Consider the following 47,926-nt stretch of genomic DNA (forward strand, 5'->3'; position numbering starts at 1 on the left):
AGTCCACGCTTACGAAGTAGGTTTTACTTCGTAAAACCTTTTAGGAGGGTCAACCAATGGAAGCAATTAAAGCGGAATTGGAACAAGCCGGCATCGGCGAAGTTCTGTATGATGTGCCGCTATCGAACTATACAACATGGAAAATCGGCGGCCCTGCCGATGTGTTAATTCTACCGGAGAGCAAAGAGCAGCTGATTGCTGCGATCCGGCTGTTGAATAAGCATCGGATAAGCTGGACGAATTTGGGCCGCGGCTCGAATATGCTCGTGAGCGACAAAGGAATTCGCGGTGTTGTGATTAAGCCGAGCGGTGGGTTGGATTTTGTGCGTTTCGACGGTTGCCTTGTAACTGCAGGCGCCGGCTATTCATTCATTAAGCTATCTGTCGTGGCAGGCAAAGAGGGGCTGACAGGTCTAGAGTTCGCGGGGGGAATTCCGGGCACGGTCGGCGGAGCCGTCTACATGAATGCGGGAGCGCACGGATCTGATGTGTCACGTATTTTTAAGTCAGCTGAGATTGTGCTGGAGACAGGAGAATTGGTAACGTACGATCGAGACGACATGAAGTTTTCCTATCGGCATTCGATTTTGCAAGAGCAGAGAGGGTCTGTTGTAGAAGCGACTTTCGAGCTTGCAGAGGGCAATCGCAAGGAAATTTCCGCAGCACTATCCGCTTTCAAGGATAAGCGCCGCCAAACACAGCCGCTACAGATGCCATGTGCAGGCAGCGTATTTCGTAATCCGCCGAATGATTTTGCAGCAAGGCTTATTCAAGAGGCAGGCTTAAAGGGGTATCGCTACGGAGGCGCTCAAGTGTCAGAAGTTCATGCCAATTTCATTGTAAATGCCGGGCAAGCGACTGCTGAAGACGTTCTCGCCCTCATGTCCCATATTCAGAGCACCATAAAAGAGCGCTTCGGCGTGGAACTGGTGCCGGAAGTATTGGTGGTGGGTGAGCGGTAATTCGGAGGTGATACATTGGACAAATTGGTGATTGAAGGTGGGAAACCTCTCTCAGGAACCATAGTTATCCAAGGAGCGAAAAATGCCGCGTTGCCGATATTGGCTGCCAGCTTGCTGGCCGAAGGCACATTTACGATTGAACATGTGCCTGAATTGCTGGATATCGACGTCATGCTGAACATTTTGCGCGAACTGGGATGCCGCGCCGAGCATTCGGGAGATACGGTTGTGCTGGATACAGAGCCCGCTCATACGTCCCATGTGCCGGAATCGTTAATGAAACAAATGCGATCTTCTATTTTCCTAATGGGACCGCTCCTCGCCCGCTTCGGCGAAGCTGAAGTGTATCAGCCGGGAGGCTGCGCAATCGGCGAGAGAAAGATAGACCTTCATTTGCAAGGCTTGCAAGCGCTTGGAGCGGAGATTGAGGAGTTTGGCAACCGGATTGTGTGCCGTGCAGAGAAGCTGCGCGGGGCGGATATTCATCTAAGTTTTCCAAGCGTGGGAGCTACGGAGAACATTATGATGGCCGCTGTCAGGGCCGAAGGCCGGACGACGCTTACGAATGCAGCGCGCGAGCCGGAGATTCAAGATTTGCAACGTTTTCTAAACGCAATGGGTGCGAAAATAATGGGTGCCGGGACAGATACGATAACGATAGAAGGGGTACAGTCGCTTAATCCCTGTCAATATCGTGTCATTCCGGACCGTATCGTGGCAGGTACGATTATGGTTGCGGCAGCCGCAACGCGCGGCCAGGTTACGCTTCAGAACACGCAGCCTGCGCATCTGTCATCGCTAATCCATGTGCTGCGTCGCGCAGGTGTTCAAATTGTTGTCGACGGTGATATAATTAAAGTGGGCTGCGCTACTAGACCGAAGGCGGTTGAGAGAGTTGTTACATCGCCTTATCCGGCATTTCCTACCGATTTACAGTCACAACTGATGGTTCTTCTAACGCTGGCAGACGGTGTCAGCATTATGAAGGAAACGATTTTCGAAGGACGTCTGAAGCATGTCGATGAATTATCGCGCATGGGCGCCGATATTCGCGTCGATATGAATGCGGCTTTCATCCGCGRCGTACCTCGTTTGTATGGCGCAACGGTTGAAGCAACCGATCTGCGCGCAGGCGCTGCGCTTGTTATAGCGGGCTTGGCGGCTCACGGCCGTACGGTCGTGGAGCAGATTCACCACATTGACCGCGGTTACGACAAGATCGAATCGATGTTGACGAGGCTGGGTGCACGTATCTCGCGCTACTCGCCAGTGCCTAATAATTAATAGTATGCAAGCAAGTTCTGAGTTAGAAACGTCCGGCTTCATCCTCCTTTATACTTGATGCGGAGCCGGCGTCTTTGTGTAATGAAACCTGCTATGGCGTCATACGAACGAGAAGATACATGCTCTGAACATGGCCGCTCTTTTGAGAAACGGCTGCGTTTGGAGTTTTTCGCATAGAAAGTAGGGACAAGTTATGAGTGAAAACATGCCGGTCTTAAAAGAGCCAGCCAAGAAACGCAGAGGCAGCCGAAAGCTGCTGATTGTCCTTTTTTTGTTATTCCTCGTATTGCTTGCAGTGCTTTTCTTCAACTCTTCCATCAGCAAAATAGAAGAAGTGCAAATTGTGGGCACGAAGCTGGCCACCAATGCCGAGGTTGCCGGGGCGGCCGCCGTCGCGGCAGGCGACGCTTTTTTCGGGACGACTTCGAGCACGATCGAGAAACGGGTAGAAAAGCTGCCCCAAGTTGAACAAGCAACGGTCAATAAAGTGTTTCCAGGAGTTGTCCAAATTACGGTACAGGAATATCCCATCGTAGCGTTCGAGTTGTCGCCGAAGGGCGAATTAACAGCTCTTTTGTCGAACGGCACGAGCATAGCATCGAAGATAGAAGCGATGCTCGTAGCGGACAAGCCCGTGCTCACCGGATGGGCGGCCAAAGACAAAGTAAAAGTATCGTTGATGAAGCAGCTTGGCAAAATTCCAGTAAAACAGTTGTCCGATCTCTCGGAGATTATTCCTGATCCGTCCAAAGCTTATCCTGACCGCATCAAGATCTATACGCGCACTAAATTCGAAGTGATTACATCCGTTGCCGTTCTGCCGGAGAAGATCGAAGCGCTTAATGCCGTTATTGAGACGCAGGAGCCGGGGCGAATTACGATGCTGCTTGCGGATACGTACGTTCCGTTTAACTTGGGTGATTTGGATGACGAGGAAACGGATTCGGAATAAACATTCGGTTGAAGATCAACCCGTGTGATGAAAGATCACGCTGAATCCGGCATTTTTTCGTACGCGGTACTCGTTTTCAATCATTTGGCACTTGTAAAAGCGCTTAAACATGGCGTAGTAGGAAAAAATAGACTACTCAATAGCTTGAAAGAATGGTAGAATTTTAGTTATCGCATTTATACTCGCTGAAGCTGACTGAAGCAACATGGTGACATGAGCTCTGCAAGGGGCAGCGCTCGTTTGTAAGTGAAATAAGCACCGAAAATTTTGTAGAAAAAAGAGGGAAAATAATAGGCGCGTTGAATATGTAGAAATACCTTGTTTTGAATTATAGGGATGTGCAGGTCTCTGACTTATACACATGTCTATATTTCACTGAATACCGTTTTTGGGTGACGTTCCATTATGAGCKGCTGAAAGACGGTACGAAACGGGAGCTTAGACCGCAAGAGGTCAAAAGCTACCGTATGCGTTTGCAAATGGAAAATTAATTAATAAGTTGAAACGGAGGTGCCGCGGGTTGAGTAACAACGACATCATCGTCAGTTTGGACATCGGTACATCCAAGGTTCGTGCGATCATTGGCGAAGTATCTAACGGAGCCATTAATATTATTGGGGTTGGTTCTGCCGACTCTGAAGGTATTCGCAAGGGAGCAATTGTTGATATTGACCAGACCGTGCAATCGATCCGCAACGCCATCGAGCATGCGGAGCGCATGGTGGGTATTCAAATATCGGATGTCTATGTAGGCATCCAGGGCAACCATATTGCTCTACAGACGAACCGTGGTGTAGTAGCCGTATCCAATGAGGATCGGGAAATTGGTGAAGAGGATATTGAACGCGTGGTACAAGCTGCGAGAGTAGTGGCTTTGCCGCCGGAACGTGAAATTATTAATCTGGTTCCTAAACAATACCTGGTAGATGGTTTGGAAGGCATATCAGATCCGCGCGGTATGATCGGCGTTAGACTCGAAGTCGAAGCAACGATTGTTACAGGGACGAAAACCGCGATACATAACTTAATGCGGTGCGTGGAGAAGGCTGGACTGCGTATATCCGGCGTTATTCTATTGTCTCTTGCTTCTGGGGTCATGTCATTGACCAAGGACGAGAAAATGATTGGCACGGTTCTTACCGATATTGGCGCAGGATCGTGTACGATTGCGATCTACGATCAAGGCGGACTTGCCGCTACTTCAACATTGCCGATCGGCGGAGAATACGTAACTAACGATATAGCATACGGTCTGCGTACGCAGAGTGATCAAGCAGAGAAGATCAAGCTGAAATACGGCTGCGCGAATGTGACCGATGCGGCGGAGGACGTTAAGTTCAAAGTGACCCGCATGGGCAGCAACGCGGAGAAGGAATTTTCGCAGCTTGACCTTGCAAGCATTATTGAACCTAGGATGCAAGAAATATTCCATCTCATTCGGCAAGAGGTTCGCAAGCTGGGATATGGAGACAAAGTCAACGGCTATGTGTTGACAGGCGGTACGGTTTCCATGCCAGGCACGCTAGCGCTCGCTCAGTCCGAACTCGAATCCAGCGTCCGTATAGCATTGCCGGATTATATTGGTGTAAGGGACCCTGCTTTCAGCAGCGGCGTCGGTATGATCCAATACGTATCGAAGTATATGGGGCCTCGCGGAACAGGAACTGTGAAGAAGCAGACAACCCGCACCAAGGCTGCTCCGGCAACTACATCCAAACCCGGTATGATGGAGCGAATCAAAAATATGTTTAACGAATTTATTTGAAAATATAACATTCTATATGTCATCTAGTATAAGATGCTTATATTTCAACGCGAAACGCAGCTGCGCCGGGTAGAAACGGCTTCTGCCGTTTACGCATGACTGGGGGAAAAGAAGGATGTTGGAATTCGATATCGATCTTGAGCAGTTGGCTCAAATTAAAGTAATCGGCGTTGGCGGCGGCGGAAGCAACGCTGTTAACCGAATGATAGAAAACGGCGTTAAAGGCGTTGAATTTATTACCGTTAACACGGATGCACAGGCGCTACACTTGGCTAAGTCGGAGCACAAGCTGCAAATTGGCGATAAGCTTACACGCGGTCTTGGCGCAGGTGCAAATCCTGATGTTGGTCATAAGGCTGCAGAAGAATCGCGCGAGAGCATTACGAACCAGCTCAAAGGCGCTGACATGGTATTCGTCACAGCCGGCATGGGCGGCGGTACCGGTACGGGAGCTGCTCCTGTCATCGCTGAGATCGCTCGCGAATGCGGTGCTTTGACGGTAGGTGTCGTCACTAGGCCATTCACATTCGAAGGGCGCAAGCGTGCTGGACAATCCGAGCTGGGTATCGAAGCGCTTAAGGAAAAAGTAGATACACTTATCGTTATTCCGAATGATCGCTTGCTAGAGATCGTTGACAAAAAGACTCCGATGCTCGAAGCGTTCCGTGAAGCGGACAACGTGCTTCGTCAAGCTGTACAAGGTATTTCTGATTTGATCCAGGTACCTGGACTTATCAACCTTGACTTTGCCGATATTAAGACGATTATGACTGAGCGCGGTTCGGCGCTTATGGGTATCGGTATTGCTACAGGAGAGAATCGTGCTGCGGAAGCGGCAAAGAAAGCGATTATGAGCCCATTGCTGGAAACGTCCATTGACGGCGCACGCGGCGTTATCATGAACATTACAGGCGGCAGTAACCTATCGCTTTATGAAGTCAATGAAGCAGCTGAGATCGTTACATCTGCTTCTGATCCAGACGTGAACATGATCTTCGGCGCTATCATCGATGAAGATTTGAAAGACGAAATTAAAGTTACGGTAATCGCAACAGGTTTCGAGCACAAGCCGTCGCCATCGCGTCATGCAGCAGCTCAGCCTCAAGCCGTGCAACCGGAAACAAGACAATCGACTGCTAGTTCTAACACGGTTAAGCCATTCGGCACAAGCACTGCGTCGAGCGATCAACTCGAAATTCCTGCCTTTTTGCGCAATCGTCCACGCGGCGACCGCTAATATTACGCAACCCGCTCACTTGGCCCAGCCGAGCGAGCGGTTTTTTTGTTTTCTAGATATTGCGGTGCCAATTCTATCGACAAACTGGCTGTAAGAGTATATATGTTCTTACTGATAAAGAGTAGCTTATGTTTGTACGCCGTAAGAGCACATATGAACTTACAGAGAAAAAGCGCGTGAATTCTACTCGAAATACCTAGTTTTAAAGGTGTATTAGTGGTTATTAAACAATCATAGAAAGCAAAACTCAAGGTTGTATCTCGAAATTGTATATAGTAAAATTATACAAATAAGTCGTTAGCAGTGAAGAACACCGCTTTCTTGGGACGAATTTTTCGTCCTGTAGAAGCGGTGTTTATTTTTTAGAGAGGTGTTGAAGTGCCATGACAGATTTTCAAAATAGCTATGACTCGTGGATTGCAAAGTGCTTGAAGGAGAAAATAGGTGAGGACAGAAGATGACTTGGCCATGAACATGGGTATGCTGAAAAGTTATTTTTGGAGAAGGTTTGGTTCCCTGTATTTTATCATTTTGATAGCTTAAATCCTGAGTTTGATGTTGAAGACTATATTGATGGGAAGCGGTATTTGGATTTCGCCTACATCCGAGATTCACTTCGTCTTGCAATTGAGATTGATGGGTATAAACAACATGCTTCACATGCAACTCGCGCTMAATTTGCTGACTCGTTAATGAGACAAAATCATCTCGTACTTGACGGATGGCGCATATTAAGATTTTCGTTTGATCATATCAATGATAAACCGAGAATGTGCCAGCAGGCTATTCAACAGTTTTTGGGCAATTATTCCGGAGGAACAACAGCCATACTTGATGGAGTTAATATATTTGAAGCTGAGGTCATTCGTCTAGGATTTCGACTCCAACGTAGCATACGTGTTGCAGATGTATGTGCGAAGATGGAGTTGAACACAAGGAATTCACGAAAATTACTTCGTTCGATGTTGGACAAGCAGCAACTAGTTCACTCCGGTGTGGGGCAAGTAAGGATACGATCATATAGAGTAATCTCTGCATTAATGCTCGACAAAAAAGGATTGCCTTTTCCATAAGTCGATTGTTCCGTGCCGCATGATCACCGTAAGAGCGTATGTGCACTTACGGAGCGAACACAATGGTTACTCATGAGCTGTAAGAACCTATGTGCTCTTACAAAGGTCTTATTGCCTAATCAGCCCATAATATCAACCTCTGCCACCTCTATTTGCCTACGTATTCACTCGCGGATTTTATATACATACTCGACAAAAAAAGATATGTCATGACGTCATGAATAGACAGACTTTGAAATACAATTTTTATATACTAGTGTCAATCGTTCTCTAGGGCGCCAGCTGCAAGGTATGGCAGGAAGGTGGCCAATCTCTACATGTATGTCGATATTATGTTTCTGCGTGAGCTTCTTGTCGATGGTGCTATCTTGCTGACGACGGCCTGGGTTCGGCACCTGAAGCCCCGCCACTGGCGCATCCTTCTAGCTGCTGCTGTCGGAGGCTGCTATGTCATCTTGATGTTTTACCCCCAGCTTAGCTTCATGTTTACGCTTGGCGTCAAGGTCGCGATGTCACTCGTTATGGTGTGGATTGCTTTTGGCTTTGCGACGGTACAACATTATTTGCGCACTGTCGCTGCCTTCTATGCAGTCAACTTTATAGCAGCGGGTGCGATATTAGGTATCTATTATTTACTTATGCAGGGCTCTGGGGAAGTATGGAGGACGATCACATTTGTTAGCGGAAGCATGCATGTTGAGTTGAAAATGGGACTTTTTTATTTTATTGCTGCGTTTTGTATCGGTCTGTATATATACCGTACCGTATTGACGCAAAAACGAGAACGGGAGCTGGTGCATACCCATTTGGCTGCTGTAACGATTACAATCGGTGAACGAACGGAAACCTGTGTCGGCCTTATCGATACAGGCAATCAGCTGTATGATCCGCTTACCCGAACGCCGGTTATGGTGATGGAAGCGTCGGTTTGGGAAGCGGATTTGCCTCCTGCGTGGATGAACAGCATTCGCAGCTCCCATGTCGATCGGCTCGTAGCCGGTATGGACAGTCAGCCTTTTGTTTGGCAAGATCGGCTTCGTCTCGTTCCGTATCGAGGCGTCAATCGCGGATCGCAATTCATGCTTGCGCTTAAACCGGATCATGTTGAAGTGAACAGGGAAGGACAAGTTTTTGAAACAAGTAAGGTGCTCATCGGACTTGACGGCGGAAAGTTAGCATCTGATGGGGCTTATCAAGCGATCATTCATCCGTCAATGGTTAGAGAATAACGATCGCAAGCTAGCTCATACAATCGGGGAGGGATGGGCCCAATGCTCGTCAAGTGGAAATTGATCCTGCAGTTATACTATTATCGTGTTTTATTTTTATTCGGACTAAAAAGCGATGAGATTTATTATATCGGTGGCAGTGAAGCGCTTCCGCCTCCCTTGACGCGCGAGGAAGAAGAGTATTTGTTAGAGAAGCTGCCTAGCGGCGACTCTGCGATTCGAGCGATGCTGATCGAGCGCAACCTTAGGCTCGTTGTGTATATCGCCCGTAAATTCGAGAATACCGGTATTCATATCGAGGACTTGGTGTCGATCGGCGCTATTGGCCTAATCAAGGCGGTCAACACGTTTGATCCGGAGAAGAAGATCAAACTAGCCACTTATGCATCGCGCTGTATCGAGAATGAAATATTGATGTACTTGCGCCGCAATAGCAAGACGCGCACGGAAGTGTCGTTCGACGAGCCGCTTAATATTGACTGGGACGGCAATGAGCTGCTTTTATCGGACGTTCTCGGGACGGAGAACGATACGATCTACCGTAATATCGAAGAGCAGGTAGACCGCAAGCTGCTTCATAAGGCGCTGGAAAAGCTGTCGGAGCGCGAACGAATTATTATGGAGCTGCGGTTCGGTCTAGCCGATGGCGAGGAGAAAACACAAAAGGATGTTGCCGATCTTCTCGGCATATCGCAATCTTATATTTCTCGACTCGAGAAACGGATAATTAAGCGGCTGCGTAAGGAATTTAACAAAATGGTCTAAATGCAAATCGACATTTGAATGTCGAACGATGTCAGATTAGGAATAAAAAGAGGTCCCGAGGAGATAATGTACAGTAATGTTTCTCCTTGGGAGGTAATCACGTTGACCCGAAATAAAGTCGAGATCTGTGGAGTGGATACCGCGAAACTGCCTGTCCTAACGAATGCCGAAATGCGAGAGCTGTTTACGGCATTGCAAACCCGCAACGAGTGGGCAGCAAGAGAGAAATTGGTTAACGGCAATTTGAGGCTTGTTCTCAGCGTCATACAACGGTTTAACAATAGGGGAGAATTTGTGGACGACTTGTTCCAAGTCGGCTGCATCGGACTTATGAAGGCGATTGATAATTTCGATCTTGGCCAGAACGTCAAATTTTCCACCTATGCCGTACCGATGATTATCGGTGAAATTCGCCGTTACTTGCGTGACAACAATCCGATTCGCGTGTCGCGCAGCCTTCGAGATATTGCCTATAAGGCGCTTCAGGTAAGGGACAGCCTGACGAACAAAAATAGTCGCGAGCCGACGATTTTTGAAATATCCGAAGCGCTGAATGTGCCGAAAGAGGATGTTGTATTCGCGCTTGACGCGATTCAAGATCCGGTATCGCTGTTCGAGCCGATCTACCACGACGGCGGCGATCCGATCTATGTGATGGATCAGATTAGCGATGATCGTAATAAGGATGTATCGTGGATCGAGGAGATCGCGCTGCGTGAAGCGATGCACAAGTTGAATGACAGGGAGAAGATGATCCTGTCGATGCGGTTCTTCGAAGGCAAGACGCAAATGGAAGTTGCCGACGAGATCGGCATATCGCAGGCACAGGTATCGAGGCTTGAGAAGTCGGCGATTCAACAAATGCAGAAGCATGTTAAAACGTGAACAAACGAGCCTGCTCGGGGATATAACTCCCGGCAGGCTCTTTCCAATTCAAGATATCCCGATCATCCACCAAGTCATACCGGCCATCACGAGGCAAAGCGGACTATACACATACGTATCAAGTCGTCCGAAAGGAGAGTTGCGGTACCTTTTGAATAAGCCTAGGTAATGAAATTCCCCGATCGCTCGAATAGCGAACACGATTGCGAGTGCCCATGCCGCCAGTTGCGGAAGCTGCTGAGGACCTATGACGGGAATGAGATTCGCATACATGAGAATAAGCAGAGCTGCTGCCCAGAACAGGACGATGACGGCTCCGATCTCGAAGCGTCCAGGCTTGAATAGCGGCCGACCGCTGCCGTCCCCGCGCGATGGCAAAGCAATTGCCATTCCTTTGCGGCCTCCCAACATCCAATACAGATGAACAGCCCCGATTGCGATCAACAATACACTTACAATGCTGGCAAGAATTGCTTGCATAACGATCACTCCTTCACTAATGATCCGAATCAATCCCAACAAAAGCCAAGAGGAAATCAGCCTGCTCTTCAGCATGATCCTTCGTAATCGTATGAAACTTATTGCGTTCGTACCAGCCAAGATAATAGCTGTACACAAGCTCTGAACTCCGCACTGCCGCCTCTTGCGTTAGTCCGCAGCGAATAAGCAGCTCGCTCATGTACCGAAGTCGTTGCTGTTCCAAATGATGAAGCATTGTACGATAAGAATCCTCGGTTTCTCCCAGCTTACGGAGGTAAAACTGGAAATCACCGCCGCCGTTGAAGCTGAACATCGTAATCATAAGCTCTCGTGCTTGTCTTTGCGGAGGCAGCGACGCCAGTGCCGTATTTCTTGTGATAACGGACGTAGTTGCCCTCTCATGCCACTCGGCGATTATTCGGCTGACATATTGCGAACGGTCTTTAAAATACCAATAGAAGCTCGTTTTGCTGCTTCCCAGCTGTCTCGCGAGCTTCTCGACGACTAGCGCCGACTCGCCTCCTTCCGCGAATTTATCGATACCTAACACAATCCAATCTAGTTCTGATGCGATTTTCTTTGGCATGTTGATGAGTCGGCCTCCCACCGCTTATTGTACGTTATCGTACAATAAATATATCGCATTCATCACCGTATGGAAATATTTGTATCTCCAGGGGCTCGTTTTTTTGCACCAGCAGGACATTTTGGGCATTTGGCTCATATAGTAATAAGAAGACGGTTCRGACGACAAATCCGCTGGAAAAGTGGTGATTGATAGTGAAAATATCTGATTTTCAGACGAAGGACGTTATTAATATAGTGGATGGGAAGAAGCTGGGGCATATATCTGATCTGGAGCTTGATTTGCGCCAGGGACGTATCAATTCTATTGTTGTTCCGCAGTTTACGAAGTTTTTCGGCGTGTTCGGCGGCGGAGGTACGGAGGTTGTCATTCCATGGCGCAATATCGTGAAGATAGGCGCAGACGTCGTGCTTGTTCGTATGGACGACACGAAATCATTGCGAGCAGACGAGGATGATTTGCACGCTCGCTCATAAGGCTGTAAACTGGGCATAAGCGTGATTTATAGCACATATGGCGAATGATAGCGAAATGAAGTATCCTTTGCTGACAGAGGTGACGGACAGATGGAAGCGTTTATGGAAGATCATTCGRCGAAGGGACCTTCGCTTTTTTTGTTGTCTGAATGGAATAGCGATAATTCGAACTTAACGGCAGGTTTCACCGGTCGTAACGGCGGCGTGAGCGGCGGGCAGTGGCATTCGCTTAATGTTGGGCTGCATGTTGGCGATGATGCAGCTGATGTTGTCGCTAATCGGCAGCGGCTAGCAGCGGCCATTGATTGGCCGTTCGAAGCTTGGACTTGTGCTGATCAAGTGCATGGCAACAAGGTATACAAGGTAACTGCTGCAGATAAGGGCAAAGGCAGCTTGTCGCTTGATGATGTAATTAAAGGCTGCGACGCGATTATTACGAATGAACCGAACGTGCTGCTGACCTCGTTTTACGCCGATTGCGTACCGCTATACTTCTATGATCCCGAGCATCAGGCGATAGCGCTCGCTCATGCCGGCTGGAGAGGGACCGTGCAGGGAATTGCCGAGGAAACAATCGCAGCTATGGAGAAGGAGTATGGAACGAAGCGAGAGAAGCTTAAAGCAGCAATTGGACCGGCGATTGACAGCTGCTGCTATGAGGTGGACGGCGTCGTGATCGACCATGTCGAGCGTCTTATTGAGTCGCTCGAGCTTAGCTCTGAACATGCTCAAATCGTTCTACAAAAAAGCGATAACAGCAAAGCGCACATAAACTTGAAAGAAATAAACCGACAGATTATGATAAAAGCAGGAATTTTGCCGATCCATATCGAATTAACAAAGTGGTGCACGGGCTGCAGACGGGATTTATTTTTTTCCCATCGTATGGAGAACGGCTTAACCGGCCGTATGGCCAGTTGGATCGGCATTCGTGAAAGGTGAGGCGTAATGAGTCATTTATCGGAACGGATCAAGGATGTAGAGCTGCGAATCGAACAGGCATGCCTGAGATCAGGGCGCAGCAAGGAAGAAATCAACGTTATTGCAGTCACGAAATACGTATCCACGGAAACGACACTTGCTGCCGTTAAGCTCGGTCTAGAGCATCTAGGCGAGAATCGATGGCAAAATGCGCGTGACAAGTGGGAGGCGCTGGAAGGCGAAGCCGAGATAGGCAGCATCAGCAAGCCGACCTGGCACTACATCGGATCACTGCAGACGAACAAAGCGAAGGACGTTGTCGGAAAGTTTACATACATTCATTCGCTGGACAGGCTGTCGCTTGCGCAAGCGATCGACAAACAAGCTGCCCAGCTAGGCATCATCGTACCTTGCTTCATTCAAGTTAACGTGTCAGGCGAAGACTCGAAGCATGGGCTTTCGCCGGATCAGCTGTACGAATTCGTGGATGAGCTGACAAAGCTTTCGTCGATAAAGCCAATCGGGCTTATGACGATGGCGCCTTTCGAAGCAGAATCCGAAGAGACAAGACCTGTATTCAAAGCGTTAAGAGAGCTGCGAGACGCACTGCACGAGCGCGCTCAAGCAATGAATACGACTAACACGATTACGGAATTATCGATGGGGATGTCCAACGACTTCGAGGTGGCGATAGAAGAAGGAGCAACATGGATCCGCTTAGGCACCGTACTAATAGGTAAAGAGGAGGAATGAGTAATGAGCGTCATGAATCGATTTATGAATTTTCTTGGCTTGCAGGAGGAAGAGGAAGTTGTAGAGCGTGAGAGAATACCGCAGGTGGATGAACAAGAACCTGAAACCTCGCCCTTCGAGACACGTAAAAATACGAAGAGCAATAACGTCGTCAGCATCCATTCGCAGAAAAATGTAAGAGTCGTGCTTAGCGAGCCGCGTTCCTATGACGAAGCGCAGGAAATTGCCGACCATTTGCGTTCGCGCAGGGCCGTCATTGTGAATTTGCAACGCGTTCGGACAGACCTAGCCGTGCGCATTGTTGATTTCCTTAGCGGCACAGTGTACGCTTTAAGCGGCAACATCTCTAAGCTTGGGCCTAATATTTTTCTATGCACGCCGGAATCCGTAGAGATTCAAGGTGCGATAACGGAGATGTTGGCGGAGGAGAACGACTACACTAAAATGAGGTGACCACACAATTTATGAGCGCTGCAGGATTAATTGGAACAATAATCAGCATATACAGCTTCTTGATTATCGGATATGTGCTGTTGTCTTGGTTGCCTAACGCTCGCGAGAGCTTTATCGGCGTATTCTTGGGCAAGCTAGTCGAGCCATACCTTGGTATATTCAGAAGATTTATTCCGCCTATCGGCGGTATGCTAGATATATCGCCAATCGTTGCGATCTTCGCCCTTCGTTTCATCGGGCTTGGACTGACGGCCGTTGTCGATTTTATCTTAGGCATCTTTTAGTAAGGGAATGACTTGTGATGAAGCAAGCCATATATAATCATTTTCACCCCGACGAGAAAGCTTTCGTCGATCGGGCGTTGGAATGGGTTGAGCGGTCCGCACAGCAGCATGAGCTGAAGCGGACCGATTTTTTGGACCCAAGGCAGATTGAAATCGTTACGATGCTCGCCAATCGGAATGCCGACGTAGCTATTCGGTTCGAGGGCGGGTATCCGGAAGCGGAACGGAAACGTGCCATTATCGGCCCGGATTATCGGGATTTGGACAGCGAGGAAGCGGGCGTATCCGTATTAGCTGTCAACAGTCCTGCCGGGACGCAGCATGAGCTTGACCATGGCGATTACTTAGGCGCGCTGCTTGGGTTAGGCATTAAACGTGACCGAATCGGCGATATTCATGTACATGAGGACTTTAGTCATATTATCGTTATGGATGAGATTGCCGATTACTTGAATATACACTTGCGTCAAGTGCATCGAGTTAGCGTGTTGACTGATGTGCTTCCATTGTCCGAGCTTAGCACAGTAATACCGAAGCTTGAGGAAATGAGCTTGTCTGTTGCTTCAATGAGACTGGACGGCATTGCAAGCGATGTGTACCGGATTAGCCGTTCCAAGATCGTCGATCCAATAAGGGCAGGCAGATGCAGAGTGAATTGGAAGGCGGAAGAGGATCCGTCGGAGTCGCTTAAGCAAGGCGATGTCGTTTCTTTCAAGGGGCTAGGCAGATTCAAAGTGCTTGAAGTCGACGGTGTGACAAAAAAGGGCAGAATTCGCGTTAAAATTGGCAAATTTATTTAACGGATTGCAGGAATTCAGTCGTCGCTGTCGAAAATGTTCTCAACAAAGGTACAAGCCGGATGCCAGCAATACAAATACCTTGAGGAGGTGCGCCAATGCCGTTAACGCCATTGGACATACATAACAAAGAGTTTGGACGCAGATTACGCGGCTATGACGAGGATGAAGTAAATGAATTTCTTGATCAGGTCATTAAGGACTACGAATCGATCATTCGTGAAAATAAAGAGCTGCAAAATCAAATTCTGAATGTTCAAGAGAAACTAAATCATTTTACGAACATTGAGGAAACGTTAAGCAAGACGATTATCGTAGCGCAGGAAGCTGCGGACGAGGTTCGCAACAATGCGAAGAAGGAAGCGCAGCTCATAATCAAGGAAGCGGAGAAGAACGCCGACCGGATTATTAATGAGTCTCTGTCCAAGTCGCGCAAAGTATCACTGGAGGTAGAGGAGCTCAAGAAGCAAGCTTCGATCTACCGCGCACGTTTCCGTACGCTGGTTGAAGCTCAGCTCGAGCTGCTTAGCCAAGACGGCTGGGATACGCTGGACTCGCAGTCCAGACATGCTGAGATCGAGCTGCAACGCGGATAATCGAACAGATAATTGGGCAGCTTAACATTTGACAATAGGCTGTCCGATACGCTATAACTATTAGTAATTGTTATGTTCTAACTTCGTTGACGAGAAAGAGTACGCTTGTCTACCATTCCTCAGAGAGCCGGCGATTGCTGAAAGTCCGGCGAGTGGTCCATGCGGAAAATCATCTCCGAGAAGCGATGCTGAAGTGTGCAGTAAGCATCGACGGCTGTCCCCCGTTATAGGGAACGCGAATGATACGTTCGCGACTAAGGTGCCGCATGATAAGCACGGTCTATAATATAGGCTGCGCTATAATCGGCTTGTCCTAGGCTATACGGGGCAAGAGCGGAACAAGGGTGGTAACGCGAGCAAGCCTCGTCCCTTTTTTACAGGGGACGGGGCTTTATTTTTTTATTAACAGGGTTGACCGAGAGGGAGATGAAGCTATGCAACGCGTAGATGTGAAAGAACGCGCCCGCAGCCGTGAGCTGCGCGTACTGAATCAATGGAAAGAGAACGATACGTTCAAGCAATCGGTTGCGAATCGTGAAGGGAAACCGAATTTCGTATTTTATGAAGGACCGCCAACCGCGAACGGAGCGCCGCATATCGGACACGTGCTTGGACGCGTTATCAAAGATTTTATTTGCCGCTATAAGACGATGGCAGGTTATCGCGTCATTCGTAAAGCTGGCTGGGATACGCACGGCTTGCCGGTCGAGCTTGGCGTCGAGAAGCAGCTAGGCATCTCCGGTAAACAGGAAATCGAAAATTACGGCGTAGAAGAATTCGTCAAGAAGTGCAAAGCGAGCGTATTCGAATACGAGAAGCAATGGCGCGAGCTGACTGAAGCAATCGCCTATTGGACCGATCTCGACAATCCATACATCACGCTGAAGAACGAGTACATCGAGAGCGTGTGGCATATCCTCTCCAATATCCACGGCAAAGGTTTGCTGTATCGCGGTCACCGCGTCAGCCCTTATTGCCCGGATTGCCAAACGACGCTAAGCTCTCATGAGGTAGCGCAGGGCTACGAGGATGTGAAGGATTTAAGCGCGACTGTGAAGTTCAAGCTGGAGACGTCGGGTGAGTATGTGCTGGCTTGGACGACAACGCCATGGACGCTGCCCGCGAACGTGGCGCTTGCCGTTAACCCTGAGCTGAATTATATTCGCGCATCGAAGAACGGCGAAGTGTATATCGTTGCTGAGGCATTGGCTGAGAAGGTATTGAAAGAGGACTACGAGACGCTGTCGGTCGTGAAGGGCGCTGAGCTTGTCGGTCAACGCTACACGCCGCCATTCGGATACGTGCCTGTCGAGCACGGCCATATCGTTATCGCAGGCGACTTCGTCAGCGATTCGAGCGGTACGGGTATCGTTCATATCGCTCCGGCTCACGGCGATGACGACTACAAAGTATCACGCGAAAACAACATCAGCATGCTGAATGTCGTTGATCTTGCAGGACGTTATGTTGCAGAAGTGACAGACTTTGCGGGACGGTTCGTGAAGGATCCTGAGCTTGATATCGACATCGTGAAGTCGCTTAGCGAACGCGGCTTGCTCTACAGTAAGGAGCGCTATGAGCACAGCTATCCATTCTGCTGGCGCTGCAAAACGCCGCTTATCTATTATGCGATGGAAAGCTGGTTCATTAAGACGACTGCGGTGAAGGATCAATTGATCGCGAACAACAATAGCGTTGACTGGTACCCGGGCCATATCCGTGAAGGACGCTTCGGCAAGTTCCTCGAAGATTTGGTAGACTGGAACATCAGCCGGAACCGTTATTGGGGAACGCCGCTTAACGTATGGGTATGCGAAGCTACCGGCAAGGAATATGCGCCGAGCAGCATTGCCGATCTTCGTGAAATGGCTGTAGGCTTTGTTCCTGAAGACATTGAATTGCACAAGCCGTATGTGGACGACATCAAGCTGAAATCGCCATTCGCGGAAGGCGCTGTGATGACGCGCACGCCGGAAGTAATCGACGTGTGGTTCGACAGCGGATCGATGCCGTTCGCGCAGCAGCATCACCCGTTCGAGAATGAGCAGCAGTTCGCCGACCAATACCCGGCTGACATCATCTGCGAAGGCATCGACCAAACGCGAGGCTGGTTCTACAGCTTGCTTGCGGTGTCGACGCTGTACAACGGCAAAGCGCCATATAAAGCTGTCATCTCGACAGGACATATTCTTGACGAGAACGGCCAGAAGATGTCCAAGTCGAAAGGCAATGTAATCGACCCTTGGGAAATCATCAACGAATACGGAACGGACGCCTTCCGCTGGGCGTTGCTTGCAGACAGCGCGCCATGGAATAGCAAACGCTTCTCCAAAGGCATCGTTGGCGAAGCGAAGTCTAAGGTCATTGACACCATTGTTAATACACATGCATTCTATGCGCTGTATGCATCGATCGACGGCTTTGATCCTGCGGCACATCCGGTGAAGGCTTCGACGAATAAGCTTGACCGCTGGGTTGTTTCAAGGTTGAACAGCTTGATTCGCACGGTTAACAAAGGTCTTGAAGTCAACGACTTCCTTAACCCTGCCAAAGCGATCGAAACGTTCGTCGATGAGCTTAGCAACTGGTACATCCGCCGTTCACGCGACCGCTTCTGGGGCAGCGGCTTGTCGGAAGACAAAGTAGCCGCTTATCAAACGCTACAGAGCGTACTGTTGATTTTGTCCCGTGTCATCGCGCCTTATGCTCCTTTGCTGGCGGAAGACGTATACGGCAACCTTGGCGGCAGCGGCAGCGTTCATCTGGCCGACTACCCGCAAGCAGATGAATCCGCTATCGATGAAACGCTGGAGCGAGATATGGAGAGCGCGAAACAGATTGTTGAACTTGCTCGCAACGTTCGTAACGAAACGGGTATCAAGACGCGTCAGCCTTTGTCGGAATTGATCGTTTCACTCGATCGGGACTTCGACGTGGCAGGCTACGAGGACATCGTGAAGGACGAAATCAACGTGAAGACGATTACGATCCAAAACACGGACAGCGGATTCGTTGACTTCGCCTTCAAGCTTAATCTGAAGGTTGCCGGCAAGAAATTCGGCAAGTATGTCGGTCCTATCCAGGCTTACCTGAAAGGATTGGCTGCTGAACAGACGAGAGCCGTTGTTGGCGAAGGAAGCTTGGTGTTCACCAGCGCCGAAGGCGAGGCCCTGACGATTACGATCGATGAGCTGCTTGTTGAGAAGCAAGCGAAGTCTGGTTTCGCATCAGCATCGGGAGGCGGCGTTACTGTCGCATTGAATACGGACATTACGCCTGAGCTTGAACAAGAGGGCTGGGTACGCGAGGTTATCCGCGCTGTGCAAGATACGCGTAAGAAGCTTGATCTGCCGATCGAGAAGCGCATCGATTTGGTCCTTTCTGTTGATGCAGAGCTGCAAGCTGCATTGACAACATTCGATGACGTGCTGCGCGACAACGTTCTGATTCAAACGGTTTCGTATGAGGAAGCGGCGGAGATGGAACGTGTAACGCTGGGAGAAAAGCAAGTTGGGATTTTCATCAAAGGTTAAGGTTATCCTAAGAGAAGCATGACATGCGAAGAACGAGCGCCGCAGCTTGGCGGCCGCTGCCTTAAGCAGTGAAGGAAGCCTGCTTGATCGCAGCGGTTGCGGCCAAGCAGGCCTCGTTTTTTATATGCGTTGAAAAGTTGAATTTGGTGTAATCAATTATAAAACCTAATTCAAACGCAGCTTAATGCTTGCCAGAAATGGAGGCTTCTCTTGAAACCAACTAACGATGATACAGCCCAACAGGCGGAAGATTTGAATGAAGTTCAATCGTCCTTAAGCAGACTGGATAAGCGGCTTCAACATATTGCATCGGAGATGGAGCGAACGCATATCGCCGATTATGTGGATCTGCTGAACCGCCCGATAAAGCTTATATGGCGCAATCTGCTTGCCGGTACCGCTAGAGGCGTCGGCATCGCGATCGGCTTTACTTTTTTTGCGGCAACGATTCTTTATGTGCTTCGAATATTAGGGGCGCTGAACTTACCGATTATCGGCGATTACATAGCAGACATCGTACGAATAGTACAAATTCAGCTTGAAGGCAAAACTTATTGAAGTGCGTCGGATTCATCCGGATTTTCAAGACCATGGTCGCCTTCACCGGTATCCAGATAACGGTTGTATTCCCGGTTGCGCACAACAGATAGATGCCGTCCGGTTATATCGGTAGCAAGGAAGCTTTCAATCGATTCGACGTAACCGTCGTTTTCTTCTGCTTCGATGCCAACGTGGTCGTAGTCGGCGACATCGCGATTCTCGGAAAACGCGGGCGAATCGGCATTGCCCCATTGCTCGACGATCTGCCAGGCGTCTTCGCCGTCGAAGCCGTTATAGCCATCCTCATGCTCGTCCATGCTTGTTCTGCCGAATGGATGATTTAGAAGCGTTTCTTCGGCAGGACGCGTATGCGACAGCTGCTGGCGAGGTGCGTGCTCGATACTATAGAGCGTATCAGGCGCAGCCTCCAATCGTTCATAAGGAATCGGTTGGCCGGATGCCTTGCATATGCCATACGTTCCATTTTCCATGGCGGCAAGGGCAGCATCGATTCGTTCGATATGAAGCTCTTCTTGTTCATGGAGGGCAATATCCTTCTCGCGTTCATACAGCTCGGTAGCCGTATCGCCAGGGTGATTGTCGATCGGCGACAGTTCGCCTGTATCGTCGCGAAGGGAAGAGCCTAGCCCGTAATGATCGTTTCGCGACAGTCGAGTCTCGATCTCGCGACGTTCATCCTCAAGTCTTATACGCAGCAGCGCAAGCTGGGCGCTTGTTAAGGTTGACATGATCAAAGCACCGTCCTTTGTTGTTGTGAACATAATTGCTTCATTAGCTTTTGCCGCTTGGCCTATTTTCAGTATGGACTTCGATGGAAGCCGGATGCTGGGCTTCAGCAGCTTGCTAGCTCTTGTCGGCGGCATTATGCTACAATAATTTGGATGACCTAAGAATCAGCTTCACAGAAAAATTAGGAGTGATAAGATGCGCTTTTACTTTTATTGGATTGCGGTGGTTGTGTTTGTACTTGATTACGTAACGAAAAAAATCATTGCAACTCAGTTGGAGATTGCCGAACAGATCAGCGTCATCGGCAACTTCTTCCTCATTACTTCGCATCGCAATCGCGGCGCTGCATTCGGTATTTTACAGGAGCAACGAGTGTTTTTTATCATCATTACGGTCGTCATATTAACGGGCATCATATGGTACATTCAAGCGATGCGCAAGTCGTCCAAGCCATGGCTGTTAACAGGTCTTGGTCTCGTTCTTGGCGGAGCGCTGGGCAATTTTATCGATCGTGTACGCTTTGGCGAGGTTGTGGACTTTTTTCAGTTCAACTTCGGTTCGTACGAATTCCCAATCTTTAATGTAGCTGATTCAGGAATCGTGGTCGGTGTGATATTGATCCTGATCGATACATTGCTGACAGCCCGCGACGAGAAAAAAACGATGAACAACGGAGAGGACAAGGAATCTAACGAACATGAGCAACAGCCAGTTTAATGAAGAGACGTTGGAATGGATCGTAGCGCCTGAGCAATCGGGCGAGCGAATCGATAAGTATATAACGGAAAGCATAGATTCAGAAGGCATATCGCGTACGCAAGTTCAGGAATGGATTAAGTCGGGGGCTGCAGTCGTTGACGGGGTGACGGTTAAAGCGAATTTTAAAGTAGCGGAAGGCAACGTCGTTCAGTTGCAAATTCCAGAACCCGAAGACGCGGCAATTGTACCGGAAAATATCCCGCTTGACGTTTTGTACGAGGACTCTGACGTGATCGTAGTGAATAAGCCGAGAGGCATGGTCGTGCATCCTGCAGTCGGTCATTCCTCGGGAACGTTAGTCAATGCGCTTATGTACCATTGCAAAGACTTGTCGGGCATTAACGGAGTCGTTCGACCGGGTATCGTGCATCGCATTGACAAGGACACAACCGGACTGCTTATGGCAGCCAAAAACGATCTCGCCCATGTGTCACTTGCTCAGCAATTGAAGGAGCATACCGTAACACGCAAATACATTGCGCTTGTACATGGAAATCTGCAGCATGATCAGGGAACGATTGACGCGCCAATAGGCCGCGATTCTCGTGACCGCAAGCTGTTCACGGTAACCGATCATAACAGCAGGCATGCGGTAACGCATTTTGTCGTGTTAGAAAGAATCGGATTCGATTATACGTTGGTTGAGCTGCAGCTTGAGACGGGACGCACTCACCAGATTCGCGTTCATATGAAATATATCGGACATCCGCTTGCAGGCGATCCGGTATATGGCCGCAATAAGACGGTTGCCTTGAACGGACAAGCGCTTCATGCGGCGCAGCTTGGTTTCACGCATCCGCGTACTGGCGAGCGATTGGATTTCGAAGTACCTATACCGGCGGATATGGAGCATGTGTTGAATAGTCTGCGTTTGCGATAAAGCCAAGCTTGAAGCGTAATAGTGCAAACTTTTCGCTACATTCTTCATTATTTGATAGCAAGAAGTACGATATTCTATTGATATCATCGAGCTAAAAATATGAAGGATAGGTGACACCATACAATGACTTCCATTAATCAGAACTATTTGGAGCTGCAGGGCAGCTACTTGTTCTCCGAAATTGCAAAACGCCGTACGAAATTCATTCAAGAAAACCCGAACGCTGAGATTATCAGCTTAGGCATTGGCGACGTTACGCGCGGCTTGCCTGACGCGGTATTGAAAGCGATGCATAGCGCAGTGGACGAGCTTGCTGCCCCTGGTTCTTTCCGCGGGTACGGTCCAGAGCAAGGTTATGATTTCCTTATTAATGCGATTATCGAGAACGACTACAAAGCTCGCGGCATCGACATTGCTACGAACGAAGTGTTCGTTAGCGATGGCTCGAAATGCGACGTGGGCAACATTCAGGAAATCTTTAGCGACAACAGCATTGTTGCCGTACAAGACCCTGTATATCCGGTATACGTTGATACGAACGTTATGGCTGGCCGCTCCGGCAAGTACAACCAAGAGACGAAGCGTTATGAGAATATCGCTTACCTGGAATGCACATCCGAGAACAACTTCAAGCCAAGCTTGCCTGACCGCAAGGTAGACATCATTTACCTGTGCTATCCGAATAACCCGACAGGCATGACGCTGACGAAGGAAGAGCTTAAAGTCTGGGTTGACTACGCGAAAGCGAACAACTGCATCATCCTTTACGATTCGGCATACGAAGCGTTCATCCAAGAAGAGGACGTTCCGCACAGCATTTATGAAATTGAAGGCGCTAAGGAAGTAGCAATCGAATTCCGCAGCTTCTCGAAGACAGCTGGCTTCACAGGCGTACGCTGCGCGTACACGGTTGTGCCTCGTGAACTGAAAGGCCTCGACGCAGCAGGCAACGAAGTGCTCATTAACGATCTGTGGAATCGTCGTCACACGACGAAGTTCAACGGTGTATCGTACGTTACGCAACGCGGCGCTGCTGCGATCTATTCGGAAGAGGGCAAGGAGCAAATCAAAGCGCTTGTCGATTACTACATGACGAACGCGGGCATTATCCGTGACGGCCTTGCTTCGATCGGGTTGGAAGTGTTCGGCGGCGTTAACGCTCCGTACATTTGGCTCAAGACGCCGGGCGGCATGGATTCCTGGTCCTTCTTCGACAAGCTGCTTTCCGAAGCGAACATCGTGGGTACGCCAGGTGTAGGCTTCGGCCAAAGCGGTCAAGGCTACTTCCGTCTTACAGCATTCGGCAGCCGTGAAAATACAGAAAAAGCAGTCGATCGTATCCGTAAGTTAAGCCTGTAATAGGAAACGCTGCTCTTGCATAGTCGTGCGGGTTAGAAGCACACTATTTATCAACGGAAATAGTCCAACATCGCTTGACAAGTTTTGTCGAACGTGGGATAATTCTTTTGATAAACGGCAGTACCTTTAACTCAGTCCCGAGAGGCTGGCAAGGTAGCGTGAATAACAGGCCGATCAACAGATAACGGTAGGACATCCCATGACAGCGCCCTCTGTGACGAGGGCGCTCAGGGCATGACCCTCTATCTTTTGACGACTGATCACAAAGCTCCTTGCGAATATACGCAAGGAGCTTTTGTTTTGCCAGGGCAGCAAGAAACAAGGCTTGATTGACGGATCAGGGAGGCGGCGCGGAAGTGGCGGAAGAAGAGCACTTAATCATCATGGATGAAACGGCAATTCGCCGGGCATTGACGCGGATTGCTCACGAGATCGTGGAGAAAAACAAAGGGATCGACAACTGCATCATTGTAGGCATAAGGACGAGAGGCATCTACTTGGCTCGAAGGATTGCGGATCGAATCAAGGAAATCGAGGGTAAGCCGCTGCCGGTAAGCGAACTTGATATTACCCGCTACCGCGACGATCGCTCCAAAGCAGTGCTGACTTCGGATATAGAAGTCGCTGCAGGGATCGGCGATACCGAAGTGCTGCCGATCGACGTTCAGGATAAGCGGATCATATTGTTCGACGATGTGCTTTACACGGGAAGAACGATTCGAGCGGCCATGGACGCGCTTATGGATTGCGGGAGGCCGCAAAGCATTCAGCTCGCGGTTCTAGTGGATCGTGGGCATCGAGAACTGCCGATCAGACCTGATTTTGTAGGCAAAAACGTCCCAACCTCGAAGCAAGAGCAAATCGAAGTGTCGCTGACCGAAGTTGATTCGTCCGATCAAGTCATAATAATTCATCAGAGGGGGCAAGCCGGATGACGATGACGAAGCTTAAACAACGCAGTTTGCTCGGTTTGAAAGAGCTCAGCAAAGATGAGATCGAGTCCATACTCGATCGCGCAGCTTATTGGGAGCATCACCCGAATAAAGTTCATAACGCGATGCAAGGAAAGTTCGCGGCTAACATGTTCTTCGAGAACAGCACAAGAACGAGATTCTCGTTCGAAGTTGCCGAGAAGAGATTGGGCGCGGAAGTACTTAACTTCTCTGCCGCCGTATCGAGCGTACAGAAGGGCGAATCGATCTATGATACGGTTCGCACGCTGGAGTCGATGGGGATTGACGCAGGCATCATTCGCCTGAAGCCGATCGGCGTGCTGGCTGACATAGCAACGAAAATCAAAGTGCCGCTCATTAATGCGGGAGACGGCAATAACGAACATCCTACACAAGCGCTGCTCGACATGTACACGATGCGCAAGCAATTCGGCAACTTGAACGGGTTGAACATTGCCATCGTAGGAGATGTCCAGCATAGCCGCGTTGCCCGCTCCAATCTCTGGGCGCTGCAGAAGTTCGGAGCGAATGTTCGCTTCTGCGCACCGGCGAATATGCAAGCGCCTGACCTCGATGCGCCTTACGTATCCATCGACGAAGCGCTGAAATCCGATGTCGTCATGATGCTGAGAGTTCAGCTTGAGCGTCATGAGAGCGGGATGTTGAATTCCGCTGAGAGTTACAGGGAGCAATACGGCTTAACGGTCGAGAGAGCAGCTAAGCTTGCCGAGCATGCGATTATTATGCATCCGGCGCCGATTAACCGAAACGTAGAAATTGATGATGAATTAGTTGAACATCCGCAATCCCGTATTTTCCCGCAAATGGAGAACGGTGTTCCGATTCGAATGGCCGTCGTAGAACGCGCACTTAGCTAACCTAGAGCAGGCAAGAAGGCCAATTAAACCGGAGGGTGGATCTAGCAATGTCATTGTGGATTATTAACGGCAGCATATGGAATGAAGCTTCGGGCAGTTTGGAAACAAAGCATGTGAAGGTTGAGAACGGCAAGATCCAACAGATCGTTGACGGAGCCGAGGCTCCCGATACAGGCAGCGCGGAAGTAATCGACGCGAAGGGCAAGCTCGTATCGGCAGGTCTGATCGATATGCACGTCCATCTTCGCGATCCAGGCTTCGAATACAAAGAAGATATCGCAACGGGTACACGTTCAGCAGCGAAAGGCGGCTTCACAACGATCGCCTGCATGCCGAACACTCGCCCAGTTACAGATACGCCGGAAACGGTGAAATACATTACGAACAAAGCGAAGCAGGAAGGCGTCGTTAATGTGCTTCCATACGCTTCGATTACGAAGAACGAGCTTGGTCGCGAGCTGACGGATTTCGCAGCGCTTAAGGAAGCCGGCGCAATCGGCTTTACGGATGACGGCGTAGGCGTACAGAATGCTCAAATGATGAAGAACGCAATGGCGTTGGCGCAATCGATGAACATGCCGATCATCGCGCACTGCGAAGACGATACGCTTGTCGAAGGCGCTTGGGCGTCCGAAGGCGAGTTCTCCCGCAAGCATGGCTTGAAAGGCATTCCGAACGAGTCCGAAGCGATCCACGTCGGCCGCGACGTGCTTCTTGCTGAAGCAACGGGCGTTCACTATCACGTCTGTCATGTGAGCACCGAGCAATCGGTTCGGCTCATTAGACTGGCGAAGTCGATCGGCGTTCGCGTCACAGCGGAGGTTTGCCCGCATCACTTGATCCTGTCCGATGAAGATATTCCTGGTGTTGACGATGCGAACTGGAAAATGAATCCTCCGCTTCGTACGCCAAGAGACGTTCAAGCGGTCATCGAAGCGCTTGAGGACGGCACGATCGACATGGTCGTAACCGACCATGCGCCGCATAGCGCGGAAGAGAAAGCTCGTCCTGTGCAGCTCGCACCTTTCGGTATCGTCGGCTTCGAGACGGCGTTCCCGCTGCTTTACACGAAATTCGTACAGACAGGCAAGTGGACGCTTGGTTTCCTGCTGCAACGAATGACTTCAGACCCTGCCCGCGTATTCGGTCTGGAATCTGGACGGTTAGAGCAAGGCGCACCTGCGGATATTACCATTATCGATTTGGATAACGAACGTGCGGTTGATCCAAGCACCTTCGCCTCGAAGAGTAACAACACACCGTTCGGAGGCTGGAGGCTTAGCGGCTGGCCGGTAGCTACGATTGTAGCTGGCAAGGTAGCTTGGGCTGAATAACACGTCATTGACCTAATAGCTTAAATGGCAGTAGTCAAGAAGAACGAGCAAGAACATATAGAACGATTCAACACCTGAGGAGTGAATACGGATGCAAGCAAGATTATTGTTGGAAGACGGAACATTGTTTACGGGTCTTTCGTTCGGCGCCGAAGCGCAAATGACGGGCGAGGTTGTTTTTAATACAGGAATTACGGGTTACCAAGAGGTATTGTCCGATCCTTCGTACTGCGGACAGATCGTTACGATGACGTATCCGCTCATCGGCAACTATGGCATTACGCGCGACGAYTTCGAGTCGATTCGTCCTTTCATCCACGGCTTCGTCGTACGTCGCCATGAACCGGTGCCAAGCAACTGGCGCGCGCAATATTCGCTTGGGCAGCTGCTCAAGGAATACGGCATTCCAGGCATTCACGACATCGACACGCGGATGCTTACTCGCAAGCTGCGTCATTACGGCACAATGAAAGGCCTTATCACGACTGGCAACGAGCGCATCGAAGAGCTGGCTGAACGCCTGAATGTGTCGAAGCTGATGACGGATCAAGTAGCACGCACATCAACGAAAAACGTGTTTTCAAGCCCAGGCAACCGCGAGCGTATCGTTCTTGTTGACTTCGGCGCGAAAAGCGGCATCCTGCGCGAGCTGACGCAACGCGGCTGCGACGTAGTTGTTGTTCCGCACAACACGACGGCTGACGAGATTCGTCGCCTTGCTCCGGACGGCATTCAATTATCGAACGGCCCTGGGGATCCGAAAGACGTTCCTTACGCGGTTAAAATGATCTCCGAGCTGCTCGGCGAATTCCCGATCTTCGGCATCTGCCTTGGACATCAATTGTTCGCACTCGCTTGCGGCGCTGATACAACGAAGCTGAAATTCGGCCATCGCGGCGGCAACCACCCGGTGAAAGAGCTTGCTACGAACCGTTGCTACATTACATCGCAGAACCACGGCTACACCGTTCTTGAAGAGTCTATCCAAGGAACGCCGCTAGTTGTTACGCATATCAACAACAATGATCGGACAATCGAAGGCTTGAAGCATAACACCTTCCCAGCTTTCTCGGTGCAATACCATCCGGAAGCGGCGCCAGGTCCATTCGATTCCAGCTATCTGTTCGATGAATTCCTGGAAATGATCCGTACGCACAAAATAACTAACCCACAAAAACGCCGTCAAGCTGTGTTATCGGAGACGTTGAAAGGAGAGCTTCAGTATGCCCAAAAATAATGAACTCAAAAAGATTCTCGTAATCGGCTCCGGCCCGATCGTCATCGGACAAGCGGCGGAATTCGACTACGCAGGTACTCAAGCTTGCCAAGCGCTGAAAGAAGAAGGATATGAGGTTGTCCTTATTAACAGCAACCCGGCTACGATCATGACGGACACGAACATGGCCGACAAAGTATACATCGAACCGATTACGCTTGATTTTGTATCCCAAATCATTCGTCAAGAGCGTCCTGACGGCTTGCTGCCGACACTGGGCGGACAGACCGGCCTTAACATGGCGGTTGAGCTGGCACGCGCCGGCGTTCTCGAACGCGAGAACGTGAAGCTGCTCGGCACGCAGCTTACAGCAATCGAGAAAGCGGAAGATCGCGACTTGTTCCGTGACTTGATGCGCGAGCTGGAACAGCCTGTACCGGACAGCGACATCGTTACGACAGTAGAAGATGCGGTTGCATTCGCTAACTCGATCGGTTATCCGATTATCGTTCGTCCTGCCTACACGCTGGGCGGAACAGGCGGCGGCATCTGCGCGAACGAAGAAGAGCTGCGCGAGATCGTTGCATCGGGTATTCGTTACAGCCCGATCAGCCAATGTCTGATCGAGAAATCGATTGCAGGCATGAAAGAAGTCGAATACGAAGTTATGCGCGACGCCAACGATAACTGTATCGTTGTGTGCAACATGGAGAACTTCGACCCGGTTGGCGTACACACAGGCGATAGTATCGTCGTAGCGCCAAGCCAAACACTGTCCGACCGCGAGTACCAAATGCTTCGCTCGGCATCGCTTAAGATCATTCGCGCTTTGAACATCGAAGGCGGCTGTAAYGTACAGTTCGCGCTTGATCCGCAAAGCTATCAATATTATGTCATCGAAGTTAATCCGCGCGWAAGCCGTTCCTCGGCGCTTGCTTCCAAAGCGACAGGATACCCGATCGCGAAGATGGCAGCTAAGATCGCAGTAGGCTATACGCTTGACGAATTGGTTAACCCGGTAACCGGTCAAACCTACGCTTGCTTCGAGCCAACGCTCGACTATATCGTATCGAAAATTCCGCGCTGGCCGTTCGACAAGTTCGTTAACGCGAACCGTAAGCTCGGCACGCAAATGAAAGCGACTGGCGAAGTTATGGCCATCGGCCGTACTTTCGAAGAGTCGATTCACAAAGCGGTTCGTTCGCTTGAGATCGGTGCACATCGCATCCACCTGAAGGAAGCTTCGTCCCTTGAGGAATCCGTACTCCGTACGCGCCTGGCGAAGCCGGACGACGAGCGTATGTTCCTCGTAGCGGAAGCATTCCGCCGCGGCTATGCTCTGCAAGAAATTCAAGACCTTACGAACATTGACTGGTGGTTCTTGGATAAAATCCAATCGATCGTCKCCTTCGAGGATCGTATGCGCAGCGAATCGACGCTTTCGTACCCGACTTTGTATGAAGCGAAGCGCAAAGGCTTCACGGACCGTTCCATTGCCGAAATTCGCCGTGAAGGATTCCCGAACGGCAGCCATACGACGGAAGAAGACGTTCGCGCATTCCGTTTGCAGCACAACCTTAAGCCTGTATACAAAATGGTAGATACGTGCGCGGCGGAATTCGAAGCTACAACGCCGTACTACTACTCGACATATGAAGTAGAGAACGAAGTAACGGAAACGTCCAAGCAGAAGGTGCTTGTACTCGGCTCTGGTCCGATCCGTATCGGCCAAGGCATCGAGTTCGACTACTCGACGGTACATGCTGTATGGGCTATTCAGAAAGCTGGCTACGAAGCAGTCATTATCAACAACAATCCGGAGACAGTATCCACAGACTTCAGTACATCCGACCGACTGTACTTCGAGCCGCTGTTCTTCGAAGACGTCATGAACGTCATTGAACAAGAGAAGCCAATCGGCGTTATCGTTCAATTCGGCGGTCAGACTGCAATCAACCTTGCGGCTCCGCTCGTTAAAGCAGGGATTCGCATTCTGGGCTCCAGCCTGGAGAGCATCGATGCTGCGGAAGACCGTAAGAAGTTCGAAGCGCTGCTTCGCAAGCTAGATATCGCTCAGCCTGAAGGCAGCACGGTAACTTCGGTAGACGAAGCTGTAGTAACTGCGCAGAAGCTCGGTTATCCGGTACTTGTTCGCCCGTCCTACGTACTTGGCGGACGCGCGATGGAGATCGTATACTCCGATGAAGAGCTTCTCAGCTACATGGAAGTAGCCGTTAAGATCAATCCAGAGCATCCGGTACTGATCGACCGTTACATGCTGGGCAAGGAAGCCGAAGTTGACGCGATCTGCGACGGCGAGACCGTTCTGATCCCGGGCATTATGGAGCATGTAGAGCGCGCAGGGGTTCACTCCGGTGACTCGATCGCGGTATACCCTCCGCAATCGTTGTCGGATGACATCAAACAGCAAATTATCGACATTACGATTAAGATTGCCAAAGAGTTTAAAGTCATTGGACTTGTAAACATCCAGTTCGTTATTCATCAAGATAAAGTGTATGTAATCGAAGTTAATCCGCGTTCGTCGCGTACGGTTCCGTTCCTAAGCAAAGTGACCAACCTGCCAATGGCTAACCTGGCTACTAAAGCAATCATGGGCACGAAGCTGGCTGATCTTGGTTACACGGACGGTCTGTGGCCTGAGGACGATTACGTATCGGTTAAAGTGCCGGTGTTCTCCTTCGCGAAGCTTCGCCGCGTTGACCCTACATTGACACCAGAGATGAAGTCGACAGGCGAGGTTATGGGCCGCGATGTGCAATATGCGAAGGCGCTCTTCAAAGGGCTTATCGGCGCAGGCATGAAAATCCCTACTTCCGGCGCGATCATTGCAACGGTAGCGGACAAGGACAAAGAAGAAGCAACAGAATTGCTGCGCGGCTTCTATAATATCGGCTACAAAATCTACGCAACAGGCGGTACGGCAACGGCGCTTGAAGAAGCAGGCCTTGTCGTAACGCATGTGAACAAGCTGAGCGAAGGTTCGCCGAACATTCTCGACCTCATTCGCGAAGGCCATGCGCACTTCGTAGTCAACACGCTTACGAAAGGCAAGACACCTGAGCGCGATGGCTTCCGTATCCGCCGCGAAGCGGTAGAGAACGGCGTCGTCTGCATGACGTCGCTCGATACGGTCCGCGCATTGCTTCGCATGCTTGAGACAATCAACTTCTCGTCGCATGCTATGCCGGTTCTGCAGAAGTAATTGCCTTAAACCAACTAGCCCTTAAGCAGGGCACATAAGCACGGCCAGCGTTAACGGATTTTTGGCAGGCTGGGGAGGATGGGTCATCTTCCCCCTAAGGCTTGCTAGATCCGTGCGTATGGCCGTTTATTATGCACATGTAAGCTCTAAGAATAGGAAGGATGATTACAATGAAGCTGACAAGAGAGCAGGCGGCTGGCCGCATTATGGTAGCGCTCGACTATCCCGAAGCTGCTGCGGCAGAGAAGTTGATCGCAGAGCTGCAAGGCATTCCTTGTTACATGAAGGTAGGCATGCAACTATTCTACGCGGCTGGGCCGTCCTTCGTAGAGAGCTTGAAGAAGCGCGGATATTACGTCTTCCTTGACGTAAAGATGCATGATATACCGAATACGGTAAAAGGCGGAGCAAACAGCGTAACGAAGCTTGGCGTAGATATGTTCAATGTCCACGCAGCTGGCGGCGGGGCGATGATGGAGGCAGCGCTGGAAGGCGTCGACGCGGCGCTTGGCAGCGGCATGAGTAAGCCGACCGTTATTGCGGTTACGCAACTAACAAGCACGAACCAAACTACACTGAACGAACAGATCGGCATAGCTGGAACGGTCGAGGAGGCTGTGCTTCGTTACGCGAAGCTGACGAAAGCGTCGGGACTTGATGGCGTTRTCGCTTCCCCTTCCGAAGTGGAAGCGATCAAGGCTGCATGCGGCGCTTCGTTCAAGACTGTTACGCCAGGCATTCGTCCTATCGGCGCTGACGTGAACGATCAATCGCGCATTATGACGCCAAGCGAGGCGCTACGTCAAGGTACTGACTATATGGTCATCGGACGCCCGATTACAGCAGCGCCGTCACCGCGCGCTGCGCTTGAATCCATCATTGAGGAGCTGGTAGCTTATGAGTAAAGTAACATTAACGGAATTGCCGCAGACGATCGCAAAGAGCTTGCTTGCGATTGAGGCGGTAGCACTTCGTCCGAACGATCCATTCACATGGACTTCAGGCATCAAGTCGCCAATCTATTGCGACAATCGTCTCACAATGAGTTACCCTGAGATCCGTGATCTGATCGCAGAAGGCTTCGCAACTCTTATACGCGAGCTATACCCGGACACCGAGGTTATTGCGGGTACGTCGACTGCAGGCATTCCGCACGCGGCATGGGTAGCGCAAAAGCTGAACCTGCCGATGGCCTACATTCGCGATAAAGCGAAAGGTCACGGCAAGCAAAACCAAATCGAAGGCCGTATCGTGCCTGGTCAAAAAGTTGTCGTTATCGAGGATCTTATTTCCACAGGCGGAAGCTCGCTGAAAGCAGCGCTTGCTGTTCGTGAAGCAGGAGCTGAAGTACAGTCAGTGCTTGCTATCTTTACTTACCAATTCGAATCGGCCGTACAAGCCTTCGCAGCTGAGAACGTGCCGCTGCAAACATTGTCCAACTATAGCGCGCTAATTCAAGCAGCTGTCGATGTCGGCAAAGTTGACGAGACCGATGTAGATGCGCTGCAAGCGTGGCGCAATGATCCGCAATCGTTCGGCAAGTAACCATATGCTGTGAAATACAAGGATGAACACGCCGCAAGCCGGCGTGTTTTTTTTGTGTGACTCCAATACTGTGGATAGAGATAAAATAACAAAATAAATTTACAATTTTTTGTCGAAGCCCTCTTGAAATCGACGTTTCTCCCCGATAAATAAGGAAGTAGGTTTATTCGAATAGAGAAGGGGCGGGAATAATAATGAGATTTACTGTACTCGCGAGGCTTGCGTTGCTGGCAGCTGTGCCTCTTGTGCTTTACGTATTCACGAGCATTTTTTTACTTGACCAGCAAAAAAAGAGTTTTGAAGAAATGAAGCTTGAAATTTATGATACGGCGAGCAATGTGGATAGGCTAATTCTTAACGCCGACAGAGATATGTATCAAGCGTATACAGCATACTTGCGATTGGAATCGGGATCGCTTGACGAAGCGGATAAAAAAACGGCGAGCGAAGAGATTTCCGGAAATCTGAAGCAAGCGAGCGATCGATTGACGGAAGCGAAACTGAAGCTGGCAGATACAGGAGTTGGGAGCTATACATACGGGGACAGCGGTCGTTCGGTTGACGAATTGTCCAAGGAACTCGCGGTCAACTTCGGCGCATGGTCCAAGCTAGTGACGGAATCGGCTGCGAACAATGTCAACCAAATTCATAATGATGAGGTCGATAACGGATTCCTCGCGAGTCGTACGGGCATTGATGAGATCGGACAAAATGTTGAGAAATATGCRGAAATCAACATTACCGAAATGGATGAAGAGCTCGAAACTAGCTTACTCACTACCTTCATCGGGATCATAGTTGTGACGATCATATCGATCATTATGGTCTTCATTACCGTTCGGAAGATTATGAGAACGGTCAACAACGTCGTATCGAAGACGAGAAGAGTTACGGAATTTGACTTGACAGTAAAAGCAGACGCGAAGTATAGCAAGGATGAGTTGGGCGATATCAATCAATCAGTTGATCAGATGATAGGCATGTTGCAGCGGCTTATTGGAGGTATTGTCGATCACGCGAAAGAAGTGACCGAATCTTCTGCGCATCTTACGACGGCGTCCAAAGAATCGGAGGATGCAGCGAATCATGTCGCGCTCAACATTCAAGAGGTAGCGAACGGTTCGGAGATCCAAGCCCGCGGTTCCGAGGAAACGTCCAAAGCAATAGAAGAAATGACGATCGGCATACAACGGATAGCCGAGAATACAGCATCGCTTGCGGAGCATTCGACGTCGACTTCCCAGCAGGTTGATCAGAGTAAAAACGCGCTTGAACGTTTAATCGAACAGATGCAATCAATCAAGACAGCGATCGAGAATTTGTCTGGAACGATCGTCTCGTTAGAGAATCGTTCGAAACAGATCGGCGCGATTGCCGAAAACATTACGTCTTTCTCCAACCAAACGAATATTTTGTCGCTAAATGCTTCGATTGAAGCAGCGCGTGCGGGTGAGCATGGCAAAGGGTTCGCGGTTGTCGCCTCGGAAATTCGTAAGCTGGCAGCTAGCTCGTTGGAATCGGCTGACGGTATTCATCAGCTCGTATCCGTCACTCGCGCGGAGATCGACGGTGCATCGACCTATATGGCCCAAACGAAAGAATGCTTCGGTGCCGGCGCTGAACGGGTAACGGATATTCGCCAAAGCCTGGAAGTTATCGTAGATGCCATTAGTCAGATGACGGAACAACTGCACGAGAACTCTGCTATAACGGAACAAATGTCGGCGAGCTCTCAGCAGGTGAACGCATCCATGGAGCAGGCCGCTGCAACAGCTTCCATGAATATGACGAAAACCGAGCAAGTGGCGGCAGCCACGGAGGAGCAGCTGGCATTGGTTGAGAATATTGCTTCTACAGCCGAGCAGCTCTCGGGGCTTGTGAATATTTTGAACAATGGTGTAAGCAAATTTAAGCTGTAGTATTGGAAGGAAGAGTTGTTTTGGCGAGCAGCATATGCCGCTGGATGCAGCTCTTTTTTTCATATTGAAAAGTTATAAAAACTTACCCGAAAAAAGTCGTAACTTTTTGAGCACGTCCTACGTCTATCATGTAAGATGAGAATTATGAAAGTCTTACCAATCGTTTTCATGGTTTTTATGCATGGGGTTTAGACTTACAAGGGGGAGGTATGAGTAGCGCAAATGGCAATTTCTAAGGAAGTAGAACGAGAAGTAGAGCAGCAGTCCGCACCAAGCGACGAACCGAGGAAACTGCTGACCGTGAGCCAGGTGGAGCGTGAGTTTCTAGTTGGAGGTGCGCCGCTACGCGTATTGAAGGGGATCAACATGGAGCTCAAGGAACGTGAGCTTGTCATGCTTAGGGGCCGCTCAGGCTCTGGCAAAACGACGCTACTCAATAGTCTTGGCGGTCTCGATCAGCCGAGCTCGGGTGAAATATGGTTTAACGGGATGCCGTTCCATCGCATGAGTGATAATGAACGCACGCTCGTACGACGCAAGCATATGGGATTTATATTCCAAGCTTTCGCGCTTATGCCCCTCTTGTCGGCTTGGGAGAACGTTGAACTGTCGCTTCGGATGGCTGGAACGCCTCGTGCGGAGTGGAAGGAACGTGTAGCCCAGTGCCTGGAGCTGGTCGGTCTGGAGAAGCGTATGCACCATAGGCCGTTCGAGCTGTCAGGCGGCGAGCAGCAGCGCGTAGCCATAGCGAAGGCTATTGCTCACAAGCCGATGCTTCTGCTGGCTGATGAACCGACGGCAGAGCTTGATTCCGGAATGTCCGCGCAAATTATGGCCGTCTTTCAAAACATTATTCGCACTGAACAAGTCACGATATGTATGACTACACATGATCCTACGATTTTGGAGGTTGCCGACCATGTCTACGAAATGGTTGACGGTAAGTTTATTTAAGCGGTCCGTCATTGCTTTAATGAGTGTATCTCTAGTTTTTGCGAGCGGATGCTCGCTGCTGCCGAAGGAGCCGGAAGAAGAGGTGCTGCCGGAAATCGCGCCGCCTCAAATTTCCAAGAAACCGGAGTACGAGGTGACAACAGCTACTTTGGAAACAAAGGTGCAGGTCATTGGCAAGCTTATTTCTTTGAAGGAAGAGACCTTATTTTTTACTTTGGATGGTAAAAACCTGAAAGAACTGTATATTAAGGCCGGGGATACGGTGAAGGCGGGTCAAGTCATTGGCGAGCTTGACGTTGATGAGCTGACGAAGTCGCTTCGGCTGGAGCGTTTAAGCTTCAAGAAGGAAGAAATCGCAATGAAGGAATTGCTTCGCACGCGCGATGAGATGGATCCTACGGATTTCGAAGAGCGTCAGATCGCATTCGAGGAGAAGAGGCAGAAGCTCGTCGATATGGAAGAGGAGATCGCGAAAGCGACGCTCGTTGCTCCATTCGGCGGAACAATCGTGACCTTGAATGTTCAGAAAGGTGATCTGATTAAAGCGTATGCGCCGATTGCCATCGTAGCGGATACGGCGCTAATGACGCCGGCAGCGAAGCTGTCCAAGACGGAACTGGAGAAAGTGGCGCCGGGCATGGAAGCGGTCGTTAACATGAACAGCATCGGCAATTTCAAAGGCAAAGTAAAGACGCTTCCAGTAAAAGCCGAAGAAAATAACAACGGCGGCGGTCAACCGGGGGAGACGAAGCCCGAGCGGCCCGAAGACTTCTTGATCGTGAGTGTAGCTGATCTGCCTAAAGGGCTTAATCGCGGCGCACCGCTGTCGATCAGTATTATTACGCATCGGACGGAAAACGCGATCGTTATTCCTCCTTCTGCCCTTCGTTCAATCGGTTCGCGCACCTATGTGCAAGTTGTCGATGCTGAAGGAAAGCGTGAAGTGGACGTCGAGGTAGGACAGCAGACGGCTACGCAGATCGAGATTCTGCAAGGTCTTACGCCGGGGCAGAAAGTTGTAGGTCGATAGCCGATGGGGATTCCGTTGTTTCGTTTTTTGTTCCGCAAAATGTGGAACACGCGCTGGCTTACGTTAAGCACGCTGGCGGGGCTGACCTTGGCGGTCGCGTTTGCGACCAGTATACCGATGTACGCGGACGGCGCGCTTAAGCGAGTTGTTGCTGATTCGCTGCAGGAGAAGAGCTCTGGCCTTCCTGCCGGATCGCTGCTCATGCGGTATCAATCACCCTCAGGCGGAAAAACGGATTTAGCGGCGTTATCGGAGCTGAAACGTTATATTACCGAGGATGTGCCGAAGGAGATTGGATTTCCGTTCGGCACGTACGTAACCGGCTATTCGATTCGAAGCGGCGACGTCGTACCTGAGGATCCCACGAAGGTGGATGCGGGACGTAATCGCCAGCTTACGATAATGACGATGTCGGAGCTTGAGTCGAAGACCGAGCTGACGCAGGGCAGATGGTTCACGAATAGCGAGGGCGACGGCGAGATCCTTGAGGCCGTCATGCTCGAGGAAGCGATGTATCGCAATGATGTACATATCGGAGATGTATTCGAATATCCGGTATACGGCGGTCTAGACCTGACGCTGCGGGTTAAGATCGTAGGGGCGGTTAAGCCGCTGCTCGATACAGACCCTTACTGGTATCAAGGCTTGGAAGGCTTGCTGAATACGTTCCAAATCAGTGAGCAGGCGTTCACGAAGACGCTGCTTGAGAAGCACGGTATTCCGCTTCATAATGCAAGCTGGTATTATGCTTTCAATCTATCGGAGATTCAGACGAGTCAGCTCTCGCCGCTAGGTCGGACGCTGGATCGATTGAATATAGAGCTCTACCAGCGATTGAAGGATACAAGGGTCGATATTTCCTTTGCCTCCACGCTGACTGAATTCAAGAAGCAGAGCTTGCAGCTTCAGACTTTGCTGTTCACGCTTGCTGCGCCGATGCTTGCGATGGTCTTTTTCTTCATCGCGATGAATGCTCGACAATCGCTCGACAAGCAACGGAGCGATATTGCGGTGCTTCGCAGCCGCGGAGCGGGAACGAGGCAGATTATATGGATCTACCTGCTTGAAGGACTTATTCTCGGAGGTCTCTCGCTCGCTGCCGGTCCATTCATCGGCTGGTTCATGGCGAAGAGTATCGGCTCGGCGAACGGATTCTTATCCTTCGTTAGCCGTAAGTCGATTCCGGTAGGTTTCTCGACAGAGGCGATTATCGCCGGCGCTGCGGCAGTGCTTATTGCGATATTGGCGACAGTTATACCGGCCGTTATTTATGCCCGCGCCTCTATCGTTAACTACAAGCAGCAGCTTGCGCGCTCCGATCGTCAGCCGGGATGGCAGCGATGGTTCCTTGATGTACTGCTGCTTGGTCTAGCCGGTTACGGCTGGTATCTATTCAATGAACGTCAAATGCTGACGTTCCAGACCGGTATGACAACGGATCAGCTTAATGTTCAGCCGTTCCTGTTCTTCGTGCCGGCGCTAGCCATATTCGCACTTGGACTATTCTGCTTGAGGCTGTTTCCTTGGCTGCTTAAGCTGTTCAACTGGCTAGGACGCAAGTTCTTGCCCGTACCGATTTACTTGACGCTGACACAGCTGTCTCGTTCATCCAAAGGTTATTATCCGCTTATGATTTTACTCGTTCTTACGCTAGGGCTAGGTGTATATAATGCTTCGGCGGCCAGAACGATTGATCTCAATTCGACGGAGCGTACGCTTTATAAATACGGCTCGGATGTCATTATTCAGACCGTATGGGAAGGTACGACCGAAATTACGACGTCGGGAGGAAATAACGGCGGCGGTAATGGCGGGGGCTCTGGCGGTGGAGGTAACGGAGGAGGCAATGGAGGCGGCGGAAACGGTGGAGGCGGTGGCGGTGGCGGTGGCGGACAAACGACACCGACTCGTACGCTGTATAGCGAACCTCCGTTCGAGCTGTTTCGCAAGCTGGAGGGTGTAGAAGCTGCCGCTCGAGTCATGCAGACCAAAGGCAATATCGTTATTTCGGGCAAATCGGTTGGTCAAGGCACCGTAATGGGCATTGACAACGTTGATTTCTCTAAAGTTGCTTGGTTCCGTGATGATCTGTTCCCAGCGCATCCGTTCCAGTACTTGAACAACTTAGGCAAATACGAGCACGGGGCGCTTATTCCATCCGGCGTAGCCGAGCAATATCAGCTGAAACTCGGCGATATCGTATCCGTTGGCTTTACGGACGGGATGCTGGAATTTACAGTAGCCGGTATAATACCGTATTGGCCGACGCAATATCCRGACAAATCGCCTTTTGTAATTGCCAATTTGGATTATATTTACGATCAATTACCTCTTATCCCTTATGAGGTATGGCTGAAGATGAAGCCGGACGCGAAGGTTGCGCCCATTATTGAATCACTTCAGCAAGCAGGCGTTGGACTCGCGTCGGTTAAGGATGTGCGCACAGAGCTCATCTCTCAATCGAAGCTTCCTACTAGAGGCGGCGTATTCGGGATATTAAGCTTAGGCTTCCTGGTCTCCGTCATCATTACGCTCGCTGGTTACGTCTTATATTGGTTCTTCAACTTATCAGGCCGTGCCGTTCAATTCGGCGTACTTCGCGCAATGGGGCTGTCGCGCAAGCAATTGACGGGAATGCTGCTGCTCGAGCAAATCTTTACGGCAGGTCTAGCGATTGGGCTAGGTGTTCTAATAGGCAAGTCGGTCAGCTTGCTCTTCCTGCCTTTCCTGCAAACAACCGAGAACGTTGCAGAAACGGTTCCGCCGTTCCGGGTTATTTTCAACTCGGACGATACGAATCAGCTCTATTTTGTCGTCGGATTCATGATGTTGATCGGCGCTTTGCTGCTGTTCCTCCATATCCGCAGACTGAGAGTGCATCAAGCGGTCAAAATGGGAGAGGAGCGTTAAGCGATGATCGATTGCGAAGGACTTGTCAAGATTTACAAAACAGACGATCTCGAGGTCGTCGCGCTTCAAGGGTTGAACCTGAAGGTGGAAGATGGAGAGCTGATGGCGATTATCGGCAACAGCGGCAGCGGCAAGTCAACATTGCTGAACATATTGGGCGGCCTTGACCGCCCCTCCGCCGGCCAAGTGAAGGTAGGGCCATGGGATCTGCTTAAGATTACGGAAGAAGAAACCGTGCAATACAAGCGTGAGACGGTTGGTTTCATTTGGCAAAATAATGCCCGCAATCTGCTGCCCTACTTATCCGCACTAGAGAACGTTGAAATGCCGATGATGCTCTCGGGCAAAGTCGATCGCGCCTACGCGAAGCAACTGCTTGATTGGGTAGGGCTCAAGGATCGTATGCATAACAAGCTGCATCAGCTCTCAGGGGGCGAGCAACAGCGGGTGGCTATAGCCATCTCGTTGTCTAACCGCCCGAAGCTGCTGTTGGCCGATGAGCCGACAGGCTCGGTAGATACGGCAACCTCCGATATGATCATGGGCATATTCCAGCGGCTCAATCGAGAGATTGGCATTACGGTCGTCATCGTAACGCATGACTTGACGCTAGCCGGCAAGGTGGACCGTGTCGTCGCCATCCGTGATGGTCTTACGAGTACCGAATTCATTAAACGCAATCCGAACATTACTCTAGGTGGAGGTGAGGCAGAGCTTCCGGCAGCAAGCGGGCTGCAGACGGTACATGAAGCGTATGTCGTTGTAGACCGTGTCGGACGTTTGCAAGTGCCAAAAGAATATTTGACGGCGCTCAACATTAAAGACAAAGCAACGATGGAGTTTGACGGAGAGCGGATTATTATTACTCCGCCTAAATCATTGGGGGGTTAAATCGAATGAATAAGTTAGCAAAATTGCCTTTGCGTAAAGTGGTTGGAGTTAGTATGTCGCTTGTTTTGCTCGGCGGCGTCTTGGTTGGATGCAGTGGATCTTCCGATAAGTCTGCGGAGAAATCAGTGCTGCGAATTGGTGTCATGTATGGCGGCTCGGACAATGAGCCTTATATGCGCCAGCAATATACGGATATGTTCGAGATGATGAATCCGAACGTAACGTTCGAGATCGTCGGCGCGATCAATTATGATGATCAGCGTTTTGAATCGCAGGATTCTTCGAAACCTGTTACGGAACAACCGGATACGTATGAGAAAGTGAAAGAACTGCTGACTGGCCAGAATCCGGTTGACGTCATGATCTTCGACTACAACCTGCTCCGCCGTATGACGCAGGATAATCTGCTCCAACAGCTTGATCCGCTCATTCAACAGGACAAATTCGATCTAACGGATTATGTTCCGACCGTTATTGACGGCATCAAAGCGGCAGGCGACAGCAATATTTACGCACTGACGCCAACATTCAGTTCTTCGGCACTTTTCTATAATAAGAAGCTATTCACAGATGCTGGCGTTACGCCTCCAACCGATAAAATGCAATGGTCCGAAATCTTGTCGCTTGCTCGTCAAGTAGCAAAAGGCGAAGGCGAAGACCGCAACTTCGGCTTCTCGTTCAACCGTTGGTCGAATGACGGCTTTAGCGACACGCAAACGTATGCTAACGCGCTTCAATTGAAAATGTGGGACGATAAAGCAGAGAAAATGCTCGTTAACAGCGATCAATGGGCGGAAGTATGGCAGACGGTAGCGGATCTTTATAAAGAGAAGATCGTTCCAACGCAAGAATTCGTTCAACAAATGAATGAAAAGATTAGCGCAGAAGGCGGCAACGATCCATTCTATGGCGATCTGTTCATCAAAGGCAGAGTCGCAATGACGATTGGCGAGTACTACTATATTAACGAACTGAAGAAAGCTTCGGATAACGCGGCGAAGGTCAAAGACTACACTCCGGTTGATTGGGATGTCGTTACGGTTCCTACGTTCCCTGGCAACCCTGACGTAGGCGGCAACATCTACTTGAGCTCGCTAATGGGCATTAACGCGAAAGCGCAAAATCCGGATGGCGCTTGGGATTTCATTAAGTTCACGAACGGCAAGGAATGGGCGAAGCTGAAATCGAGAAGCTTGTACGAAATGGTTGCGCGCAAAGAGTTCTTGACGCCGATCGGCGGTTTGCAGTACAACATGGATGCATTCACGACGCTTAAACCGCTTCCTCCTGTAAGCTCCGATCAGGAGAAGATTTACCGCGAGAAACCGGGCATTTGGGAAGCCCAGTCACCTGGATACGAATTGTTCCAACAAGTGCTTACCGAAGAGAAGACGGTTAAGGAAGCACTCGCCGAGTGGGAGACGCGCGGCAATGCTACGCTTGAGAAGCTGAAGACCGATCCTACCGGCGGCATGGGTGACGGCGGCATCTCTCGGCCTATGCCCATGGGTTAAGCAATAATAAGAAAGTAGAGAAGCCTGCATCCGACTTTGCGTCGTGTGCAGGCTTCTCTTTATGTTTTTTTGAGGTCGAAGGCTCGTAATTGTTTCCATGTCCCTTTGTCTGATTGCTGTAATAAGGTCAGCTTCTCGATCGTGGAGGTGAGGTTCACCTTGTTCATTCGCCAATTGCCGTATAGATCGTACAGCTCATCGGCTGTCAGTTGCTGGGCTAACGTCAAATGAGGCGTGTAGACGTAACGCTGCTCTTCCAACGCGAGCGGACCGGTGCAAACCTGTTGATGCAACTGAACCATCGGTGAAGGGTCTTCCAGCGCCATATACAGCACATGACTGACCGGGAAGAAGGAGGATACCCGATTGAAAGCAATCGTAAAGGGTGATAGGGCGGTTGATACAGCTTCCAGATGAGCGATCGCTGCAGCCAGCTTCTCATCACTCCACGATTCAGCCTCACGAACAGTCAGATGGGCGGGGATCAGCGAATAATGAGGGTCATGTCTAATTCGTAATCGATCGGCAGCTTCCTGCACCTTTTTATCGGGAAAAACCGCAATGCCATATTTCATGTCCACCAGCCTCCTGAAAAGATCTTATGATTCAAGTATACCCGAATGCATGAAAAGATAAGAATTTCCGATTTTGGGGTATTCTATGGCTACAAGCACGTTGCAGAATAGAAAAACGCAGGAGATCGCGATMAGCAGGAGGGATCAATATGAGGTGGGTATACTGGGTGCGTTTGTACGAGACTAAATTCCAAGCGGGATGCCTCGTAAGGAGGATGGAGAACGATTGGTGGGTATACGGCTACGAATGTCCGCGTGAGGTTGAAGTATTCAAATCGCGCAAAGGACGGTACGGAGTAAGGTTCTTGCCATAATACGGGATCGGCTAGAAAGAAATCTGAAGAAAATTAGAATAATTTGCTTGACTTGAAATATGCATATATAGTATATTAATTGATGTCGCCATTTCAAAAAAAGCTTTTTAACAAATGGAATTACGTCGCGGGGTGGAGCAGCCCGGTAGCTCGTCGGGCTCATAACCCGAAGGCCGCAGGTTCAAATCCTGCCCCCGCAACGAACCTTTCGATCTCAACGTCAACCGGCGTTTTTCGAGGGCCCTTAGCTCAGTTGGTTAGAGCGGTCGGCTCATAACCGATTGGTCGGGGGTTCGAGTCCCTCAGGGCCCACCATTTGCAAGCTTTTTTTACACACATGCCGGGGTGGCGGAACTGGCAGACGCACAGGACTTAAAATCCTGCGGTGGGTGACCACCGTACGGGTTCGATTCCCGTCCTCGGCATACCAGAAAGCCTTGATGAGTCAATGGTTTTCACGAAGTACATACTTGTATCAAATAAGATAGTCCTGTGTGTTTAAAACAAGTACACAGGACTTTCTGAAAGCTGATAAAACCTCCTTTGCAGTATCTGACAAAATCAGATGCGATCGAAGGAGGTTTTTTCGTTGTCAATGCGTTTAACAAAGATTAAGAAATCAGCACCGTCTACAATGGAAGAAGCTTTCGTCCAGTTTATCAATTGGAAGAAAGCGAACAATCTTAGTGAACAAACCATTCTTGATTACACTACGCACTACAACCTACTCATGAAACGCTTTCCTAATGCAATAGAGTCTTTTGAGAAACTCGAAAAGTCCTTATATGAACATTTAGGACAAGAAAATATTAAACCAGCGACATATAACAATCGTTTGGTCTATTTACGTACCTTCTTTAAATGGTGTGTGGAACAGAGGGTATTATCTGACAATCCCTTGGAGGGTTTTAAGAAACGTAAGGATGAAGGAAGAGTAGTTCATATTGATGAAAGTGTGCTAACAGATTTGCTTCAACTGCCCGATCAAAACACGTATGCTGGTCTACGTGATTTTGCCCTGTTGTTACTATTCTTGGACAATGGTATTCGACCAAAAGAAGCATTCAGCCTAATGTTGTCCGATTATAATAGTCGTGCATGTGAGGTTACAGTTGATGCGGATAAAGCTAAAACTAGAATGTCGAGAACCCTTCATATAATGCCACAAACAGCTAAAGCCATTGATGAGCTGCTTTCTGTTCGACCAGAAGAATGGAAGGGTTCACCTCTCTTTTGTACAAATGAAGGTAAACCGCTAAATCGACATACTTGGGGAGACAGAATTGAAATGTATTGTAAGAAGCTTGGCACCCGCTTCCATCCATATGCACTACGTCATGCTTTCTCTATTATGTTTCTGCGTGGAAAAGGTAATGCTTTTGCACTACAAACGATGCTGGGACATGTGGACATGACCATGACGAAGAGGTATGTCAGATTAACGAATAGTGATGTGAAAGAGCAACATTCATTGGCTTCTYCTGTAAATAGGTTACTTCCTCAGAAGAAACGCCTTCGTAAAATTGAGGGGAAGTGAGGTAGTAGCCATGACAACGAGAACGAATCTGTGGTTGGCTATGGATGATGATGTGACAGCACAAAGGCTCGTAGTACTGACAAGGAGGCATTCTAAACTTGCTTTAGAACATATCGGAAAAGATACTCATTCAGAGCGTAGGAAGGCTATACAAGTTGAAATTGAACGTCTGAGAGTGGAGAGAGATTGTTTACTGAATGGCTGCTTCCAGCAGTAGTTCAAGAAATGAAGACTAAGACAAGTTACTAAATCATTGGAGGAAAGAATGAACGCTATAAACAATAACATCATAGTTGACGCAATAAGTGACGAGTTAATGGTAATGGGCTTTAAAGGCTTCTTATTGCGTAATTTACTCAAATTCATCGTTGATGAGGAATCGTTGTATTCGTTCTATAATTTCATTCTCAAAACGGAAGAGGAAGAAGGAGAAATAACGAAGGTTCTGCTTGTCCATAAATTCATTAAGCATATACAGGACAATCAATCGTTCATAAACTATAACGAATACATGGCAGCTTACAACTCAGCGCATACTTCTTTCGAGAAGAAGGAAGTTATACATCGATTATTTCGTTCGGACTCAAACGATCTTGCACAAATAGTACTTTGGTTAAACGGGCATATGATCTCACATATAAAGCTGTATGAAGTGGCAATCCAATATCGTACTCAATATTCTATTCAGGAATCTCTATTCCTCATCGAATCTCTTCACATTTAATGTAACAATCACCCATTCGACGTTACGAATGGGTGACTCATTATCATAATTTATCGTAAGTACCAAGCACATCTTTAGCAAGACGAAGTACCAATTTCACTTCCTCAATCTTCCTTCCAGACAATAATGAGTCAAGTGCTTCAATCAATTCTTGTTTATCAGTCCGCTCCTCAATGCCTTCTATACCCTCAATTCTAAATACCTCGACTGGATTCACTTCCAAAGCGTTAATCACTTTTTCCAGCGTTTCCATTGAGATGTTTCGTTCACCGCGCTCAATATCTGAAATATATGTAACGTGAATTCCAGATTTTTCCGATAAAAACTCTTGGGTGTAGCCTTTTTCTTTGCGTAACGTTCTGATACGTTCTCCTATTAATCGTAGAAAGTCAGATGACATTTAGTTTCACTTCCCTTCCATACAAGCGTATGGAAGGAGTAACAACATTCAAAGGAGTTCATACCAGAAGTTTTATTGAAAACATCGTATATATACGATACTATAAGTTGGTATATGACTATACAACTAGAGTGGTGYTGTTTGTGAGAATAAAGAACTACATACTTGGCTTTACTTGTCTCTGTTTGATTCTACTGGTAACAGCTTGTGAATCAGAAAGTGATAAACGGAAGGCTAGAATCAAGGAACTTGATAAGGAGATTAACCAGCTAAAGAAAGAAACTGATCTAATGAATGATTATCTCGAAGCTTGTGAAAAGGTGAGCAAGTGCTAATAAAAACATCATGTTAAGGGAGTTTGAAGAATGAAACATAAACAACTAACGGCATTATTAACAATTATCTTGTGTCTCTCAATAGCAGCTTGCTCGTCAAGTGGCGTAGCTTTTGATTACAAGATTAAACCTGAATACGCTGACAAAGTAACAACAGAAGATGCGGATATTCTGATTGATTTCCTAAAGGTAGCTAATGATTTACCAGACGCAGCGAATGCAAAAAATGAAGAAATCGAAATTGAGCAAGCGGTTATTGATATGGGCTTTGACGCTGTTGACCATTTTGCAGAAGTAGATGGGGACTTGGCGATTGAAGTTTCAAAATTGATGATTTCACTTGGTGCAATTGCATTGGACATTAAAAATGCTAAGACTAAACACCATTTAGCTAAGCTGGATAAAGAACTAGGTGTCAAGTCTGAATATGAAGAGTACCTCAACATAGATGATATTATGAAGAAAAAAAGGGAAAGTGCCAAAGACGATTTGACTGAGTTCAAAAAGTACGTTGACTAAGCTGGCATAAAGAAGACAAATAACGAAAGCCATCCTGTGAAGGGATGGCTTTCGTTTACGGTTCGTTCGCTTTCTTGTTCATCTCTAGCCGCATTCGCTGATAATAGGGTTATGTATTAAATTTTGCGGTGCGTGTGTTATTCACATAGTTCGCCATAGCTATATAGAGAGAAAAAAGGTTGCTGTACAGGATGATGGCTTCCTCCCAGCATGAGACTAATTATATTCGACGATACGAAAAGATATTAGCATTTGTGTAAATCAGGAGCGACCTTTTAAAGCTTTGAAACAGCTTAAAACCTTTAAAAGTTTTACTAGAAGATAGTGATCGGTACCTTGTTTTTTTAATTTGCCCGCTTCAAACCACACGCTGAGTGAGAGCGAACCAATTTCTCCATAACCACAATTATGGAAAAAGAGTAGAGGTGACGGGGCATGGTTTACAGTTGAAAATCAAAGGGTTAATCATTACAGCGGAGTCTGTAAAATAGTTTGTGTAAACTCCTAAACCTACTAAAATGGAAGTAGATGAAAGGTTGGGAGAGCACATGGGATTATGGACAAAAGAGCAACTGCGTCAGTTCATCAAGGAGAACAAATTGGTGACGGCACAGGATGCGCAAAATGCGCTTAAAGATCTTTTTGCAGAGACCATTCAAGAAATGCTAGAAGCGGAGATCGACACGCATCTGGGCTACGACAAGCATGATGTCAAGAACAAGCAGACAACGAACAGCCGTAATGGCAAGAGTCGTAAAACGGTCATGAGCGAGTATGGTGAACAAGAAATCGCTGTTCCACGCGACCGTCAAGGCGAGTTCGAACCRCTCGTCATCAAGAAGCACCAATCCAACGTAACGGGCATTGAAGACCAAATCGTAGCGCTTTACGCAAAGGGTGTAAGCACACGAGATATTCAGGATCATCTGGCTAACCTTTACGGCATCGACGTCTCGCCAACGCTCATTTCCAACGTGACCAACAAAATCGTACCGCTTATTAAAGAGTGGCAGAACCGACCGTTGCAAGGCGTGTATGCGGTTGTCTTTCTCGATGCCATTCACTTTAAGGTGAAGCAAGATGGTGCCATTGTGAACAAAGCAGCTTACATGGTCATCGGCATTGATCTGGATGGGAACAAGGACGTACTCGGCATGTGGATCGGTGAGAACGAATCCTCGAAGTTTTGGCTTAGCGTACTCAATGAGCTGAAGAATCGCGGGGTACAAGATATCCTCATCACCTGTGTGGACAACCTGACCGGCTTCTCGCAAGCCATTACCGCATGCTATCCGCAGACCGAAATTCAGAAGTGTATCATCCATCAAATTCGTAATTCAACTCGCTACGTCTCTTACAAAGACTTGAAGAAAGTGACGGCTGATCTAAAGCCGATCTACAAGGCGGCCACAGAAGATGCTGCTCTTGCAGAGCTTGATCGATTCGAGGAAATCTGGGGTACGAAGTATCCACTGATCGTCCGTTCCTGGCGCAATAACTGGGACGAACTGGCGACCTTCTTCAAATACCCACCAGACATTCGGAAGCTGATCTACACAACCAATATCATCGAGAGCTACCACCGCCAACTCCGCAAAGTCACGAAGGGTAAAAGCATCTTCCCTTCGGATGAAGCCCTACTCAAAATGCTCTATCTCTCGACCATGGACGTCGTCCGCAAATGGACCGGTCGTGTTCAGAACTGGGGACAAATGCTGCTCCAACTCTCCGTTTTCTTCCCTGATCGAGTCGGCCAGCACCTACGCTAACAGGCCAACTCCCCCTCGGGGGAGTTCCTTATAAATGAGTTTACACAAAATTATTGACAGACCC

43 protein-coding genes, 3 tRNA genes and 1 other annotated feature are annotated in these 47,926 nt (G+C 49.2%); of the genes, 41 read left to right on the forward strand and 5 right to left on the reverse strand.

The features are described from left to right. The first annotated feature begins 56 nt into the window (after nucleotides 1-56). From murB to sigG, 9 genes are all read left to right on the forward strand, one after another. On the forward strand, nucleotides 57-962 hold the full coding sequence (murB, locus tag AB4Z33_RS20205; RefSeq protein ID WP_442051621.1) for a UDP-N-acetylmuramate dehydrogenase: 906 nt from the start codon (nucleotides 57-59) through the stop codon (nucleotides 960-962). Between the two features lie 15 nt (nucleotides 963-977). Continuing rightward, nucleotides 978-2,246, forward strand: coding sequence for a UDP-N-acetylglucosamine 1-carboxyvinyltransferase (murA, locus tag AB4Z33_RS20210; RefSeq protein ID WP_442051622.1), 1,269 nt, complete (start codon nucleotides 978-980; stop codon nucleotides 2,244-2,246). Nucleotides 2,247-2,439: 193 nt separating this feature from the next. Further along, entirely contained in the window at nucleotides 2,440-3,198 is a 759-nt protein-coding gene (locus tag AB4Z33_RS20215; protein WP_442051623.1) for a cell division protein FtsQ/DivIB, read from the forward strand. 520 nt (nucleotides 3,199-3,718) lie between these two features. Continuing rightward, nucleotides 3,719-4,963, forward strand: a complete 1,245-nt coding sequence (gene ftsA, locus AB4Z33_RS20220) for a cell division protein FtsA (protein WP_442051624.1) — start codon at nucleotides 3,719-3,721, stop codon at nucleotides 4,961-4,963. A 115-nt stretch (nucleotides 4,964-5,078) separates the two neighbouring features. Next, on the forward strand, nucleotides 5,079-6,200 hold the full coding sequence (ftsZ, locus tag AB4Z33_RS20225) for a cell division protein FtsZ (RefSeq protein ID WP_337098627.1): 1,122 nt from the start codon (nucleotides 5,079-5,081) through the stop codon (nucleotides 6,198-6,200). 497 nt (nucleotides 6,201-6,697) lie between these two features. Next, the gene (locus tag AB4Z33_RS20230; protein ID WP_442051625.1) at nucleotides 6,698-7,273 is read left to right on the forward strand and encodes a DUF559 domain-containing protein; all 576 of its coding nucleotides are present in this window, start codon (nucleotides 6,698-6,700) and stop codon (nucleotides 7,271-7,273) included. Nucleotides 7,274-7,590: 317 nt separating this feature from the next. Next, nucleotides 7,591-8,502, forward strand: coding sequence for a sigma-E processing peptidase SpoIIGA (gene spoIIGA, locus AB4Z33_RS20235; protein WP_442051626.1), 912 nt, complete (start codon nucleotides 7,591-7,593; stop codon nucleotides 8,500-8,502). 42 nt (nucleotides 8,503-8,544) lie between these two features. Further along, entirely contained in the window at nucleotides 8,545-9,267 is a 723-nt protein-coding gene (sigE, locus tag AB4Z33_RS20240) for an RNA polymerase sporulation sigma factor SigE (RefSeq protein WP_307203808.1), read from the forward strand. Between the two features lie 102 nt (nucleotides 9,268-9,369). Next, nucleotides 9,370-10,152, forward strand: a complete 783-nt coding sequence (gene sigG, locus AB4Z33_RS20245) for an RNA polymerase sporulation sigma factor SigG (RefSeq protein WP_337098630.1) — start codon at nucleotides 9,370-9,372, stop codon at nucleotides 10,150-10,152. 48 nt (nucleotides 10,153-10,200) lie between these two features. On the opposite strand, the gene AB4Z33_RS20250 is transcribed toward sigG, so the two are convergent. Both AB4Z33_RS20250 and AB4Z33_RS20255 read right to left on the reverse strand, forming a co-directional pair. Then, complete coding sequence (locus AB4Z33_RS20250; protein ID WP_442051627.1) at nucleotides 10,201-10,632, reverse strand: DUF3995 domain-containing protein; 432 nt, start codon at nucleotides 10,630-10,632, stop codon at nucleotides 10,201-10,203. A gap of 16 nt (nucleotides 10,633-10,648) precedes the next feature. Then, on the reverse strand, nucleotides 10,649-11,218 hold the full coding sequence (locus AB4Z33_RS20255; protein WP_442051628.1) for a TetR/AcrR family transcriptional regulator: 570 nt from the start codon (nucleotides 11,216-11,218) through the stop codon (nucleotides 10,649-10,651). A gap of 194 nt (nucleotides 11,219-11,412) precedes the next feature. Between AB4Z33_RS20255 and AB4Z33_RS20260 the strand changes: the two genes are divergently transcribed. The 9 genes from AB4Z33_RS20260 (at nucleotide 11,413) to AB4Z33_RS20300 (ending at nucleotide 19,589) form a co-directional block, all read left to right on the forward strand. After that, entirely contained in the window at nucleotides 11,413-11,694 is a 282-nt protein-coding gene (locus AB4Z33_RS20260) for a YlmC/YmxH family sporulation protein (RefSeq protein WP_442051629.1), read from the forward strand. 102 nt (nucleotides 11,695-11,796) lie between these two features. Next, nucleotides 11,797-12,636 (forward strand): peptidoglycan editing factor PgeF, encoded by an 840-nt coding sequence (gene pgeF / locus AB4Z33_RS20265; RefSeq protein ID WP_442051630.1) that lies wholly within the window; start codon nucleotides 11,797-11,799, stop codon nucleotides 12,634-12,636. A gap of 6 nt (nucleotides 12,637-12,642) precedes the next feature. Then, nucleotides 12,643-13,368, forward strand: a complete 726-nt coding sequence (locus AB4Z33_RS20270) for a YggS family pyridoxal phosphate-dependent enzyme (RefSeq protein ID WP_442051631.1) — start codon at nucleotides 12,643-12,645, stop codon at nucleotides 13,366-13,368. A 3-nt stretch (nucleotides 13,369-13,371) separates the two neighbouring features. After that, entirely contained in the window at nucleotides 13,372-13,821 is a 450-nt protein-coding gene (locus tag AB4Z33_RS20275; protein WP_307203816.1) for a cell division protein SepF, read from the forward strand. A gap of 11 nt (nucleotides 13,822-13,832) precedes the next feature. After that, entirely contained in the window at nucleotides 13,833-14,105 is a 273-nt protein-coding gene (locus tag AB4Z33_RS20280; protein WP_442051650.1) for a YggT family protein, read from the forward strand. A 17-nt stretch (nucleotides 14,106-14,122) separates the two neighbouring features. Further along, the gene (locus tag AB4Z33_RS20285; RefSeq protein ID WP_337098638.1) at nucleotides 14,123-14,905 is read left to right on the forward strand and encodes a YlmH family RNA-binding protein; all 783 of its coding nucleotides are present in this window, start codon (nucleotides 14,123-14,125) and stop codon (nucleotides 14,903-14,905) included. A 95-nt stretch (nucleotides 14,906-15,000) separates the two neighbouring features. Beyond that, nucleotides 15,001-15,498 (forward strand): DivIVA domain-containing protein, encoded by a 498-nt coding sequence (locus AB4Z33_RS20290; RefSeq protein ID WP_337098639.1) that lies wholly within the window; start codon nucleotides 15,001-15,003, stop codon nucleotides 15,496-15,498. A gap of 77 nt (nucleotides 15,499-15,575) precedes the next feature. Next, nucleotides 15,576-15,872: a binding site (T-box leader), on the forward strand. A gap of 60 nt (nucleotides 15,873-15,932) precedes the next feature. Further along, complete coding sequence (gene ileS / locus AB4Z33_RS20295) at nucleotides 15,933-19,031, forward strand: isoleucine--tRNA ligase (RefSeq protein ID WP_442051632.1); 3,099 nt, start codon at nucleotides 15,933-15,935, stop codon at nucleotides 19,029-19,031. Nucleotides 19,032-19,313: 282 nt separating this feature from the next. Next, the gene (locus AB4Z33_RS20300; RefSeq protein ID WP_442051651.1) at nucleotides 19,314-19,589 is read left to right on the forward strand and encodes a DUF5665 domain-containing protein; all 276 of its coding nucleotides are present in this window, start codon (nucleotides 19,314-19,316) and stop codon (nucleotides 19,587-19,589) included. On the opposite strand, the gene AB4Z33_RS20305 is transcribed toward AB4Z33_RS20300, so the two are convergent. Beyond that, nucleotides 19,583-20,320, reverse strand: coding sequence for a TraR/DksA C4-type zinc finger protein (locus AB4Z33_RS20305; RefSeq protein WP_442051652.1), 738 nt, complete (start codon nucleotides 20,318-20,320; stop codon nucleotides 19,583-19,585). The genes AB4Z33_RS20300 and AB4Z33_RS20305 overlap by 7 nt on opposite strands. 196 nt (nucleotides 20,321-20,516) lie before the next feature. Here AB4Z33_RS20305 and lspA point away from each other — a divergent pair, with 196 nt between their 5' ends. The 16 genes from lspA to AB4Z33_RS20385 all read left to right on the forward strand — a co-directional run bounded on the left by lspA (nucleotide 20,517) and on the right by AB4Z33_RS20385 (nucleotide 41,689). Beyond that, nucleotides 20,517-21,038 carry a signal peptidase II gene (gene lspA / locus AB4Z33_RS20310; RefSeq protein WP_337098641.1) on the forward strand — a complete coding sequence of 174 codons (522 nt, stop codon included), beginning with the start codon at nucleotides 20,517-20,519 and terminating at the stop codon, nucleotides 21,036-21,038. After that, nucleotides 21,019-21,960, forward strand: a complete 942-nt coding sequence (locus AB4Z33_RS20315) for an RluA family pseudouridine synthase (protein WP_442051633.1) — start codon at nucleotides 21,019-21,021, stop codon at nucleotides 21,958-21,960. The genes lspA and AB4Z33_RS20315 overlap by 20 nt, the downstream gene beginning before the upstream one ends. A gap of 123 nt (nucleotides 21,961-22,083) precedes the next feature. Further along, entirely contained in the window at nucleotides 22,084-23,319 is a 1,236-nt protein-coding gene (locus AB4Z33_RS20320; protein WP_442051634.1) for an LL-diaminopimelate aminotransferase, read from the forward strand. A gap of 383 nt (nucleotides 23,320-23,702) precedes the next feature. Then, the gene (gene pyrR, locus AB4Z33_RS20325) at nucleotides 23,703-24,254 is read left to right on the forward strand and encodes a bifunctional pyr operon transcriptional regulator/uracil phosphoribosyltransferase PyrR (protein ID WP_442051653.1); all 552 of its coding nucleotides are present in this window, start codon (nucleotides 23,703-23,705) and stop codon (nucleotides 24,252-24,254) included. Then, entirely contained in the window at nucleotides 24,251-25,150 is a 900-nt protein-coding gene (locus AB4Z33_RS20330) for an aspartate carbamoyltransferase catalytic subunit (RefSeq protein ID WP_337098644.1), read from the forward strand. The genes pyrR and AB4Z33_RS20330 overlap by 4 nt, the downstream gene beginning before the upstream one ends. A gap of 47 nt (nucleotides 25,151-25,197) precedes the next feature. After that, the gene (locus AB4Z33_RS20335; protein WP_442051635.1) at nucleotides 25,198-26,484 is read left to right on the forward strand and encodes a dihydroorotase; all 1,287 of its coding nucleotides are present in this window, start codon (nucleotides 25,198-25,200) and stop codon (nucleotides 26,482-26,484) included. A gap of 91 nt (nucleotides 26,485-26,575) precedes the next feature. Next, nucleotides 26,576-27,721: a glutamine-hydrolyzing carbamoyl-phosphate synthase small subunit gene (carA, locus tag AB4Z33_RS20340; RefSeq protein WP_442051636.1), complete on the forward strand. Its 1,146-nt coding sequence runs from the start codon at nucleotides 26,576-26,578 to the stop codon at nucleotides 27,719-27,721. Then, complete coding sequence (gene carB, locus AB4Z33_RS20345; RefSeq protein ID WP_442051637.1) at nucleotides 27,708-30,926, forward strand: carbamoyl-phosphate synthase large subunit; 3,219 nt, start codon at nucleotides 27,708-27,710, stop codon at nucleotides 30,924-30,926. The genes carA and carB overlap by 14 nt, the downstream gene beginning before the upstream one ends. Nucleotides 30,927-31,096: 170 nt before the next feature. Continuing rightward, nucleotides 31,097-31,831: an orotidine-5'-phosphate decarboxylase gene (gene pyrF, locus AB4Z33_RS20350; protein WP_442051638.1), complete on the forward strand. Its 735-nt coding sequence runs from the start codon at nucleotides 31,097-31,099 to the stop codon at nucleotides 31,829-31,831. Further along, nucleotides 31,824-32,471, forward strand: coding sequence for an orotate phosphoribosyltransferase (gene pyrE / locus AB4Z33_RS20355; protein ID WP_442051639.1), 648 nt, complete (start codon nucleotides 31,824-31,826; stop codon nucleotides 32,469-32,471). Before pyrF ends, pyrE begins: the two co-directional genes overlap by 8 nt. A gap of 194 nt (nucleotides 32,472-32,665) precedes the next feature. Continuing rightward, nucleotides 32,666-34,390: a methyl-accepting chemotaxis protein gene (locus tag AB4Z33_RS20360; RefSeq protein WP_442051640.1), complete on the forward strand. Its 1,725-nt coding sequence runs from the start codon at nucleotides 32,666-32,668 to the stop codon at nucleotides 34,388-34,390. A 222-nt stretch (nucleotides 34,391-34,612) separates the two neighbouring features. Then, complete coding sequence (locus AB4Z33_RS20365; protein ID WP_442051641.1) at nucleotides 34,613-35,344, forward strand: ABC transporter ATP-binding protein; 732 nt, start codon at nucleotides 34,613-34,615, stop codon at nucleotides 35,342-35,344. After that, complete coding sequence (locus AB4Z33_RS20370) at nucleotides 35,310-36,374, forward strand: efflux RND transporter periplasmic adaptor subunit (protein WP_442051642.1); 1,065 nt, start codon at nucleotides 35,310-35,312, stop codon at nucleotides 36,372-36,374. Before AB4Z33_RS20365 ends, AB4Z33_RS20370 begins: the two co-directional genes overlap by 35 nt. A gap of 3 nt (nucleotides 36,375-36,377) precedes the next feature. After that, entirely contained in the window at nucleotides 36,378-39,284 is a 2,907-nt protein-coding gene (locus AB4Z33_RS20375) for an FtsX-like permease family protein (protein ID WP_442051643.1), read from the forward strand. A 3-nt stretch (nucleotides 39,285-39,287) separates the two neighbouring features. Next, nucleotides 39,288-40,175 (forward strand): ABC transporter ATP-binding protein, encoded by an 888-nt coding sequence (locus tag AB4Z33_RS20380; protein ID WP_442051644.1) that lies wholly within the window; start codon nucleotides 39,288-39,290, stop codon nucleotides 40,173-40,175. Between the two features lie 5 nt (nucleotides 40,176-40,180). Then, the gene (locus tag AB4Z33_RS20385) at nucleotides 40,181-41,689 is read left to right on the forward strand and encodes an ABC transporter substrate-binding protein (protein WP_442051645.1); all 1,509 of its coding nucleotides are present in this window, start codon (nucleotides 40,181-40,183) and stop codon (nucleotides 41,687-41,689) included. A gap of 59 nt (nucleotides 41,690-41,748) precedes the next feature. Here the strand turns inward: AB4Z33_RS20385 and AB4Z33_RS20390 are convergent, their stop codons facing one another. Beyond that, nucleotides 41,749-42,264 (reverse strand): 2'-5' RNA ligase family protein, encoded by a 516-nt coding sequence (locus AB4Z33_RS20390; RefSeq protein ID WP_442051646.1) that lies wholly within the window; start codon nucleotides 42,262-42,264, stop codon nucleotides 41,749-41,751. Between the two features lie 149 nt (nucleotides 42,265-42,413). Between AB4Z33_RS20390 and AB4Z33_RS20395 the strand changes: the two genes are divergently transcribed. The 5 genes from AB4Z33_RS20395 to AB4Z33_RS20415 all read left to right on the forward strand — a co-directional run bounded on the left by AB4Z33_RS20395 (nucleotide 42,414) and on the right by AB4Z33_RS20415 (nucleotide 44,115). Further along, nucleotides 42,414-42,578, forward strand: coding sequence for a hypothetical protein (locus AB4Z33_RS20395; protein WP_337098657.1), 165 nt, complete (start codon nucleotides 42,414-42,416; stop codon nucleotides 42,576-42,578). 126 nt (nucleotides 42,579-42,704) lie between these two features. After that, nucleotides 42,705-42,778, forward strand: a tRNA-Met gene (locus tag AB4Z33_RS20400). Between the two features lie 38 nt (nucleotides 42,779-42,816). After that, nucleotides 42,817-42,893 (forward strand) — tRNA-Ile (locus AB4Z33_RS20405). Nucleotides 42,894-42,917: 24 nt separating this feature from the next. After that, nucleotides 42,918-43,003: transfer RNA gene (locus AB4Z33_RS20410), tRNA-Leu, on the forward strand. A 170-nt stretch (nucleotides 43,004-43,173) separates the two neighbouring features. After that, on the forward strand, nucleotides 43,174-44,115 hold the full coding sequence (locus AB4Z33_RS20415; protein ID WP_442051654.1) for a site-specific integrase: 942 nt from the start codon (nucleotides 43,174-43,176) through the stop codon (nucleotides 44,113-44,115). A 767-nt stretch (nucleotides 44,116-44,882) separates the two neighbouring features. On the opposite strand, the gene AB4Z33_RS20420 is transcribed toward AB4Z33_RS20415, so the two are convergent. Then, nucleotides 44,883-45,239: a helix-turn-helix domain-containing protein gene (locus tag AB4Z33_RS20420; protein ID WP_442051647.1), complete on the reverse strand. Its 357-nt coding sequence runs from the start codon at nucleotides 45,237-45,239 to the stop codon at nucleotides 44,883-44,885. A 365-nt stretch (nucleotides 45,240-45,604) separates the two neighbouring features. Between AB4Z33_RS20420 and AB4Z33_RS20425 the strand changes: the two genes are divergently transcribed. Next, nucleotides 45,605-46,093: a hypothetical protein gene (locus AB4Z33_RS20425; protein ID WP_442051648.1), complete on the forward strand. Its 489-nt coding sequence runs from the start codon at nucleotides 45,605-45,607 to the stop codon at nucleotides 46,091-46,093. Between the two features lie 548 nt (nucleotides 46,094-46,641). Then, entirely contained in the window at nucleotides 46,642-47,862 is a 1,221-nt protein-coding gene (locus tag AB4Z33_RS20430) for an IS256 family transposase (protein WP_442051649.1), read from the forward strand. Nucleotides 47,863-47,926: the final 64 nt, after the last annotated feature.

This window comes from Paenibacillus sp. 2TAB19, from assembly GCF_052115185.1.
In the GTDB taxonomy this organism is placed as follows: domain Bacteria; phylum Bacillota; class Bacilli; order Paenibacillales; family Paenibacillaceae; genus Pristimantibacillus.

What these genes read in the sequence shown, in the direction of transcription:
- murB (WP_442051621.1), top strand. Translation starts at nt 57, where the DNA reads ATGGAAGCAATTAAAGCGGAATTGGAACAAGCCGGCATCGGCGAAGTT.
- AB4Z33_RS20215 (WP_442051623.1), top strand. Translation starts at nt 2,440, where the DNA reads ATGAGTGAAAACATGCCGGTCTTAAAAGAGCCAGCCAAGAAACGCAGA.
- ftsZ (WP_337098627.1), top strand. Translation starts at nt 5,079, where the DNA reads ATGTTGGAATTCGATATCGATCTTGAGCAGTTGGCTCAAATTAAAGTA.
- spoIIGA (WP_442051626.1), top strand. Translation starts at nt 7,591, where the DNA reads ATGTATGTCGATATTATGTTTCTGCGTGAGCTTCTTGTCGATGGTGCT.
- sigE (WP_307203808.1), top strand. Translation starts at nt 8,545, where the DNA reads ATGCTCGTCAAGTGGAAATTGATCCTGCAGTTATACTATTATCGTGTT.
- AB4Z33_RS20250 (WP_442051627.1), bottom strand. Translation starts at nt 10,632, where the DNA reads ATGCAAGCAATTCTTGCCAGCATTGTAAGTGTATTGTTGATCGCAATC.
- AB4Z33_RS20255 (WP_442051628.1), bottom strand. Translation starts at nt 11,218, where the DNA reads ATGCCAAAGAAAATCGCATCAGAACTAGATTGGATTGTGTTAGGTATC.
- AB4Z33_RS20270 (WP_442051631.1), top strand. Translation starts at nt 12,643, where the DNA reads ATGAGTCATTTATCGGAACGGATCAAGGATGTAGAGCTGCGAATCGAA.
- AB4Z33_RS20275 (WP_307203816.1), top strand. Translation starts at nt 13,372, where the DNA reads ATGAGCGTCATGAATCGATTTATGAATTTTCTTGGCTTGCAGGAGGAA.
- AB4Z33_RS20280 (WP_442051650.1), top strand. Translation starts at nt 13,833, where the DNA reads ATGAGCGCTGCAGGATTAATTGGAACAATAATCAGCATATACAGCTTC.
- AB4Z33_RS20285 (WP_337098638.1), top strand. Translation starts at nt 14,123, where the DNA reads ATGAAGCAAGCCATATATAATCATTTTCACCCCGACGAGAAAGCTTTC.
- AB4Z33_RS20290 (WP_337098639.1), top strand. Translation starts at nt 15,001, where the DNA reads ATGCCGTTAACGCCATTGGACATACATAACAAAGAGTTTGGACGCAGA.
- ileS (WP_442051632.1), top strand. Translation starts at nt 15,933, where the DNA reads ATGCAACGCGTAGATGTGAAAGAACGCGCCCGCAGCCGTGAGCTGCGC.
- AB4Z33_RS20305 (WP_442051652.1), bottom strand. Translation starts at nt 20,320, where the DNA reads ATGTCAACCTTAACAAGCGCCCAGCTTGCGCTGCTGCGTATAAGACTT.
- lspA (WP_337098641.1), top strand. Translation starts at nt 20,517, where the DNA reads ATGCGCTTTTACTTTTATTGGATTGCGGTGGTTGTGTTTGTACTTGAT.
- AB4Z33_RS20315 (WP_442051633.1), top strand. Translation starts at nt 21,019, where the DNA reads ATGAGCAACAGCCAGTTTAATGAAGAGACGTTGGAATGGATCGTAGCG.
- AB4Z33_RS20320 (WP_442051634.1), top strand. Translation starts at nt 22,084, where the DNA reads ATGACTTCCATTAATCAGAACTATTTGGAGCTGCAGGGCAGCTACTTG.
- pyrR (WP_442051653.1), top strand. Translation starts at nt 23,703, where the DNA reads ATGGATGAAACGGCAATTCGCCGGGCATTGACGCGGATTGCTCACGAG.
- AB4Z33_RS20330 (WP_337098644.1), top strand. Translation starts at nt 24,251, where the DNA reads ATGACGATGACGAAGCTTAAACAACGCAGTTTGCTCGGTTTGAAAGAG.
- AB4Z33_RS20335 (WP_442051635.1), top strand. Translation starts at nt 25,198, where the DNA reads ATGTCATTGTGGATTATTAACGGCAGCATATGGAATGAAGCTTCGGGC.
- pyrE (WP_442051639.1), top strand. Translation starts at nt 31,824, where the DNA reads ATGAGTAAAGTAACATTAACGGAATTGCCGCAGACGATCGCAAAGAGC.
- AB4Z33_RS20365 (WP_442051641.1), top strand. Translation starts at nt 34,613, where the DNA reads ATGGCAATTTCTAAGGAAGTAGAACGAGAAGTAGAGCAGCAGTCCGCA.
- AB4Z33_RS20370 (WP_442051642.1), top strand. Translation starts at nt 35,310, where the DNA reads ATGTCTACGAAATGGTTGACGGTAAGTTTATTTAAGCGGTCCGTCATT.
- AB4Z33_RS20380 (WP_442051644.1), top strand. Translation starts at nt 39,288, where the DNA reads ATGATCGATTGCGAAGGACTTGTCAAGATTTACAAAACAGACGATCTC.
- AB4Z33_RS20385 (WP_442051645.1), top strand. Translation starts at nt 40,181, where the DNA reads ATGAATAAGTTAGCAAAATTGCCTTTGCGTAAAGTGGTTGGAGTTAGT.
- AB4Z33_RS20390 (WP_442051646.1), bottom strand. Translation starts at nt 42,264, where the DNA reads ATGAAATATGGCATTGCGGTTTTTCCCGATAAAAAGGTGCAGGAAGCT.
- AB4Z33_RS20395 (WP_337098657.1), top strand. Translation starts at nt 42,414, where the DNA reads ATGAGGTGGGTATACTGGGTGCGTTTGTACGAGACTAAATTCCAAGCG.
- AB4Z33_RS20420 (WP_442051647.1), bottom strand. Translation starts at nt 45,239, where the DNA reads ATGTCATCTGACTTTCTACGATTAATAGGAGAACGTATCAGAACGTTA.
- AB4Z33_RS20425 (WP_442051648.1), top strand. Translation starts at nt 45,605, where the DNA reads ATGAAACATAAACAACTAACGGCATTATTAACAATTATCTTGTGTCTC.